This window comes from Aliidiomarina sanyensis (genome assembly GCF_003987175.1).
In the GTDB taxonomy this organism is placed as follows: domain Bacteria; phylum Pseudomonadota; class Gammaproteobacteria; order Enterobacterales; family Alteromonadaceae; genus Aliidiomarina; species Aliidiomarina sanyensis.
In genome coordinates, this window is sequence record NZ_PIPM01000002.1 from 173015 (window position 1) to 230685 (window position 57671).

Here is a 57671-nt window from a genome sequence, read left to right on the forward strand (position 1 = left end):
TTGAAGCCATTATCAATAATCCAGAAGCGCCCACGTTTGAAAATACTATCGTTGCAATGGAGCGGAGCGGACAGCTTCTCACTCGTGTATCGCGTGTATTTTCTAACCTAACGGGAACCGACAGTAACGAAACGCGTCGGCAAATCCAACGGGAACTCTCGCCTCTCATGGCTGCGCATTCGGACAGCATTAATTTAAATCCTGCGCTTTTTGCTCGGATCCAAGCCATTTATGACCAGCGCGAGCAACTGGATCTGGACCCCGAATCCGACCGGTTACTCGAAGTCTACTACAATCGCTTTGTTCGCTCGGGCGCAACCCTAACGGAGTCTCAACGCGATCAGATCCGCGCACTGAATGCCGAACATGCACAATTAACCACCCAGTTTTCACAAAACCAACTCGCGATTACGCGGGCCATTGCGGTTGTCGTGGACGATGTTGCCGACCTCGATGGGCTGAGTGATGCCCGCATTCGCAGCGCGGCGCAAGCCGCTGAAGCCGCAGGTCATGAGGGACAGTATTTACTCTCGATCACCAACACCACGCGCCAGCCGATCCTGACCTCGCTAAATAACCGAGAGCTTCGTCAGCGCGTATGGGAAGCATCTGCATTGCGTGGCACCCAAGGTGATTATGATAATCGCCCTTTGGTTGCCCGTTTGGCACAAATCCGAGCGGAGCGTGCACAACTTTTAGGATATGAGACCTGGGCTGATTATCAGTTGCAAAATACCATGGCTCAGACCCCACAAAATGTATTGGATATGCTCGATAGCATGGTGCCAAAGGTTGTAGAGAATACCTTGCAAGAGCAAGCGCAAATCCAAGAAATGATCGTCCGTGAAGGCGGCGATTTCGAAGTTCAACCTTGGGATTGGGAGTTCTACGCAGAAAAAGTTCGTCAAGAACTGTATGACTTGAACGAATCAGAAGTCCAGGAGTACTTCGAATTCAATCGTGTTCTCCATGATGGCGTGTTCTACACCATGAATCGTCTGTATGGCATCACGTTTGAGCGTCGTGATGACTTACCTGCATATCACCCCGATGTCGAGGTATATGAAGTATTTGACCACGACGGTTCGAGCCTGGCTATTTTCTACGCGGACTATTTTGCACGGGAAGGAAAGCGTGGCGGAGCTTGGATGAGTTCGTTTGTGGGTCAATCACACCTTCTCGATCAGAAGCCTGTAGTCGTTAATGTGATGAACATTCCAAAAGCACCTGACGGTGAGCCAACACTGATTACCTATGATCACGTCACCACAATTTTCCATGAAATTGGTCATGGTATTCACGGTATGTTCTCCAATGTTACCTACCCGACGTTGGCCGGAACCTCGGTTTCACGCGACTTCGTTGAGTTTCCATCAACCTTTGAAGAAGACTGGGCGGCGCACCCTGAAGTGCTCGCAAACTATGCGAAGCATTACGAAACTGGGGAGCCTATCCCGGCAGACCTGTTGGAGCGGGTGATGCAATCTCGGACCTTTAATCAGGGTTTCGATACGCTTGAATATATCGCAGCATCCTACTTGGATATGGAATGGCACATGCTCGCTGCAGATGCACCACTTCAAGACGTGGAAGCGTTCGAGGCACAAGCACTTGCTAAGCATGGTGTGGATTTAGCGGCGGTCCCACCACGTTATAAATCAACCTTCTTCAACCATTCAATTGGTGGCGGATACTCGGCCGGGTACTACGCGTACATGTGGAGTGAAATTTTGGCAGCCGATGCATTTGCATACGTGCAAAGCCAAGGTGGATTAACCCGCGAAAACGGCAACCATTACCGCCGCAATATTTTGGAAGTAGGTAACTCTCGGCCACCCATGGAATCTTATATTGAGTTCCGAGGCCAAGAGCCGACGACGGAAGCATTACTCATTCGTCGTGGGATTATCCCACGCGTGAACTAAGCGTTCCGTATTCAAAAAATTACGCCAACTAGGAGCCCGGATTTTTCCGGGCTTTTTTTCGTCTGAAAGACGCTGTGCAGATCCTTCAAATTGCGCTAACGTGAGAGAAATGGTTTCGCTTAGGACAGCTAATGCATGATTTGACGATTGTTCGCATCCAACGTGCACTGCGAGATGGCGATACGTCTTGTAGGGAGCTTGTTGATACGCTGCAAGCGCGGATTGATGCGCTAAACCCAAGGTTGAATGCGTATATCTACCAAGATATTGAAGCAAACCGGCGGCTTGCCGACCGCCGAGACCAGATGTCACCGGACACTTGGGGACCATTGCACGGGATACCCATTTCGATCAAAGAGTGCTTCTTGTGGGAGCAGACCCCAACCACGCTCAACTTTCCTCTTTTCAAAAACTACACGGCGAAGGAAACCTCGCGTTTAGTCAAAGGACTGCTCGATGCCGGGGCTATTCCATTGGGTAAAACAAACGTGCCTATTTTACTGGCCGATTCACAAACGTTTGGTCCTCTGTACCTCACTGCAAACAATCCATACGACCTGGATCGCACGCCGGGCGGGAGTACCGGAGGTGGTGCCGCGGCCGTTGCTGCCGGACTTTCAATATTTGAATTAGGCAGTGATATTGGGGGTTCGATTCGCAATCCCGCACACTACTGCGGTCTTTTCGGCTTGAAGCCAACCGAAAATGGTTATGCATCTGACGGTCATGTGCCGCCCATCATCACGAATCGACTCTGTTCCGACTCGGTGAGCTACTCGAACAAGAGGGCTTTCAATTCAGCCCTCCGTCCTTATAGGTCTTCGAGCGCAGTCTTATTGATGCGCCTCAACCTGCTCGCGAACATGTCGCTCGAGGGTCGTCAGGCCGTAGGTCTTGCCGAGTTCGATCGCGGCCTCTAAATCCATGTCTTGATGCCAAACAGCACGTAACGCAATCATGGCACCAACACGATTCCCACTGCCACAATGAAGGAGCGTTTTTTCACCCTCAATACGGGTGAGAACTTCGTTAAAAACGCCAACATAGGTCGGATTCAGGTCTGCTCCGCTAGCAATCGGAATGTGGAAATAGGCCATGGTTTCTTCCGTCGCCCATGCGGCAGGATTAAAGTCCTCCGTTTCAGAAGGCGGACGCAGGTTTACAACATTTACCACCCCAAGCTCTCCAAATGCAGTGAGCTGTTCTCGCGTCGGTTGCCCTGCCGAGAAGTGATTCTCATGAGGATGATGAATGTTAAAGACATCCGCGACAGACTCTGGAACCTTGGGGCTCTCATCTGCCGCGGCAGATAATCCGACCCAAGAGGCGAGCAAAAGCGCCAGCAATGTCGAATTGAGCATAACTTTCATGATGTGGTCTCCACGAAGTATTGGAACAAATTGTTCGTTAAGAATAGCCTATCACGACGGTAAACGTTGCCGTACATGAAAAGATCAACATGACACAGAGCATTTCTGCATAGATGACGCGACTGAGTCGCTGTGACGCGTTCGTTTCTTTTCGCTCAAGCGCCGGTACAAGCATAAACTTATTAACGGCTGCGCACAGGAGCAGCAGCCCGACCAGCAGCAATTTGAAGCTCAGCGCCAACCCGTAGGGTGTCATCCACAAATCACTAAGATGGTCCAGAATCCGCACAACCATGACGATTCCCGCGAGGGCCAGCGCGCCCACGATCCAAACTGCAATGTGTCCGAATCGTCCATACAGCGATTCCCACCCGTGGACCTGATTCGATACGCTGATCCGCCACAAGGGCAATAAGGCGCCAGCCCACATCGCAAATGCGCATACATGGATCAGTAACAGGGCTTTGACCCACCATACTTCTTGAGCAAGGTGTCCACGGACGGTGAAGCTCCACAGAAGCATCAGAAGGCCGATACCATATAAAAGTACGCTAGCTGGGAGTGGGAGCCGCCGAAACATCGCTGCGAGAATGAGCAAAAACCCAAGGGTTTGGAACAGCGCGGCGAGACCCGGCGGATCAAAAAGCAGAAAGAACGCAAGATCAACATCGAGCATTCCCCGCACACCTGCTTGATTGATGCTGCCGATAAATAAAAGAAAGGTAATCGGCGCGAGCAACAGCCCCATGAATGCGGACCAGCGCCCATAATCACGAAGCCATTCCTCAGAGACTGGATGGCATAAGGTTTCAGAACCACACATCGCAGTATGCTGACGCCACAGAACGAGGCAAAAAAAAGCCCCGACCGCGCCAGCTACTGCAACGTAAATGGCAGCCTGACTCACTGCTACCCAGAGGTCCCAAGTCATCGGACTAAGTCAACCTATTCTGTAGCAACCGTAAAACTCACAGTACCGGAAACACGATGACCGTCTTGCCCAATTAGAGTCCACGTCACGGTGTAGCGATCATCGGCCAGATCGGGGAGTGCGACTTCCACATGATCATTTTGCTGGCGTGAGCGGCTGAAATTAATATCAACCGCGCCTTCCACATCACCCTCAAGTTCGATCGATAACATTCGCACCGGTTCATTGTATTGCAGATGCAGCATGGATGGCGCACTCGCCAAGTGCGCTCCATCTTCCGGTGAGCTGCTGACCAAACGGCTGTGAGCATGCGCAACACTGGTTACTGCGAGCACAGCCCACACCACGATCAATACCAACATTTTCTTCATTCCGTTCGCTCCTATTCAATTAAATTCCAAAGTCATCGTAACGAATTCGGCTCCGATCAACGCCTAAATGTTCCAACATCTGAAGCGTTGCACTGAGCATTTTCGGCGGACCACAGACATAGAAGTCATAAGCAGAAATATCCTGCTCAGCGAGGAATGCGAGTGCAGCTTCGTGCACATACCCTTCCGCGCCCTGCCAGTCGCACGATTCGCGTTTATCCGACAGAACCGCCTCAAAGTGTATCATAGCGCGCTCTTTTAAGTGCTCGAACTCATCCACATATGCCAATTCCTGGCGATTTCGCGCACCGTAGAAGAAATCGATGGACCGCGGTGATGGCTCAGCAAGCTCTTCTTGGATCAGTGCCCGAAGTGGTGCCATCCCAGCGCCCCCGCCGATGAAAAACATTTTACGATCCGCTCCATGCAGCCGTTTAAAGTCACCATAAGGTCCTTCCGCCACAATTTTCTCACCCACTCGCATATTACATAGATACGTCGATCCGACCCCTGGACGATCGTGACCATTAGTCGCAGGCTGATAACGCACGGTAAACACGAGTTCACGAGCCGGTCCGGCAGTCGCCATCGAGTAACTCCGGCGGACATCTTCGTGCTCAAAAGTTGCCGCTTGAATATTTAGCCACTCCGGTGAAAATGCTTCGGGCACGTCATGGGGACGAGTAGATGTCGAGGCCGATGGGATCAAGAACTGCATATACTGACCCGCCGCGAAGTGCACATCCCCCTCTTCCACGATGAATCGAAGCTCTTTGAGCATGGGTGTCAAGAACTCACTGGACGCGAGCGTTAGCGTGTACTTACTTACATCTAGTTTTTTCACTCGCGCGGACGTTACTTTTCCAATTTGGTGTTGGCACGCAAGTCGATAACCTTGCGCAAGTTGCTCTGCAGATAACAGATCACGTTCGGCCGGTGTTATCGGTGTATCTGAATTCACCTCAACCACGCACAAACCACAGGTACCTCCACCACCACAGCCGCTTTCCACTGGGATATCCCGTTGTTGAAGCACCTGAAGTAATGTCTTATGTGCTTTATCTTTGAACGTCTTACGCTCCTGACCCACTTCAGCCTCAAAGGCAACTTGGCGGAAGCTAAAGCGCATCTCTCCTGTACCCAGCAGTTTGAACAAGAGAATCAGCCCGGATAAAGCAAACCACAAGGTCACAACACTCAATACAATGATGACTAAGTTATTAAAGTTCCGACCACCGGTGTAATCTATAAAGTGCAACCTGAACATCCAGTCAGCAACCACCCAGGGAGTATTTCTGTGGTCGATCACTTGGCCCGATACGCTATCCACGTATATCCGGGTGTTCAAATCGTCGTTATAGTCAATTCGGTATCCTTGACCTTCCCATCCATGCAACTCACGAGTTCGCGTAATTGAAGCAACCCGAATTGCCTCACCGGGGCCGGAATAAGTCGAGTTTGCGATATCGATCGCTCGATTTTGATGTGTTCTCCAGGGTTCGCCTGTGCGTCCATCAAAGTATGCCACGCCGTCTCGATGGTGAATCTCGACTTGTGGCACACCGACAACCAGACGCGTGCGGACCTGAGTGATTTCTTGCAGGTCTCCCCACCACGAAGAGTCCAGTTGTTCAAGCTGCTCAGCACTCAACGAGAAATGCGGTGGATGTTGATGATATTGATGACCTTTCATTCCATGGTGGTCAACAAGCGCAAAATACAACCCGCTGATTGTCCATAATAAAAGTTGAATTAAAATTAGCAGGCCGGTCCAACGGTGGAGCCATTGTAAAAATTTCATACGGGCTTCCTCCGTGAGGAACGTAAGGTTTGCACCAATAAGATCGTTCCGGTAAATGCGAAGCCAAAGGTTGCGAGAATAAAGGCACGCAACCACCAAGTGGTAATATCCACGCGGTCTTTGTAATCCATGATGTGAAGCATCCACATAATGTCAAAGCCACGCCAAAAATCGTGACGGCGCACCGTCATCTCACCGGTTTCCCGATGCAAATAGAGACTGGTATTTCCAAAATCGTCGAAATCAACACGCCAGATTGGCAAATGGTTCGGGTTAAGTTCCGTAGGGGCTTGATCTCGCAGCAGTTCGACTCGGGTGATATTGGGTTCGCCCTTTGCGTAAATCCGCTCGGCAAGTGCCCGAATATCCGTATCTTCAAGTCGGACTTCGGTAAAATGCTCTAACTCGACTAAGAACTTACGATCATGCTCATGAACCTGAGCGAGATATTGATATTCGCCTTGCACAAAACGATTGACTAACTTCACATCGTAGGCCTCTGGATAGCGCGCAATCACCTGCGGTAACTCCGACACTTTGGCCATATCTTGCAATGGTTGGTCAGCATTCTGTGTAAGATGAACGCCATGAATAAATGGTAATTTAACAATCACCATATACGCACCGGAAATGGCCCAGATGACCATCTGAATGCCCACGATGAGCGAAAGCCAGCGGTGCCACGTGCGATATCCGGAAGACTGCGTCTGCATAATTTTTCCTCAAAAATAATGCGGTGAGGGTTGCCCCTCACCGCGCTGCATCTTAGAACTGATAACGCAGTTTCAGGTACATTTGACGTCCCATTAGGTCGTACGTCATGGTATCTGTGTTCGCATCCGTCCAGCTTCGGATATAGGGTGCTTTCTTATCAAACAAGTTGTTTACCCCTGCACTCAGTGTCCAGTTGTCATCAAAGAACCAAGCACCTTGCACATTGTGGTAGAACACATTGGAAACGCTTGAACCGATATCCCCAGGCGATGCATTAATATCGTCTGCAGAACCAATCATGCGAACGCCATAGTGGAACTGCCAACGATCCGCACTGAAGGTCGCAGATGCATCCGACCGCAGGCGTGTGAAGCTTCCACTTCCACCGGTGATTTTTCCGGCATAACGGATCGGATTCGCACCCTCAAATGGTTCTAACGTGTACTCATCCAAATAGGTCATATTCAGATTAAACCGCGCATCCAAGCCAAATAGCTGAGTCCGGTAATACACCGAAGCATCGACACCCGAAATGGTCTCCGTGGCCACGTTGTCGGGCTGTGCAGACAAGAAGTTGACTGCACCCGTCAGTGGATCGCGGGTGAAGGTGTCAGAACTACAGAAAGGATGCGAAAGGTTTTCCGAGTTGTAGCAGGCGGCCAACTTCGTTGAGCCCGCCACGCCTCGGATGGCATTTTCAATCTTGATATCAAAGTAATCCAAGGTGAACTGCAAACCTTCTACGAATGGGACATCCCATACCAAACCCGCGGTGAATGTATTCGCGTCCTCAGGTTGCAAATTGGGATTTCCCCCGGTGCGGGTCAGTACCGTTGAACCCGCTTGGGTATATCCGGCTGGCACGCCATCGGCTTGGCAGTTCGCCGCAACGGTTGGATTCGCACCAGGCTGATCCCACCCCGAGCATGGATCTGTCGTGGTTAGGTTTCCTTCACCAATACCGCCGAATAACTCGGGGATATTTGGCACTCGGAAGGCTGTCGACTGAGTCGCACGGAGCTTCAGATGATCATTGACGGTCCAGTGCAAACCGAGCTTGTAGTTTCCATCACTCCCAAAGGTATCGTAGTCAGAATACCGGTAGGCTAGGTCAAGAGCGACATAATCCGCGAAATCACGGTCAACAATCAACGGCAGTGAAGTCTCGACATATGCTTCGGATACCGTATATTCGCCCCGCAGTGGCTCCTGACGGTTCGTATTCATAATACCGGCTACGACTGAAGAGTCAGGTTCACGCCAACCGGTCTCTTTGCGATGCTCAATACCAAATGCGATTGGAATCGAGCCGTTGCGCGTTTCAAACAGATCACCCGCGATGTTTGCGGTCAGTGAGCGCTGCTGATTACCACCGTAATCATTGATCCGGAACAGAATGTAATCCAAGGCTTCTTGGGACATATTACCCAAGCCGATCAAATCAGCACATGGAACGCCATTACCACAGGTTTCTGGGTCAATTGCCCGCGCTAACCGTTCGAGATTGGCAATATTATCTGCGGCGTCGTTTCCAGTGGTGCGACCGAAATTATACGCAACCTCCCACGCCCAGTTGTTGTCATATAGTCCGTTCAGTCCCGTCACAAAACGGAATGTGTTGACGTCCTGCTCAAAGTGACGCGGGCCTGCTTCTTCAAGACGGCGCTGTACAATGCGAATGTCTTCGCCCACTGGGTTATCCGGATGATCCGCTGAGTAATCAATGTTCCGCACGGTTCCTGGCGTGGCAATCTGATTGGACTGACGGTTGTTGAAAAGAACCTCGGCAAATGCATAGGTCTCTTGGCCGATACGGTAGTCACCAAAACTGGCGAAACTGAGTGTCGTGACCGGGTTTACCGCATTCAGCATGTTGAAAAAATCAACGTTATGCACGGCGGCACTGTAGGTCTCAAAACCCTTTGGATCGCCGCCCGGCGTTTGATTAAAGTTGATTTGACGGCCCGTTTCGGGACCACTGGTGATGACCGCTCGGCCGCCCGGAGTCGCTGCGCTACCAAAACAGTTCAGTTGTCCGGGAGATGTTTCAGCCAACGCACAGGCTGCGCGATCCGCCATGTTGACTTCGCTGGTTGATCGATAACTTAAGGTGGTGGTCAGCCGGCCGCGATCCGAGCTGGTACCGAACATCATATTAAGCGATGTTTCTTCTCCATCACTCTTATCGGTGCTTGCAAAACGCCCCTCGGCCATAAAGCCTTCAAAGTTTTTGCGCGTGATGATGTTCACCACACCCGCCACCGCATCTGCACCATAAATTGCTGAGGCACCGTCTTTCAATACTTCGACCCGCTCAATCATTGCAACGGGAATGGTATTTAAGTCCACTGCGGCATTTGCCCCGGTACCGCCATTCACGACGCGTCGACCATTCAGAAGAACGAGGGTCCGGTTGACGCCGAGTCCCCGCAAGTTGACCTGGGTTGTACCCCAACCGCCGCCAACCCAATATGCGCTGGTTTGGTTGCCGCCAAACCCTGCGGAAGCAGACATCTGCTGAAGCAATAACTCCATCGATGTGACGCCTGATAGTTCAATATCTTCTGCCGTAAATACTTGAATCGGTGCAGCACTTTCCGCTTCGGTCCGCAATACACGTGAACCCGTGACGGAAATCCGTTCGATGCGTTGTTCAGATGCTTCCGTTGCGTCTTCGAGTTGCTGCTGAGCTGTTGCAACACCGGAAAGCGTAGCAACACTCACCGCAAGTGCAATTGTTGATAGTTTATGCATGTTCATAATTTCCCCCGGCGTGAGCCTTGTTGTTATTTAATGCACTTTATTGATAGCAGTGATCTCGTTGTATATGCAACTTGTTTTTGTTCGAATTTTGTACTTATACAACTGTTTTTATTCTTATTTTTTAAATAAACAATCCCGCAAGATGCCGCCATTTGCGTTCTTGTATATATAACTTTTGCGCGATTCGCATGTATTTCAATGAGTTTTCTTAATTGTTTGAACTCTCCTTTTGCTGAGTTGTATATGAATACATATATTCAATATCTGAATAAAAATATTATTCTTGCGCCCAAATAGTTTAAAAAATCTACGACTACTGGGCGCAAGTCTCCTTTCTTTCTTTAGCCTGCGTGTTTTTCCATTCGTTTGACGCGCCATTCTTCGCGCCAGCTATACAGAACTGGGACCACAAACATGCTCAACACCACGAACGTCAAGCCACCCACGGTTGGGATCGCCATCGGTATCATCAAGTCGGCTCCACGGCCCGTTGCTGTAAGAACTGGGAACAGTGCGAGGATGGTCGTTGCGCTCGTCATCAAACAAGGACGGACCCGTTGCAATCCAGCTTCCACGACACGCTCGCGCACCGCTTCAATCGTATGGCTGGACCCCTCACTAAAGCGCTGTTTGAGATAGGTAGCCATGACCACGCCGTCATCCACGGCAATCCCGAACAACGCCAGGAAGCCAACCCACACGGCGACACTTAGATTGGTGACATCGAATTGGAAGATCTCACGCAGGGTTACACCTTGCGTAATAAAGGGCAGCGTAAAATTGGCAAACCAGCTTTGTCCGTAAAGATACAGCATGATAAATCCGCCACCCCAAGCAACCGCTATTCCGCTGAAGACCATCATGGCGGTGCTGACCTGCTTAAATTGGAGGTACAGCAAAATGAAGATCAAAATCAGCGAGACCGGAATGACCACCTGCAGCGTTTCCATCGCACTTTGTTGCTGCTGATAGCTTCCAGCGAAGGTGTAACTGACCCCTGCGGGTAATCGCAGTTCGCCTCGATCGCGAGCCTGTTGCAAATGGTTCCGAGCGGCCTCGACTGCATCGACCTCGGCATAGCCGCTTGCGGCACCGAAGGTCACGTACGCCGTCAGGAACGTATTCTCCGAACGAATCATTTGTGGACCGCGTTCAAATCGTATGTCCGCCACCTCTGAGAGGGGGATTTGCGCCCCATTCCCCGTGGTCACTAAGATGTCGTACATGGCATCGATGTCGTGCCGCAATTCACGCTGATAACGCACGCGAATCGGGTAGCGTTCGCGCCCTTCAACGCTCAGCGATACCTCAACCCCGCCAATCGCCGCATTGATGGTATTTTGAACGGCGTAAACGCTCAGGCCATAGCGCGCAATGGCATCCCGGTCGAGATGGATTTCCAAGTACGGACTTCCCACAACCCGCTCGGCATTCACCGATCCCGAATTGACGCCTGGCGACTCACGCAGCACGCCCTCAATCGCTATGGCGGCGCGTTCTAATGTCGCGAGATCAGGCCCTTGGACCTTTACCCCCATTGACGCACGCATCCCGGTTTGCAACATCAGCTGTCGCGTTTCAATAGGCTGCAGACGCGGCGCTGAGGTTACCCCTGGGACTTCAGCCGCACGGACAATTTCATCCCAAATGTCGCGCGGGCTTTGAATGTGATCACGCCATTGGCGGTATGGGCGTCCTCGTCGGTCAGGAATCAAATTACCGTCCTGATCACGCACAAACTCACCTTGGCGATCCACTTTGAAGCTCAGTCGCCGGCCGTTCTCATCAACCTTAAATTCACTCTTGTAGTTGATCACAGTCTCAATCATGGAAACCGGTGCAGGATCCAGGGCGGTTTCCGCTCGACCAATTTTCCCAACCACAGTGTCTACTTCAGGAATCGCAGCGATCGCCTTATCTTGCTGGCTCAGCACATCCATAGCCTCGCCAATCGACGCATGCGGCATCGTCGTTGGCATGAGCAAGAATGAGCCTTCATCAAGCGGCGGCATAAACTCACGCCCCAGGCCGGGCATGATGATCAGACCCGCAGCAATGACCAACGCAGGAAGCGCTAAAAAGATAGCCTTAAAGCGCAGACACCAACGCAGCATGGGTTCGTAGAACCGAATAATCAGTGAGAATCCACCCACCACACCCACAAACATAAGTGCGACGAAAAGCACATTCCGTATGGTTCCAGCGGCAGGGCCTAGCGGCTCCCATAGATTCGCAAGCACCACCAGCACCACGATGGTTAATGCGCCATATAGCCCACGATAGAGCTGTTTTCGTTCAGCGAGCCAACGATCCACCGCTTGCATTCGCTCGCTTAAGACCATCCGCAGCATGACGGGGACGACCACGAGGGCAAGGACGATCGCGGCCAAGAGCACGAGCGTTTTCGTATAGGCAAGTGGCGTAAATAGCTTCCCTTCAGCACCGGTCATGGTGAACACCGGCAGGAAGCTAATCACCGTGGTAGCAATTGCAGTCAAAACTGCGGGGCCCACTTCGCGCGCGCCATTGACCACGGTTTCCGTAATATCTTGCTGAGGATTGTTGCGCCGCAATCGCAGAATATTGTCGGTGACAATAATCCCCATATCGACAATGGTTCCAATGGCTATCGCAATCCCAGCCAGCGCCACGATATTCGCTTCAACACCAAGGAGCCGCATACCGATGAACGTCATCAAGACCGCGAGTGGGAGCATGGTTGCAATAGTCAGCGCTGCCCGTAAATGCAGCAACATGATGAGGACCACTGCTGCCGTGATAAGCAACTGCTGCATCAAGGCATCATTTAGCGTCCCCAAGGTTTCCATGATGAGGGTTGAGCGATCGTAAAACGGGACGATCGTGACTTGACTAAGATTTAGCCAATCTGGCCACCGGTCTTGCGGATGTGCTTGCAGCCACTCGGTCCATTCACGCTGGTTCGCATCATCAAAGTTAAAGGTTGCCGCTTGATACCCTGGCAGACCTTGCTGACGCGCAAACTGGCTGACCTCCGCAGGACTTACTTGCTCCCAGTCCACAACAGCCCGAGCAGGAAGCGAATGAGCAATTTCATCGATACGCTGCTTAGTGTTTTCAATGGCTGCTAAAGGATTGAAGCCCTCGCGAACCGTCACAATACCGCCGACGGCCTCTGCACCAGCCACATCCAATGCACCGCGACGTTCCGCAGGTCCAAAACCCACTGTTGCGACATCCGAAACCCGAATGGGTGTGTTATCACTCGCCAGACGCACCACGGCATCTTCAATATCTGCAATGGATTTAATGAAACCAACCCCGCGGACCACGTATTCCACTTGATTGATTTCGGTGGTGCGCGCGCCGATATCCAGATTTGATTCGGCCACCGCAGACATCACCTGTTCGAGGGTCACGTTATAGAAACGCAATGCATCGGGATCGACATCAATCTGGTACTCCCGAACATACCCGCCGATGGAAGCAACCTCACTGATGCCCTCCGCAGCGAGAAGCCCATAACGAACATACCAGTCTTGCACCGACCGCAGTTCATCGAGATCCCAGCCACCGATCGGGTTACCTTGCGGATCACGCCCCTCGAGGGTGTACAGGTACACCTGCCCCAATCCAGTTGCATCGGGCCCAAGAGCTGGCTGAACGCCCTCAGGTAGAGTTCCGGCCGGGAGGCTCGCCAATTTTTCTAAAATTCGAGCTCGTGACCAGTAAAACTCAATGTCATCATGGAAGATGACTGAGATCGTTGAGAAACCAAACATCGAGAGCGTGCGAACATCCTTGACCCCCGGCACGCCCATCAATTGAACAGACAATGGATAACTGACTTGATCATCCACATCTTGCGGTGAACGACCCGGCCAATCGGTGTACACGATCTGTTGGTTTTCACCAATATTTGGAATCGCATCAACCGCAACGGGTGAGCGTGGGAATGAGGTTTCCCAATTGAACGGCGCAACAGCAACCCCAGCAAATATCACCAGGGCCGTTAACAACGCGACGATCAGCTTATTTTCCAGTAACCAACGAATCATTCGCGTTACCCTCCTTGACCAGGCAAGGCAGCAACCTGATCACCGCAACGCAACATTTGCGCGCCGAAATAAGGGTTCAGCAGTTGGTCGTCCCGCTGCAGCCAATCGGCTCCCTGACCGCGACGCGCCATTGGACAATGCATCCGATACAGGGTATCCGTATGAAAGCCTGCTTCTGCGAGTGCAATCATTCCTTGTGAGTGAACGAAGAACAAATCGCGCGCCGCGCGAATACCACTGACATGATGACTGTGGCCTTTGCCTTCAGATACTTGTTCTTGAACTGGAGACAATGCTGAAGTCCACTGAACTGCTTCCACCTCACTATAAAATAGCTCAGCTGCTGCTTGCCATGCGCTGAAGTCGTCGCTGTGTAGGGCGTCCCACATCGCGTGATACGCATCGAACAAATTTGCCATGCTCAGGTTTTCGTCAAAGCGAATGTCTGCAACCGCGTGATCATCATGCCCAGCCTGTGCGGATGCACCATGCGCTTGGTGATCATCGCCATTCGGACCATGCCCGTGGTGTTCATGCCCCGTCGGGCCGCCACCTTGTGGCGCCATCATGCTCGGACGACCGCGCAGTTGAAGTTCACTATCAATCCGGAATGCACCGCGACTAACGATCAGCTCGCCGGCTTCAAGCCCACTTAACACTTCGTAGCGATCACCCAAGCGCCGCCCGAGCTCAACAGTTCGTGCTTCAAATTCGCCACCCTCAGGCTCCATTTGGATGTAAACCACCGCCCGCTGCCCCGTGATCAATGCTGCCGAGGTTGGGATGGTCAGTACATCATCGACATGCAGTTGAACAGTGGCGCGCGTAAACGAGCCTGGCGTAATTCCTTGACCCGGATTTTCTAGCGCAACACGAACGGTACGAGTCCGACGATCCGCATCAATACGCGGTGCAATCGAGATAACTTCGCCCGCGTAGGTCGTACGTCCTGTACCCAGCGTAAACTCGATTTCCTGCCCCACCTGAATGGTGGCTAAATCGCGCTCGAATACTTCGAATAACGCCCAAAGCTTATTCTCATCCGCGAGTTCAAGGAGCGCATCACCGGTGTTTACATAATCGCCTTGACTAATATTGCGGGTGACGACCAAGCCTGCGCTCGGCGCGCGAATGGTAATGCGATCACGGGCTTCGCCACGCTCAATCACGTTGTTTATTTGCTCTTGCGTTAACCCCAACAGACGCAAGCGCTCGCGCGCTGCACGCAATGTCATTGCTTGCGAATCACGCAAAAATTCAGGCCCGCCCTGTGCTTGTCGATGCGCCTGAATTAGTTCTTGTTGAGCCACAAAAAGCTCCGGACTATAAAGTTCAACCAAAGGTTCATTGGCTTGCACATAGGCACCTGTGTAATTGACATAGAGGCGCTCGATTCGTCCCCCGGTCCAAGCACTTATGGTTGTGAGCGCACGCTCGTCAAACTCGATTTGCCCAGTCAGCCGGACTTCGTGATACGCGTGTCCCTGACGAACCGGCTCTGATTGAAGCCCGAGCAGCGCCAAACTACGTCCCGAGAATTCGATCCGAACGAATTCATCATCCGAACCGCCGGCCGCAACCGGAATAAGCTCCATACCGCAAATAGGACACCGGTCATTCGGGTCTGTACTGCGGAAGCTTGGGTGCATCGAGCATGTATATTCCTGAACACCACTTGCAAATGCCTCTTGCAGGTCATGGTCACTATGATCCGCATGGTCATGATCGTGCGCAGCATGGTCATGACTGTGATTGTGAGATGGTGTCTGGAATGCGATTCCGAGTGCCAAGGTGCCGACAACCATGACAATAAAGAGTGCCGCGATGGCATTCACAACATTAAACTTTTTCATAGAGCCACCTCATGGGAGTCTGATGGAACGACAAGGGCTTGAATCGTTGCCACGGCGGCAAGTTGATTCGCAAGTGCACGACGATACGCTAATGCGAACGCGAGCCACTCTTGTTGACTGGAAAGAACTTCAGCAAAGCTTGCAGTCCCATTACTGTATTGACTTAACACCGCAGCGACTGCCTGCTCGGCACGCTTCACTAGGACCTCTCCGTACAGCTGACGATTGCGCTCTGACTCGCGCCACTGATACAGCGCCATACTCAACTCTGCCTGCACTTGTAGTTTTGCGGCTTGGTATTGTGCTTGCCCCCGGCGGAAATCGGCCTCTGCGGAGTCACGGAGCGCACGATAATTCGAGCGCCAGATTGGAAGGGAAAATGAAACCATCCCAGCGAATGTGCCGTCACCCATGTCGGTGTCCATATACTCAACACCCAGCATAAGCCGTGGCAGACCTGCCGTGCCCGCAACGTCACGACCCACGTGCAACGCCTGTAATTCATATTTTGCCGAGCGCAAGGCTGGATTTTCAGAATGGATCATGGCGTACAGTTGTGCCGGTTCGACCGGTAACTGCGCGTAGGCTTGATGTGTTGATACTAGGTCAAAGTGATTGGGAAGTTCAGCATGCACATCGCGACCAAGTGCGCTGTTGAGCCGGGCCTGTTGCGAAAACAACATGGCCTCCAAATTGTCTGCTTCAGTGACCGCTTCATCGTGCGCATTTTGCACACGGAGTAGATCGCTCAAATTGACCGATCCTGCAGCGTACTGTTGCTGCACGATTTGCACCGATTGAGCCAGTAAGGCAATCACGTCCTGCTGAAGGCGCCGGTTCTCTTGCACATACAAGTATTCGCTAAATGCAGTGACGACGTCTGCTGCAAGGTCCGCTTGGACTTGAGCGAGACGCGCCTGTGCTGCACGCAATTCAGCGCGGGCTTGTTCAATCGCCATTCCACGACGATTAAAAATTGGAATATCCTGCCCCACCGCGAGCGTCCGGTAACCCGTATCATTGAGGCCTTGAGACAGGGTCACTTCCGGGTCCATCCAGGCGCCTGCAGCGGTGATCCCAGCTTGTGCTCGCTCAACCTCCGCTTGGGCAGCCAGCACGAGTGGATGGTGTGCTTGCGCGTGATGAATCAAATCCGCAATTTCCGCATTGACCGGCAGTGCAAAGGTCTTGGTTGGATTGGATTGCGTCGTGACGCGGTCAATGTCCGAATAATTCGGTTGATAGCTCGCGCAACCGACCAATGTAAGGACGGTGAGCAGCACACCTAAGTGCGTCAATCTTTTTGCTAAAAACATGGAGAAACTCCTGAATAATCAATCACAAACGAATCAAAACTCGGTTCGATTCGCGGTATTTCGATGTATTCAGGAAATAATAGGAGGAGGACTTACCTTGGCGAGCAATAAAGAATATCGTGAGGTCTTAGAGAATGCGCGATCATGTGCAACAAGCGGACGTTGTCCGATAACTGCTGAGGTAGCCGCACTACAACCATGACCCGACATCACACAATGACCACAGTCGGAAGAACACTCAAGAAAACAATCTGCAGGATCTTCACAACAGTCATTCATAACCGGCGATGAGGTCGCTTGTCGTTGTTGACGAATTTCAGCAAGCTTTGCAGCCATCATTTCACAATGGGCATCTTGCGTCTCGGCCGCGGCGTCTTGCATTGTGTGATGCGCTGGCGCAGTCATCTGGGCGCTAGGCATACTGGTGCTGTTGCCAGAAAACGGCAACAACAGCAATGACGCTAACGTGATGATCACAACCCAATGACGCATAAAATCTCCAATCCAAGTCCTTTCACTATACTCAGCGCCCCTGAATTTGCAAATCTTTAGTTGTGCATACAACCATAATTTCTCTTTTGTACTTCTCAACTATCTGACAAATCGACGTTTTGCGTCTAAGTTTAAAAGGAACCTTTTTGTGGAGATAAATGAAGATGACTGCAACCATGGCCATGGGCCTTGCCTCAATCCTGTTCTTATTTGCCATCATCATTGGCGTCATGCTCGCTTTTGCACGCTTTGGAAAAGATCGGAATCCCCCTCCTGTGCTGGTTTGGTGGCACGGCGCCTTTGCGATTCTTGGCTTCCTTATTCTTCTATTTGGAGCTGCATTTGTTGGATTGCCGGCGACCGCAAATACGGGTGTCGTTCTTCTCGCGCTCGCTGCACTGGGTGGACTGATCATGCACTTCAAATATGATCGCAAGCGTGCCTTGATTCCCGTGCCCATGGTTTGGGTCCATGGTGTAATTGCCCTCATTGGCTTCTTGATGATTCTGTACGCCATGCTTAATATCGCTGACACCACACAGATCTAACCCTTGGGTACATATGACAGCAAAGAACTATTGGCTCATGAAGTCCGAGCCTGACGAGTGCGGTATTGATGATTTTGCGCACACGCCAACTCAACCCATCCACTGGGATGGCGTGCGCAATTACCAAGCCAGAAACTTTATGCGGGATATGCGGATTGGTGATCGCGTGTTCCTCTATCACTCAAGCTGCAAATTCATTGGTATTGCGGGGATAGTGGAGGTGGTCAAGGAGGCCTACCCAGATCCGAAGCAGTTCAATCCCGAATCGGCTTACTTTGATCCTAAATCCACTTTGGAGAAACCACGGTGGGATGCAGTTGACCTGATCTTTGTCGAGAAATTTCCCAAGGTCATATCCTTGGACCGACTTAAATCGATTAAGGCGTTAAACGAAAACCCACTCGTAAAAAAGGGGAATCGACTCTCTGTGATTCCCTTTACGTCCGTTGAATGGGAGGCAGTCCATGCCACCCGAAACCTATCCTAACCGCCTCTATTCCTGAGCGGCACGCGGCGCTCAGTTCGCCGCTCAAACTTGATCGCAATCGGCTTAAAGAACAGGTTCGCAAGAAACGAGGAGAAAATTTGATATGGATCATCACTTCCAGAGAACGACTCCTTCGTTATACTCTGTCTTACAATAAGCCATGAATATGAGCTGTCGCCATAAGGAAAAAGCCTGTGAAAATATATGAAACCGCTACCGCCCCAAATCCGCGCCGAGTTCGCATGTTTCTTGCTGAAAAGGGCCTTCTAGACGAAGTGGAGTTTGTGCAGATTGATTTGCAAAAAGGAGAAAATCTCTCCCCGGAATTCACTGCGAAAAACCCCATGCGCAAGGTGCCTGTGCTTGAACTTGAGGATGGGATCTGTATTAGTGAAACCATGGCGATTTGTCGGTATTTTGAAGAAGCATATCCAGAGAGCACCGCACTCCTTGGCCGCTCGGCATTGGAAAAAGCGCTCGTGGAACAATGGTTACGTTGGGTCGAGTTCTATTTTGCCGTTCCTACGGGGATGGCGTTTCAACACACCAGCGGATACTTTAAAGACCGAATGAAGTGTTTTCCGGAATGGGGCGAAGACTGCAAAACGGCAGTCACAAAGTTCATGGGCTTTCTGGACTCCCAACTTAGCACTCGCTCATACCTTTGTGGTGATGCCCTGACCATCGCAGATATTAATGCCTTCACAACTGTGCAATTCGCACGGGTGATCAAAGTTCGGATTCCGGACGACCACCCACATTTACAGGCTTGGCATGACCGGATGCTTGCTAGGCCTTCCGCGAAAGTTTAAAACGCAACCCACCAGAGCGTTCCACTGGCGACCAAAAGCCAAAGCAAAGTCGCCAGTGCAATCGGCTTGAATCCTGCTTGTTTGAGCTGCGCGAGTGATAGACTTGCGCCAATGAAGAACAAACAAAGCGCTAGCAAGTGGCGGGCTCCCTGAAAAGCAAACGCATACACGGGCTGGCCTTGTGGAATCAAGGCAGCAATCATGATGGCCAGAATATACAGGACAATGAATAAGGGAACTCCTGGAACAATTCCAACTGCAGACGAGCTCGGGTGAGTCCGGCGGTACCACCAAGCAAAAATCAAGACAAGTGGCACGATAGCTAACGCGCGCGTCAATTTTAGCGTGGTAGCAACCATCAGTGATTCATCCCCGTACAACTCGGCCGCAGCGACCACGGAGGAGGTGTCGTGGATCGCAAGGGCTGCCCAAATCCCAAACTGCTCTTGGGTCAGCCCAAATGCGTGTCCAACCGCTGGAAAAGTCCACAGCGCGAGGGCATTGAGTACAAACACACAAGCCAGCGCGACGGCAATCGATTCCGCTCTGGCGCGAATGGCTGGAGCAACGGCGGCAATGGCGCTCCCTCCACAAATTGCGGTTCCTGCACTAATCAGCTTTCCGCTCGTGGGTTCGACACGGAACAACTGGGTCAGCGCCAGCCCTAAAATAATGGTTCCTGTGATCACCACGACGAGTAGACCGAGCTGACTCACACTCGCACTCAAAGCAACCGAGAGATTCACCCCAAATCCCAGTCCAACGATCGCCACCGCCAATAATTTCTTCACCCACACGGCCGGCTTAACTTGCGGAGGGACCCAGCCAAAGAGCGCCATCAAAATTCCTAAAACCAATGCATAGGACGATGAGATGAGCGGCGTCAGACTCAGCAAGGCGAGAAAAACAAAGACAATATGTTTGAGAGCAATCACTTGCATAAAGCGTTTGGATTTAGTCAGACCAATAGATGCTCTCATTAAAGCATACTTTTCAAGATATTCGCGTCTTGTGTGATTGTCATTTTCGACGGATACTTCCCAACGAGGGTCCAAGACCGGCAACTATGGACCACGCATGAATGAGGATTCATCGAATGAAAATCCAGTATATTGTGGCAGGTGGCTGCGTCGTTTTGATTGCATTGCACTTGGTTTCGAATGCGCAACCTCAAGCGAATAGCCGCTGCGCTGTCAGCAAGACAGAAACCTTTCAACTCAATGATAGCGATGCAAAGAAGTTGATCGTGAATATCGGACCGGATCGTGCCAATTTGAGGGCCGGCCGCGAGCGACAGGGTTCGATCACCGTTCGTTTTTGTGCATCCGATGACAACCGGATGCGGCCAATGGCAGCAGACCTCGTCATTGAGGACGAGATTGCGCAACTTCAATTGAATCACGGTGGGCAGTCGAACCGGAGTTCAACCAGCTGGTTTGGACGAACTCGCTCGTCCTACAGTTACTTCGAAATTGACGGGCAAGTGAATGCATTTACTGATTTGGATATCAGTGTTGGTTCAGGGAAAGCCGACCTTTTTGGCTTCTCAAATGTCAACGCAGTGCTCGGTAGTGGCGAAATTGATATTGCGGGTGTACCTAATGAAGTCAGAATCCAGGTCGGCAGCGGCAAAGCCGAGCTCGATAACATTGGCTCGCTGCGAGTTGGTTCAGTCGGCTCCGGTAAGATCGAAGTGGAACGCATCCGTGGTGACGCGGAAATTGGCAGCATTGGTTCCGGTAAAATTGAGTTGGAACGGGTCGATGGCGGCGTTACGGTTGGGACGATTGGCTCAGGGAGCTTCCAAGCCTCGCGAGTGCGCGGTAATTTATCAATCGGTAGCGTAGGTTCAGGTAGCATTCGCATTGATGACGTCGAGGGTGATTTCCATCTGCGCAGCAAAGGGAGTGGCTCGGTTCGTCACACCAACGTTCGTGGGAAAGTCACGGTTCCGAATCGTTAATGTTTCTCATGGTCGATATTGCGCCACGGTTGGCGCAATATCGCGGAGAGCGCGTTGTCCTTTTCGTCACGAAAATCCTCAAGTCCGAGCGTCATATCCTGATGACCCGCTTCCGGTTGATCGCGATAGGTTCGGAACAGCCGGTCCCACCATGGTAGGTTAAACCCGTAGTTACTGTTCGTTTCATGCGGATGCCACGAGTGATGCACCCGATGCATATCGGGCGTCACCACCCACCAGCGCAGAAGACGGTCAGCTCGTACCGGCAAACGAATATTACTGTGATTGAAGAGCGATGTGGCATTCAAAACGACTTCAAACAACAAGACCGCCACGGCCGGAGCCCCGATCAAAAGAACAGCGCCTATTTTGATGACCATTGATAAAATCATTTCCAGCGGATGAAAACGTAAGCCCGTGGTCACATCCACATCAACATCGGTGTGGTGCATTCGGTGTAACCGCCACAACAGCGGGACTCTATGGAACAGCAAATGCTGAAGCCATATCGCGAAATCAAGGAACAAAAAGGCGAGTGGGATCGCAAGCCAGAGTGGCGCTGCGAGCCAATTTAGCAGCCCGATGTTTTGCGCTTGTGCCCATAATGCAGCGCCAATAGCCGCGACCGGGAAAAGTAATCGCAGCGCGAGCGTATCAATTGCAATGATAGCCCCATTGGTGCGCCAGCGGCCTTTCCGGCCTCGCAGCAAGGCACGCTTTGGGGCAAGTCGTTCCCAACTCATGAACAGCACGACGAGGCCGAGAAAGACACTCAGACGTATGTAAGTTTCATAAGCGAGGAACGCGTCCAAAATATAATCTCTCTCGTAACTCGATTCAGCAGCATTTCACGTCACAAAATGACATAGCCATTACAGACGCAGTGAACTATCTTTAGAATCAATTACGTAATGGCGTATCGATTCGATTTCTCGGAGCATAACAATGAAAAAAATCCTCTGCTATACCGCAGGCATTTCCGGCTTTCTTGCAATCTTTATCCTCGCGATCGCAGGGCCCCTCTACCAAGTAGATATCGTTCATTTTCGCACATCCTTTCAAATGATGCGTTGGGCGGCATACCTTGGTATTGCGTCTGTTGTCCTTGTGGTACTTGCACTTTTTATTTTAAAGCCAAAACATGGCAAGCATCGCTTAATCCTTCTGACCTCTCTTTTGCTCGGCTTATTGGCATTCTATTTGCCTTTCCAGCAATATCAAACGGCTCAGAGTGTTCCACGTATCCATGACATTACCACCGATACTGTGAACCCACCGGCTTTCATTGCAATTGCACCGCTGCGCGCGGATGCTCCAAATCCGGTTGAATACCCAGGTGAGGAGACCGCACAGCTTCAGCAGGCTGCCTACCCTGACATTCAAACCATGCGATTCACAATACCTGCACCCGATGTTTACGCAGCTGCACTGCGTGTGGTCGAGCGTGCGGGCTGGGAGCTCGTCGAGGCAAATGCCAATGAAGGGCGTATTGAAGCCACTGCGTCGACTCGTTGGTTTGGTTTCAAAGATGATGTGGTCATTCGAATTGTTGCTGATGGTGGCGACACATTATTAGATATGCGCAGCAAATCTCGCATCGGTTTAAGCGATGTCGGCGCAAACGCGAATCGCATTCGCGCGTTTCGCGATCGGCTTGAGCGCGAACTCGATTAGTTAGCGATCTACATAACGACGTGGTGGATCCGGTGGGCGGGCAACCGGCGTATTGGGTTGTTCGAAGTGATAGCGCAAGTAAATCAAGCCTTGGTTCGGTGAGAACGTATCCGACCGAATCAAGTTTGCTTGCGCACCCACATACCAATTGTCTGTCAGCTTGTATTCCAACACACCCGTTAAACTATAGCTGCGTCCTCCGCCTGTCCCGCCAGCAAAAATCGGATCGATGCCCGTTTCCGGCTGAATGGTGACGGCTTGATTTTGCAAATCAAAATGCCGAGGGAAGAACACTTGCTCATGCAATCGGGTGTCGGAAAATCCAACAGAACCTCTGACGAGGTAAGAGAATCGATTGAGGCGACCGAACACCGTCACCGGAAAGCCAATCGATTGATATAACTCGGGACTATAGTAGTTACCTTGACCATACGTGGCTTGACTTAGGTCTTCTTGAAATCCCCAAAACAATGTGTTGATTCCAAGCGTGACTGCCAGCGGCTCGGTATCGTATGCACGCATGTAACCACCCGTAAATGCATACCAACGGCTGTTACTTTCAACCTCGTGTCCCGTGTAATATTCCAGACCGGTGGAGCCCCACCAACCGAATCGACCGCCCTGATCCCAACTTCCACTCAGATGCAGACCGTTGCGGGTGACCGCCCCCCAACGCCGTTCAGAGAATGGGTCGTCGATACCAGCAAAACTGATCATGGTCGAAGTCAAAATGCGTCGTTCGGCATTCAAACGGACCCCAAACTCACCCACCCGCCGCGTGTGACCAATACCGCCAATCCACGTCGAACGGTTAAAGCCAACCGGACTTCGGCCAATATCGAAATACCAGTCATCGAACTCGGCTCCCACACCAAGCGCTACGCCTTGGTCACGGGCTGTTTCTTGAACGCCTGTTGGGCAATCTTCCTCACACAGGAGTCCCGTGCCAAACCGATTGCGCCAAAATGGGTTATCGAGATCCGCGGCGCCTGCATCGAGCCATGTTGGATCAATGCGCACAAACCAGAAACCATCGCGTGATGCAAAAGGCACCCGTAAATCCAACATGATTGTTTGCGCGGTGAGCTCCGTGATTCCCGGCGTTCCGCTTTTTTCAGCATAATCAAATCCGAGGTAGAGCACCGCATGGTCCCGTGTGCGTTCCCGAGCCGGAAGTGCCGCTTCAGTTTGTTGCTCTGTCTGCAAAGCGAGTAATCGATCCCGCTCGTTCAGTCGTTCGATCAGTGCGATCATGCCGGAACCCCGCTGCGGAGCGGGTACGTTCAACATAGCGGCACGCGCTTGGCCATGACGATTGGTTCGTTCTAGGTGAAGGGCATAAGCAAACCACGCGTCATCACTCGGTTGCGTCAACAGAAGCTCAAGAAAGACCCGATCCGCTCCCTGCGCATCTCCTTGAGCTTGCAACGCGGCGGCTGCCTCGGCCACCGCCCAAGGATTGACAGGCGGCACTGCAACCTCTTCTGCAGCTGGGGAATCCTGCGCACCTTGTCTCTCAACTTCGGAGGCACGGGCTTGTCGCTCAGCTTCAGCCTCTCGGGCTGCGAGTGCAGCTTCTTCTGCACGGCGGGCGGCCTCCGCTGCACGTAACTCGCGTTGGCGCTCCTCTTCTTCGGCTGCTAATTCGGCCGCTCGATGGCGCGCTTGCTCCTCAACTTCGGCGCGATAGGCTTGGACTCGGAGAATTGTCAACTGGATCTGTTGTGAGCTTGGGTGTTCTGCCTGAAGTTCGCGTAACATCGCCAGCGCGTCCGAATCACCAAGTCGCGCATGGGCTTCCCAGTACTGCAAGCGCAGATCAAGACTAACGGGCGGTTCTGGGAACGCTGCTCGCCAGCGATCAACGGCTTCCTCGTAACGCCCACCCAATGCAAGAATTTGTGCCTCAGCCACACGCTGTTGTTGGGATTCGGGTAAGTCAATCAATTCACGAATCCGTTGCGTTGCGATATGGTCCGGATGGGTCGCTTGCAACCGACTATACCAAAGCTGTGCGCTATGGAGGTTTCTCTGTTGGATTGCAAGAGTCGCATGGACCTCGAACAGCGTTGGGTGCTCTGGATGAACCCGTCCAAGTTGTTCAAGGACACGTTCAACTCGATCTGGACGACCACGGTCTAGCCAATACTGAATCCGCGCCTCCAACAGCTGAGCGGAAATCTGATCAAGATCCTCAACGTCACCCCATGCAGGACTCGCCATACACAGAGCCACAAACAGCGGAATACCGGCGAACTTATAAGGCACAGTCACGCATTCCCTCCGCAGTTAAGTCCAAACGAGCATCTGATAAAAACTCGACACAACCCAGAGCACTCAGCCCAAAAAGCAGCAGCATTTGATCATAATAGAGGTCTTGATAACGTTCAGGATTGCGAGCTTGAATCCGATTTCTCTGCTCCTCAGCACTTCGTGTTCCAAACGCAGCATCATAAGAAGACAATACCGGTAGTAGCAAACCTGAAAATCCAATGGGACCAATTCCTGATGCAACTTCATCATGGAACGATAAACGCTCGGGCGGGAATCCGCGCTCATCCGTTAGGTGATATATGCGGGATAGCCCGTGGAACAGTCGCTCATCCGACTGCCGCTGTGCATCCCACCAAAGCCATAAATAGGTGCGAATGGCATCATATGACCCATAAGCCACCACATCCTGATCGCGCGCTTCCAGTTGCTCAAATGGCACAATCTCTACAGGCGACGAAACACCAAGCCAATCAGGAACTACCCCGTTCCCTGTATTCAATAAAGCCAAGAAAAGTCGACGGCTCGAGCGTTCAAGCTCAAGCCAGCGAGCATCCTCACTATACGCAGCTAACCCCTCGAACACCGTCAAGGTCAAATAGCTTGGATTCATTAAGACATAATTGTCGCGGGTAAAGCCAAAGGGGGCAGGCAATAAAATCCGTTGACCATTTTGCTGACGTGTACTGGTTTCGAGGATTCGTCGACTGAGACGGTGTGCTAAAGCCGCATAGCGAGGTTCTTGCCAACGTTCAGCCCCAGCAAACAGGGCGTAAGTCATCCAAATATCTGCATCGACTGCGGGGTTCTCATCAAGAATCCGCCAGTCGCCGTCGTCACTTCGTCCCCATAGCCAAGCGGGTAGTTGGTCTCCGAGTCGGCCCCTCGCGAGGTTTGCATCAGCCCACTGCAATAATTTCTCGAAGGTTCCTCGATCGTCAGAGAGCAACGCAAACCACATGCCATACGCCTGCCCTTCTGAGGTACTGATCCGACGTTCTGTGGAACGATCGATAACGCGGCCATCAGATGCCACCAAGCGCTCAAGGAAGCGTTGGTAGTGCCAACGGAAGCTGAGCACATCGGTGACATCCTGTTCATCAACCGCTGGCTCATCTGGGTGCTGCGTATCCATCGCAGGTCGGCAACTCGTTAAAGCAGCAACGATAAAAAGTACTCCAAGACCCAGCCAAGGACGCATCATAGGTTTCATACCTTACGAGCGACGGCGTTCTGAGCGACGACGCGCAATGCCCGCCAAGAACCAATACAACACCAGTACGAGGGTAATCAGTGCTAGCAATGTGATCACCGACACGACCACAGGATACCGTGCCAGATGGAAATGTAATCGCGTCCAGAGGCGCAGCTCACCGACATAATAGGTTTCATAGGTCCGCAAGTGACGCTCAGAGCCTGGCGTTAAAACCGACATAAAGCCACGCACTGCGGTATTACGCTCTGGCGAGCGCAGGAGCGCATCCACTTGTGATAAAAACTCGTCTTGGTTGGCAGTCAGTGCAACCACTGTTGCCTGCCGCGCTAATGGCGATTCGAAGCTCACGAGGGCCGCACTCGGTCCGCTGATTTGAATATCTTCCTGAGGGCTGAATAAGAGACTCTGAGAACCAGCCAATCCATGATGGCGCAACTGCCGATCAAGGGAGTCGCGACCAAAACGTTCAAGAAATTCACGCAACGCTCCCCCGCCAACAATCAGGAGATCTTTCTCCGTTCGTTGCGGTAATTCAGCCACCGTGCTCACACTCAATAAACTTCCATGATGACCTGTCGATGCCCCAATAAGTCCGAGCGCGGTCATTGTTGCATTGAATTCTGTGTCACTGGGCGACGACTCGATCACTAAGATTGTATTTGCCAAGTCATCTTGACGAGAAAACGGATAACCGGTCTTCACAAACAAGTGGAGATTTGGCATTTCTGTGTAGTGCTGATACCCACGCAAGTCGATCTGCGAGTCCCCATCGATTGCCGCCACAGTATTACCGAGAGGACGCGTGCGACACTCTTCTGAAACAGCGCTGAAACTGAAGCGGAAATCCAATCGATTTACCGCACCAAGCTTGAACGCTGGAATCTGGATCGTTGACTCGACAAAGGGGTTACTCGCCAATAAAGGCACCCGCAAGCGCTGGTGGTCGCCGCCAAAACCACGTTCTGTAAGCGTATACCCTTTGATGAATTCGTCATTCACAAACACACTCATACGGCTTTCATCAGCGGCCACTGGCGGCGTATAACGGAACCGTAAATCCATCGGAATGCCTTGGCGTTGCCACGTAAACAAGTCCGGTGGTAGGCGTAAGTTCATGCCAATAGGTTCTCCCGCGTAGCCGCTCCGTTGCAGCTCGCTTTGAAACTCAACAAGTTCCGCGAGACGTACCGGCCGCTGCGTACTGATCCAACGAGGCGCCGAATAAGGCGCTCGACGCTCGACGCGGACTTGATTGACTCGCAGCTCGGGACCGCTCATGCCCACCGGGTTTTCCACGAGCCCTTGCACAGCCTTAATCAAACCTGCCGCATCGGGAGCCTGCACAAGCAACATTTTGTATGCCTGATTCACAGGGTTGGTCACCATCCGAATGGTCGGTGTCGTAATTGCTGGAAGATCTCGGAACAACCATGGGCGCTGTTCATTGGTCATCAAGACAATGGCGTGATGCTCAGGCCATGCGCGAACTTCATGAATATCCTCTTGATGTTCTGGGTAACGATACACATGGGTTTGCAGGCCACGCCAGTTGGCGATATTGCCAAAGTAGGACGACAAGATACCCGCAGCAGCGACGTGATGGGTGCTGAGCTGATCGGGCACCAAATAGTGCAGATTGACACGCGAAAAATCCCGTTGATCGACAAAGGGCTCTGGAAACCAAGACAGATCATTCGCAACCACAAGGTGCTGCCGGGTCAGTTCAAGACGCGAGTCACCCAAAAACTCGAGCCAAGCCTGTGGAGCGACCACTGAACACTGCATGCCGCGGGCTTCTGCGAGTAACTCGAATTCCAACTCATTGTACAGATCGAAGTATTCGGCAGGGAGCTCCATGCGAATCTGTTGTCGCTCACTCGCCCCATCCGATGTCAGCTGAACCGCGCGAATCAGCTCACCATTCAAGCGCACACGAAACTGCGATATGTCCTCCAGTAGCGTTGGTGAATAGGTATAATTTAAGTACAGCGTACCCCCTTGAACCAACTGATCCATCCGGCTACCGAAGCCCAAAGTGAGACGGTTCGACATCCCATCGATCAGGAGGGGTTGATCCCCTCCGAGCTCTCGAAACGTGTAACGATGTGTGCTCTGTGGGAGATCAAAGATTTGATTCTCCAATACCGGAGGCATCTCATCACCTTGACCTGCGACGGCATGCGCCGACAGACTGACCAAGAGAACGGCACTCACCCAGCAGAGAATGTGTCGCATCACATTAACCATCATTTTCTTCCTTATACTCTGGCAACTGTGGCATCAAGGACCGGAGGAAATTGCCCAGGCGCTCTAATAATGTAAAGAGGGGCAACATATACGGTGCAAACTGCTTTGCCATTCGCTTGTACCCTCGTAATCCAATCGCAATCACTTCGCGAAAACTTTTCATCGGACGCTCTTGTTCTTCCATGCTCCGCCAACCGACCCAAGCATCGGCGCGTGAGAAGGTGGACCGCAAAAATGCTTGTTCATTCTCGATGCCCTCAAACTGAAACAGCACACCGATCGATTGGTCCCGTCGATTTACAATTTGCGCTTTGAATGCGTGCTGTTCGAGCCCATCGGCCAACAAGATTCGCACCACATCACCGGTTTCCAAGGGGCAACTCTCGGGAACTCGTAAGCCTGCTCCTGTATCGGAGTAATCAATGAGATCGGCCTGAAATACGTGCTCTGATGAGGTCATAATCGAGATCCGGCGCTCAACGCGGATCCGATGTGAGGAGCGCACCTGTTTGGCTTCCTCCGCAACCGCCACGGCCCCACCTAAAATAATTAGGTTATAAGTGACCCAAACGAGGTTCAATACCACGGTTAAATACTCATCGCTCGGACCCGTCAGCAGTCGCCACACGCCAAATCCAAACCCGAGTAAACTGAGCAGCACCAAAATCACATAGGGCCGCGACACATCCCAATCAAAATAAGTACGTTCTGTAATTCCGCCCTTTGCTGTCACATTAAATTTGCCATGTTTTGGGAAAAAGAGAGCAACGGTGGTGGGTTTCAAAATATACCAAGATAAAACAGTTTCATACATTTCAGCCCAGAATGAATGACGGAATCGGCCTTGAGTCCGTGAGTTTGTCAAATAGGCATGAATAATGTGGGGTAACGCATACATAGCAATCATAATGGCCGGAGCAAACACGATATACGCATGCAGTAACAGGAATGCCAAGGGGGCAAGCATAAAAATCAAGCGCGGTAAGCCATTCAAAAAATACAGCATCGCGTTCGCGTAACAAATCCGTTGCCCAAGATTAAGACCTTTTCCACGCAACGGATTATCCAAGCGAAAAATTTGCGCCATACCCCGCGCCCAACGCATTCGTTGACCGATATGGGCAGATAAGCTCTCGGTCGCAAGCCCGGCTGCTTGCGGAATATTGAGGTACGCGGAGGTATACCCGAGTCGATGCATTTTTAGCGCGGTATGTGCATCTTCCGTCACCGTCTCGACAGCTATTCCACCAACCTCTTCCAAGGGTCCTCGCTTCAGGACCGCACAAGAACCGCAGAAAAAAGACGCATTCCACATATCATTGCCGTCTTGAATTAGGCCATAGAACAACTCGCCCTCATTCGGTTTATTCCGAAACATCGAGAGATTCTTTTCAAACGGGTCTGGTGAGAAAAAGTGGTGCGGGGTTTGGACCAGCGCTAATTTGGGCTCTTCCATAAACCAGCCCATGGTGAGCTGTAAGAATGAGCGAGCCGGAATGTGGTCACAATCAAAAATGGCAATGTAATCGCCACTGGTCTTTTTTAGGGCATGATTCAAATTTCCGGCTTTTGCATGCGAGTTATCCGGTCGAACCATGTAATTCACCCCATTTTCTTGCGCAAACAGGGCAAACTCTGGACGCCGACCGTCATCGAGCAAATACACCCGAAGTTTGTCTTGAGGCCAATCCATTGCGAGCGCTGCCAAGACAGCGGGCTTTACGACATTTAATGGCTCGTTATAGGACGGAATATAAATATCGACAGTGGGCCATTCTCTTGGGTTATCTGGGAGGCGCGCAACTTTTCGCTCGAGAGGCCAAATCGTTTGGATATATCCAAGAATCAAAATTGACCATGCGTAAATTTCAGCACTAAGAAGAATCAGGCTCAACAAGGTATCTAAGGGGATATCCCAGTTAATCGTTTGAGTCACACGCCAATACAGGTAACGGGTACTTACCAAGACCGAAAGGACCACCATCAGCAGCATGGCGCCGCGTTTTTGGACATCACGAACCCAAAGCGCGACCCCCCAAAAGAACAGCAGCATGACAGCCTGGGATGCAGCATCCATCGGTAGGGTAATCGTGAGCGCCACAAGAAATGCCGCGAGCATCGTCAGTCCAACACGAATCAAGGGCGTGTTAAGCCAATTGTAATGACTGACTTCGCCAAAAGCGTGAATAACTGAGGTCGCTTTTTGTGTCAAAAAAGGGGCAACTTTGTGATTAACCAGAGAGGTTCCTGAACGATGTGCTCGTCTAAACACGTTGCTCGTTTCTTTGAAAATACGCCGATTCGTGGCGGGTTCTTCATCGGGCGATTTGACAAAAACTAACCACATCAATTGAATGAAAATTCTGAGCGGATCTAAGGGTTTCAACCGTGAAAAGTCGACCTGAGGAAACCAGTAGCGCAACGATTTTGATGTCTCCTGCGGCTCGGAACCGCTCGCACTGATGGCCTGCGCGTGAGCCCGATCGCGCGTGAAATCACTCCGAAACAGCAACACTTCCGAGTACAAGCCCATGAGGTGCAGCGTCGCTTGAACGCGCGTCATGGTTTGTCGGGCTTGTCGCCACTGGAAGTGCAGCATGTTCATTAGGATGCTCCGTGGGGCTGTGTTGCATCGGTATGGTCGTGCTGAGCTAAGTATCCAATCAGCCACAGGGCGAGCGCGTCATAATCACGCGCAGCTTGGGCCTCGTACTGATAACTGACCAAAGGTTGCTGTTTGGCAAAGGCTTCTGCCACGTGTTGATCACGATGAATCACCACCGGCACGAGGCGGTCTCTGTGGATCTCCGATTGCAGAAACACCAACATATCGTTCGCAAGCTGTAAGTGCGGCGCGACACCATTGATGAGAATGCGTGCCCGGCGGCCAGATGCCTCTTGCTGAGGCATGCGATCGCGTTCAAATGCGAGAAGTGCAGGTACCGCCCTCGGTTCCGGCTGGATAACGTGAATCATCAGATCGGCATGGATATCGAGCCATTCTCGCAAGGGACCGGGTGCTGCAGGCGCATCGACCACTAGAATGCGCTCTTTGGTGGCCAAGATGGGTTCCATGCGTTGTGCGAAGGACGCTTCAAATCGCGCTCTTTCCTGCACACTGCGCGCAACACCCATTGGCATAAACGGATATCCCTCATGGGTCTCGAGCACCGAATTCACCAATGGCCCCGGTTGATTGACTAGGCCCTCAAGCTGCTCGAGGGGCATGCCAAATAACAAGCCAAGGTGATTCTGCGCATTGAGGTCCAGCGCGATGGTTCGCACGGCCATCTCATTGAGCGCGACCGCCAATCCTGCCGCAACGCTTGTAGCTCCGACTCCCCCGCAGAGACCTTCGATGCCGACTACTCGCATTCTGGCTCCTCCGTCCGCAAAAACCCACGGTGTTGCTCTGCAACCACTGAGAGGGATTCATTGAGTAATGGCCATTTGCTTTGAATTCGAGCGAGGTGTTCGTGCAACCGCACCTCAACGTATGGCGTATCAAACTTGTTCACGTGCACCCGCAAACGCTCCACATCCGGCGCGCTTACGCGCTCCGCGACGCCGTTCGCATTCTGCAAATTCGTTGCCCAAAGTGATGTCATAGTGTTATGAATAAGTTATTGTTTGTTCTATGCTTACAGCAAGCTTAGGCGAACACACAGCGTTAGGCTAGCGATTTTTAAACGCGAAATTCCGCCAAGATAATGTTTATAATTTAACCGAGGTGGAACCATCCCATCGCCGATGTGGATGACAGATTTCAGAAAGTGGAGCGCACGTTGATTTCATTGCAGTCGATCTTGCCGAATTCCAAACCCAAACTTGCGCCGCTTGTAAGCTCTGAGGCGCATTGCTTTGTTGCGCAAAGTATTGAGTGGATTTGGCGACTCCTCGATCAGGTCGCTGATCAAAAGCCCACGTGTCTTCTTGCCCAACCGGACATTATCGATCGTTGGCAACGGCGCACGGAACATGAACAAGCACCTCAGAAGGTCATCTTAGGTGAATGGAAACATGCCAGAAAATTTCATTGCGGACAGGTGCTACTTGCCATTGAAAAGGCATCGGTCGCGTGTGATGTGATCGTACTTCATCTAAATTTTCAAGCGCCCGGCCTGATTGAGAAGAACCTTCTGACCGATGACTTCTTCATCCAGCTTCAACGCTGGGCAGCACGACAGAACAAACTTCTCCTCGTCATGGCGCAAGGCGAAATTGATCAAGATGCGTTGCATGTGTTTATGCAGAACATCGTGCGGCGCTTCACAAGCCTACATTTTATTTACCAGAGCCAACCGGATTGGCGCTGGAGTGTACAATTTTGGTTTCAAGGCTACACCCTCAGCCGTTGGAATTGGGACATCCGAGAATACACCGATGCGCACGGTGCGGTGCAGCTGCAAATTGTCACGCAAGACTCCGAGGTCACCCCAACTCAACGGTTAGGGGATAAAGCCAAACGCTTGTTTTGTTCCAACGCACTCGAACCCGGTGAGTTTTTGCCAAGTGACTGGAAACGAATTGGTGCAGAGACTGACTTTCGACAGCATGTCGAGCCAGGGACCGACGCGACCCTCATTATTGGAATGTTAAATCGAGACGAATTAATCGCCATCGCAACACGTATCTTTGACTTGCGTAAGCATGCGGGCATGTACTTGCGGATCTTGATTCGTGCCCGCGATGAGTCGCTCCGCTTGCAAGATGAGCGCTTTTTGATTTCCGCCGGCGCAACCCTTGTATTGCCCTCTGAATTATCGACACGTCGCGTCATCAGTTTGGCCGAGACAACCCTTGGATTCACATACACACATACGCTTCCTGAGACCTTCGACGAGCTCAAAACCAACCGATTAATTGACGATGTCAAAGGGTACCTTGTGCCACTCGATTTCGTGGAGCGTGTTAAGCGAGCGCAATTGAAGGCGGAACGTCAAGGATTAGACACCTTGTTTATCGAAGCAGATGTCGCAACTGGCCTCACGCCACTTTCGTTGATTCGGCGCTTTCGCAGTCGTCGGCCGGGTGACATGATTACAGTCAGCCATGGAAAACTGATCTTGTTTTTCTATGGTTGCCGAGAAACCGATGCAGAAAACGTCTTGTATATGAGTTTTGGGATTCCGGCTGCCAATCTCTTTCGACGCGAAGCGCGGTTTACCCGTCACGGCCAAATTCTGGACGCGTGCGCGCAGCTTGAAGCCGAAGAAAAGCATCATCCGTCGGACGATTTATCCCAAGCCGTCAGCCGGCGCCACGATCTAGCCCCTCGAACACCTGATCTTCATACGCCGGCACACGGGCCGGTCCGGAAAGCAAAGTACATATAGCAGGGAAGGACAGACCATAATGCCAGAACAAATAATCGCGCTGCTCCTGTTTATTTCATTCGCCCTTGGTGTGAGCGTGGGCTACATTCTTGCGCGGTTACGCCAGCGGTCCCCGCGGTCCCTTTTGGATCTGTTAATGACAAATCGTTACCTCCGCATTTATCGGCCTAACCAGAAGCGTACAAAGACCAAAAAAATGGAACGTGACTCGGTATGACAGACGCATTATATCAACGCCAACGCAACCAACTGGCACACCATCCACTCTTTAGCTGGCCCGGCTTGGGTGTTTGGAGCTTCTATTTTATCGTCAAAGCGGGGCTCACCGTTGCCGGCGTCATTGAATTTTTTGTCTTGTGGAATTTGACCTTGTTTGTATTTCTCGTCATTCCAGTCCACCCCTATTGGCTTAAAATACTTCGCCAAATCCTTGCGATCACCGCAGCCACCATTTTGTTTTATCAAGAAACAGGTCTCCCGCCATTTGGCCGACTAATCGCCCAATGGGACTTAGTCTCAAGCTTCAGTCTTGCTTATACAATCGAACTTCTGGGTCGCTTTATTGCAGTGGAGTGGATCGCTGGGCTGATTGTCGCTTGGATTCTTTACATGTATCTAGCGAAAGCCATTCGCATGACTGTGGTGGCCTTTATCGTCATTATTACAGCGCCACTTTGGTCCCCGAGTGAGGTACAGCCTTTTGACACGGGCCCTGTCGAACGAATGGCTGGCGCACCGGTGGCTGCGACCCGTCTTATCGGCACCGATCTTGATTCCGTATTGTCCGAATTTTATGCTCGAGAGAACCTTTTTCAGCTGATTGCTCCTCGGCAAGTCGAGCCTGATTTTGACATCTTAATCGTCAACGTCTGCTCACTCTCATGGCAAGATCTGACGCAATTTAACCTACTGGACCATCCATTCTTGACCCGTTCAGATATCACATTGACGAACTTCTACACCGGCAGTTCCTACTCGGGTCCAGCCACCTTACGTCTGTTGCAATCCAGTTGTGGCCATCGGCCGCACAGCCGTATCTTTGAACCGGAGGCGGTTTGTTTGCTGGGCGATCAGCTCGCTGACCTGGGTTTCAGTCGCGAGATCCGTCTGAATCATACAGGTACGTTTGATAACTTTTTGGGTCAGGTACAGCAGCTTGGTGGGTTCGGTGATGCGACCTTCGTTGACCCGTCGAACTTCCCCACCACCATGCAAGGGTTTGATCAATCGCCAATTTATTCGGATGCGGCCGTGCTGTCAGATTGGTTAAATACAGTTGATGACAATGCACGACTCACCTTCTACAACACCACGAGTTTACATGATGGAAATCGCCTAACCGGATTCCGGGGAAATAGCATCGCGAGTTATCGCACCCGGCTGAATAATTTATTGTCGGACTTGAATCAACTCTATGATGATATTATTGCCTCGGAGCGCCAAGTTCTGGTCGTTATTGTTCCTGAACATGGTGCTGGCTTACAGGGAGACCAATTCCAACTGCCCGGTATGCGAGAAATTCCAACACCGGCACTCACCCACGTACCCGTCATGATGCGTTTGTTCGGGCCAGACGTGAACGCGCAAGAACGAAGCCCTATTCAGGTCGCCCGCAGCACGGGTCCCACGGCTGTAACGAGCGCGATCTATCAAATTCTTGAGCAACGTCCATTTTCGGGCGGGGTTTACGATCCCGTTCGAATCGTACAGAACCTTCCTGAAACACGTCCCGTATTGGAGAATGACCGCGTCATTATGATGCAACACGAAGGTCAGTTTTATCTACAAATTAACTACGGGGAGTGGCGTCCATATGTCCAGTAATCAAACTATTCAGAACACGAAAAAGCGTATCTTTATCACCGGGGGCGCCAGCGGTTTTGGACTTGCACTTGCACGACACTTCACACAAGCTGGGTGGCGCGTCGCAATAGGTGATATCCAAGACCAAGCCGGCGAGCAAGCGGTGGTTGAACTCAGTCAATTGAACGATGAGGCCGAAGTTCGATACCTCCATTGCAACGTCACACAAGAAAGTGACCTCGCAAAAGCCATGGCCGTGATGCAACGCGATTGGGGGGGCTTAGACGTCTTAGTCAATAACGCGGGCGTAGCACAAGTGGGCGCGATCGACACCGTCGATATGCAGGATTGGCAATGGATTACCGACATTAACTTGTTCGGCGTCGTTCGGGGTTGTAAACACGCTATCCCATTATTCAAGACACAAGGCTCCGGTTATATCGTGAATGTCGCTTCAATGGCGGGCTTACTCGATGTCCCCAATATGACTGCGTACAATGCAACCAAGGCTGCTGTGGTCTCGGTTTCGGAAACGCTGCAACATGAGCTTGCACCCCACAATATTGGCGTATCGGTCGTCTGTCCCTCTTTTTTCCGCACTAATTTAGGTGGCAGTATGCGCAGTACTGTCCCTGGGATGGACAAGACGCTCGATAAACTCATGAGCAAAAGTCGCCTCACGGCCGATGACATTGCGCAGCAGGTCGCTCGGGGAATCGAAACCGGTCAGTTCTATATTCTCCCCCATGCGAATGCCAAGCGAATTTGGCGCCTTAAAAGCTGGTTGCCAAGACGCTGGTATGCGCGCATGATGCAGAAACAGACTGTCACGGGAAAGGGCCGCTGAAATGACCCCCTTATATGAGCATTTTGTCCGCTTGCGCGCAGCGTTTCAGGCCGATCCAAACCCGACCGCGAACGTCCGAACTCAGCATCTCGAAGCCCTCTCTCACGCACTTCTGCAACGACAGAATACCTTTATCCAAGCAATCGCCGAGGATTTTGGTAAACGCAGTCCACACGAGACGCGTTTAGCTGAGATCCTTCCATCGCTTGAGGGGATAAAATACGCGAGAAAACGAATTAAAAAGTGGATGCGCCCATCGCGTCGAAGCGTTGGTCTTGCGTTCCAGCCAGCGCGAGCGCGCGTGGAGTATCAGCCTGTCGGAGTTGTTGGCATTATCGTTCCGTGGAATTATCCCCTGTATCTTGCGATGGGACCCTTAGTCGCCGCACTCGCTGCTGGGAACCGCGTACTCATCAAAATGAGTGAATACACGCCAGCTACGGCGAAAGCATTCCAACAGATGATTGCTGAAACCTTTGAGGAAGACCATGTGGCAGTCGTTCTCGGCGATGCAGAGGTTGCAGAAGCGTTTTCCGAGCTACCGTTTGATCACTTACTTTTTACCGGGGGCACATCGATTGGACGTCATGTAATGGCAGCCGCTGCAAAAAATCTGACCCCGGTGACACTCGAGCTCGGTGGCAAATCACCCGCAATTATTGGTACGCACCAAGGCAAAAGCGTTTTGCGTGAGCATGCGGAACGGATTGCTTTTGGTAAAGCCCTGAATGCGGGGCAAACCTGCGTTGCTCCCGACTACGTGCTCTGCCCACACGATCAACTCGAGCTATGTGCTGCTTATATTCTTGAAACATGGCAGCAGATGTATCCGACATTGCGCGACAATCCTGATTACACGCAAATCATTAATCAAAAGCAATTCCAACGCCTCGAGCATGCGCTGGACCAAGCAGAAAACGCGGGAGCTCGGATTATCCAGCACAATCCAGCCAATGAATCATTGCAAGGGACGCGGGTATTTCCGCCGACCATGGTGATTGGCGCCCCGGGCGATGCCTCCTTGCTGCAGAACGAAATTTTCGGTCCCATTTTGCCGCTGGTGCCTTATCGCACCATCGAAGAGGCGGTCGCCCATGTGAATCAGGGTCCTCGCCCGCTCGCACTCTATTACTTTGGCTATGATGCGCAGGAAAAGCGATATGTGCTCGATCACACACGATCCGGCGGCGTCTGCGTGAATGACACCGTGTTCCAAGTTGCTCAAGACGATCTACCCTTTGGTGGTATTGGACAATCAGGAATGGGGCACTATCACGGCCATGAGGGATTTTTGACGTTTAGTAAAGCCCGAAGCGTCTTAAGCAAAGGCCATTTAAACAGTGCGAAGATCATCTATCCCCCGTATGGTGGGAAGCTCCTTCGCCTGATTTATAAACTCTTTATTCGGTAGCAGGAAATGGACCGCCGCACTTTCCTCAAGCTATCCATTGGAGCGGCGCTCGTTCTCGGGGTGAGTGGCACGAGTATTCGCTGGATACACCGTGCTCGCCGAGCGCCTGAAGATGGCTTTCAGATATTACGGCCTCAAGATCGGGTCTTCTTTGCTGCACTGTTGCCAATCATTTTAGCTGGTCACGAAAATTTCAAACCGCACCTTCATGCAACTCTACAAAGTCTCGACTCTATGTTGCTGCACAGTAGCCCAGCAATTCAGAAACAGGTTTATGATCTTACCGATCTCGCAACATTTTCCGTGACCCGTGGCATGACGACCGGTGTCTGGCGCGATTGGTCTGAGGTCACTAGCCGCCATGCAGCGCATTTTCTTGACCGCTGGCGTCACAGCCGCATTGGACTCTTTCGACAAGGTTATCAAGGCATCTGTCAACTGTGTCAAATGGCTTGGTACGGTCTGCCACACGCATGGGACGCCGTGGGATATCCGGGACCACCTGATTTTTTAGAGGTGCTGCATCGATGACGCAAAGTCTCTATCCTGCGGGAATCGCACGAGGGTGGCGGGTGTTGGATGGCCGCTCAAGCATGCCCAGCGAAGTCTTTGACGTTATTGTTGTCGGTTCTGGTGCAGGTGGCGCAACCGCTGCGGAAGTCTTGGCAACCCGAGGTTTGCGTGTCCTGATTATTGAGGAGGGTGGATTACGGGATGCCGGCGATTTTCGCAATGACGAACTCAAAGCGTATGCGCAACTGTATCAAGAGGGCGCCTTACGGACGACCGAAGATGGCGGTATCAGTATCTTGCAAGGCCGCACCGTCGGTGGCAGCACCACCGTAAACTGGACGACAAGTTTTCGCACCCCTGATTCGACCCTTGCCCATTGGCATGACCAACATGCACTCTCTGAAGCGACACCAGCACACCTTGCTCCATTCTTTGAGCGTATAGAGAAAAAACTTGGAATAGCGCCTTGGGTTGCTGCACCAAATGAAAACAATGCCGTGATTCAACGAGGCTGTGAAGCACTTGGCTGGCATTGGGAGGCCATGCAACGGAACGTTCGGGGTTGTTGGAACTTGGGATATTGCGGGACCGGCTGCCCCACCAATGCCAAGCAATCGATGCTGGTGACCAGTATTCCTAATGCACTTGAGCACGGCGCTACCTTACTCCATCACACCCGCGCCCTTCGCTTGGAGTGGTCCGGAACTCAGGTTTCTGGCGTCGTCTGTCAGCCCATGAAAACAAGCTTGGATGCATCTGAAGGCTCGTCAAAAACAATTCGAGCCCGTCATATTGTGCTCTCAGGTGGTGCCATTCAAAGTCCCGCAGTGCTGTTGCGCTCTCGCGTACCTGACCCATTTCAGACCCTTGGAAAAAGAACCTATTTACACCCGGTATGCATGAATATGGCGTTCTTCGACCAACCGATTGATGGCTTCTATGGCGCGCCTCAGTCCATTTACTCCGACGAATTTAATGCAATACCATCCACCGGTTATGGCTTCAAAATTGAAGTAGCCCCCATGCAGCCGAGCATCGTCTCGGCACTTATGGGGAGTTATGGGTCGGAACACACGGAACGAATGCGCCAATTACCGCAAGCTAACCTGATGTTAGCCTTGCTGCGGGATGGCTTCGCTTCAGATGACCCCGGTGGGACCGTAAAATTGCGGAAAAATGGCGATCCGGTGCTCAATTACCCGCTTCGCGCTGCACTTTGGAATACCGTCCGGACCGCCTGCGAGCGCATGGCCGATATTCAATTCGCTGCAGGCGCACGGACCGTCATGCCAGTTCATGCGTTGGGTCAACCCTGTGAATCACCCGCAGCGTTCCGGGAGCACCTGGCAACCCTCCCCATGCGAATCTTTGATATGCGACTGAGCAGCGCGCATGTGATGGGCGGATGTCGCATGCACCCTCGACCAGAGCACGGCGTGGTGACACCCAAAGGGCGTCACCATCAGTTGGAGAATCTTTCGGTCTTTGATGGGTCAATCTTTCCGAGTAGTATCGGTGCGAACCCGCAACTTTCCATTTATGCGTGGGCCCTGAAACTGAGCGAGGAGCTCGCTGAAACGCTCGCTCCCTCCGTTAGCCCGGTCTAGAATGGCTTCGCCATTGCCAAGTGAAAGATGACCAGCAGTTGAACCAGCGCAAGCACCGCGGCAATGACCCGGGTACGTTTTGGAAACTTCGGCTTCAACGCGAATAATCCTGCCACGATATAACCAACGAGCAGCACAATTTTCAAGAGCAACCAATGTTGCGCAAAGATATTCCAACCGCCGAGAACCACGAGCACAATCGCCATGGTTAATAACAAGGTATCGTTGGCATGCGGAATCCAACGTAACGGGGTCGTTCGCCAACCCGGCTTTCCGGCCGCATCCAGTCCTAAGCGAACAATAAATAACACCGCGGTCAAATACGCGGCCAGCATGTGAACCATTTTAAATGTGATGTAATGTTCCATAAATATACTCTTATCGGTTCCAAGTTTGTGGCAGATCAAGGTTTAAATCGGCCCGTTTCGTTACTGTTGCACCCTCTCAATCAGTTTTCTGGATGGCGCACATGTCGGGTTCTTCTTTTAAGTCAATAAGCTCAATGGCAATGCTTGAAGCCATGCAGCCCGCTTGGGATGACGCCCTCATTCAGCGTTACAATATCCATGGGCCACGCTACACATCCTATCCGACTGCATTGGCGCTGTCCCCTGATTTCTCCACCGAGCAGGCAAAACGTGCGTTGCTTAACTCACGGGAGCCCCTTAGCCTCTATATTCACATTCCGTTCTGTCATTCGCTCTGTTACTACTGCGGGTGTAATAAGGTGATTACCCGTCACCAAGAAAAAGCAGACGCCTACCTCGATGCATTGATTGCTGAGATGGCCATGTATGCACCTTACGTTCGCCATCGCACGGTGCAAGCCCTGCATTTAGGAGGTGGAACGCCAACGTTTCTATCCTCAGCACAGTTCACACGCTTAATGAACGCGCTCGCGACTCACTTCAATTTTCGCGCTCAAGACTGCCAAGAAGTCAGTATTGAAATTGATCCGCGGGCTTGCACGTTAAGCAAGCTTGCACACCTACGCGCGTTGGGATTCAACCGAGTGAGCTTTGGGGTGCAAGATTTTGATCACGATGTGCAGATCGCGATAAATCGAGTTCAGACCGAGGAGCTTGTGCGTAATCTCGTTGAAGCGGCGCAAATTTACGGATTTGAATCAATCAATCTGGACTTGGTATACGGGCTCCCTCATCAAAACCTTGATAGCTTTCACAAGACCTTGACCAAAGTCATTGCATTGAATCCGGATCGTGTTTCTTTGTTTAGTTACGCCCACCTTCCGAGCCGATTCCCAGCCCAGCGAAAAATCAAAGATGAAACCTTACCGGACGGGGCAGAAAAGTTAGCGCTTCTGCGAGCGGGGATTGAATCCTTTACCGGCGCGGGATATCAATTTATCGGGATGGACCACTTTGCGCGCCCCGATGATGAACTCGCTGTCGCGCAACGGGATGGCCGGTTACAGCGCAATTTCCAAGGGTATACAACTCACGGATCTGACTGCCTGCTAGGACTCGGAGTATCATCCATCAGCCAGGTAAATGGCGTTATTTGGCAACATGAAAAATCCGTTACCCCCTACCAAGCGTCCGTGCAATCGGGTACTTTGCCGGTGGTGAAAGGAATTTCGCTAACCCGCGATGATAGTTTACGTGCCGCGCTGATCGCGCAGCTTATTTGCCACTTCCATCTCCACATTCGCGCTTTTGAACATGCCTGGCATGTCAACTTTCAAGACTACTTCGCAGAAGCACTGACCCGCCTGCAACCGTTTATCGACGATGGGCTCGTTCGGCTTTCGAAGACCAGCATCGAAGTCACACCTGCAGGACGCCTCTGGGTCCGCAGCATTTGTGCGTGCTTCGATGCTTATTTAAATGATGGTCAGAGCCGTTATTCAAAAGTTGTTTAATCCGCTTCATTCATGGTTGGCAAGCCGCGTCATTGAAGGCATGCCGCTGTTCACCGACAATCAGTACATGGGTACACGGAAGTTCAAGCTGTATATCACCGGATTGCAACGCAGTGAGTTCCGCTTCTTGATGAGTAAGCACATAGCCGATGTACTTCCAGCCCACTCCCTGCTCGCGCTCACCAAACACAGTGCAGCTCGCAAACCCGCGGCTTTGATTATTAACTTCGCAAACTAAGTACCCGGTATCCTCCTGCCCACGCCCTTCTGCATCCATAAACAATGCAAAGTAGAGCGCAAAACAGGGCTGTTCTTCACAACGAGCGTTGGGTAACCGCTCCTTCATTACTTGTGCCAGCTCTTCGCTCGGAGCAGCCCCAGTAATTCGCGAGACCCAATCACCACTGCGGTCTGAATCAACCGTGCGGTCGAGACGATGCATCCAGTAAGGGTTATCGGCATCGAGTGCGTGCTGCAACGTTGGGGCAAACTCCGCGTAATCCGGATCACGAAGCCACTTTCTAAGATATTCCGGTCCGTAACGTCCCGTGTTAAAGCGCAACCAACTGACTTGGTGTTCAAATTCAAGCTGATTCGGAACGCTCCAATCTATTCGTTCCGCCTGACTGGCTGCAGACATTCGATACACATCTAAGACAGGGGTGTAACTCAATAAAATGAGGGGCATCGCGACAAGTGCAACCGAGATATTCACTCGAGATAACAGCCACTCTGGAGAGCGTCCACGCCACCAGGTCAGCACCGCATATCCGAGGGTATGCAGGAGAAAAAGCAGTCCAAAAACACCTAGCCAGTACACGGAGGGTGTTATTCCTTGATCTGAAATTCGCACGATCACAGAAATCAATACAAGAGACGCGAGCAACGGTGCAACCGTGAGGCCAAAACGGACGATGAGCTGCAGCCACTTTGGATAAGGCAAAGGCTGCTCACCGGTTTGCAGCACTGCATTCAAGAAGACCACCAATAAAACAATCATCATTAAGAGAACATTCGTCACCTCCCAATCTACTGGATGCTGGCGTTCCCAGATGAGCGTGACGCCAGTGAACGGAAGTGCAAGTGTGAAAACGATTAAGATTCCAGCCAGTACCGGCAGCAGCCATGTCGCCACCATAAATACTAGTCTCCGCGAGGCGTCGATGGCGCGCGGCTGACTACGTCCTATCACCACACCTAATCCAAACAGCAGCCCCGTCATCGCTGCGATAAAGAAATCGTGCCCAAACAGGCGTCCGAAGAAGTCAATCTGAATCAGTTCAAAAAGAGCCGCCCAGAGGACCAAAACGAGCCAGCTCAACAGGGTAAAAAAGACAGCGGTCCACAATACCAGTGCATTTTTCCATGCGAAATGAAACAGCGTCGGATAGTGCCAACGAAAGCTTCGGCGCACCAAACGGGACTGAAAGAATGCGGTGGCTATAAAACCAACTAAGAAGATATGCCACGAAAACAATGCAATCGAAGTTGACCGAGCGAAACCTAATCCCGGCCCCATGACCCAGCTAAAAAAGCCAGCGATCGGCACGATAATCGCGGCCGCTAATGCAAGGTTTTGCCAAAGCAACCGATCACGGAGATTCTGCGCAGACAACAAAAAAATAGTGGGCACACTGACCACAAAGATGATCAGCGCCATACGAAACTCAAAACTCGGAATCGCTTCTACTGCATACATTGAGAGGACATAAATAACGATGCCCTGCAGTAATGCAACGCTAATCAATACAGTTTGAGAAACGCGGGTGAGCGCCTCGTGGAGGGTATCCTTTTCGTTCATTTCAAAATCTTCCGTGAGAGATATTCAGCTCTTACCCTACCCCATTTTTCGCAACGGAGAAAGCGGGTTTTATGCTCTCACACATGTTGGGACAGGCGCTTCCGGGCGGAGGGAGAAATGCATAAAAAAAGCCCGGAAAACCGGGCTTCAAGAAGTTGCGGAAATCACCGCTGGGGGAGTACGTTTTCTCTCGGGTGGAGGCCCGCGGCGATTTCAACCCATAAGCGATCATCAATGCTGTGGGTATCACCAAGTCGGACAATACGCCGCTCGGGGCCTGCTGGGGTATTCACCTGAATAAAGTCGAGTTGACCTCGGTGGGTCACCCAATCGCTTGGAACGAGGAGTGCTTGGCGCTCACCAACTGTGACGGTGACCTTCCCAAACATCCCCGGGTAAAGTTGAGCGTCGGTATCGAGGACTAACCGAACAATAAAGCTGCGAGAGGCGGTATCTGCTGCAGGTTCAATTTCCACCACCTGTCCCGTAATGACCGTCTCTAACACATCCAAATTGACTTTCAATGTGTCGCCAATCGAAAGGACACCGAGCGCGGACTCGCTCACGGCTGCTTCGAGGCGCAGGGTTTGCGGATCATAGAGGCTAATCAGTTGCATGCCAGGAGTTGCCGTATCACCCGTAAATACCGAGCGACGGCTCACTACACCAGAAAATGGCGCAACAATCATACTGAACCCTTCACTCGTGCGCGCTTCGGATAAGGCTTCGCGTGCTCGATTAAACTCAGCCTCTGCTGAGTCCCGTTGTGCACGGACTTCGTCAAGGCGTGCCTCCGGAAGTAAACCTTGGGACACCAGTTGCTCACTGCGTTGGAAGTTCAAACGTGCTTCATTTACCCGCGCCTGCGCTGACGCAAGTGCCTGTTCTTGCTGACGAACACGCGCACTTAAATCGTCGCTTTCGAGACGCAGTAATACATCCCCTGCTTCGACACGATCGCCGGCATCCACAAGCACCTCAGCAACACGTGCGGTAATCCGCGCTGACAAATTAGCTTGTTGCCGAGCCTGGAGACTACCGCTAAACATGCGCCGCTCTGGAACCACAGTCCAATCAATGGTTTGGCCACCTGCTTGTGGCGTTCCTGCAGTGTGCTTAGCTTCGGTCGATACTTTGCCAACAAAACCCCCAGCCAGCCAAACAAAAACCAGTACCAAGCCGAGCGCAGCACCGAGGATTCCAAGTAGCTTTTTACGATTCATGTGCATTTACTCCTGTTCCGGACGCGGCAAGCCGTGCCCTTCTGTATTCTGATACATCATGTGGTACACCACGGGCACGACCAGCAAGGTGAAGAGTGTTGATGCGGTGATGCCGAAAATAATCGCCCAAGCCAGTCCATTGAAGATTGGGTCGAGGGTGATCACGATATTTGCCAACATGGTGGTTCCCGCAGTCAACAAAATTGGCCGTGTCCGCGCTGCGCCAGCGTCGAACAACGCCTCTTTTAAGGTGCACGGAGTTTGCAAGCGCTGCTGAATAAACTCGATTAGAATGAGCGCGTTGCGGACCACAATGCCGGCCAGTGCAATCATCCCGATCATCGCGGTTGCGGTAAATAGCGTCGGATTTGGATACCCTGCGATATCCGCAGCAAACAAATTTAGGAACCAGAAACCGGGCATGATGCCGATAATCGTAAGAGGAATAGAGAGCATCATAATCCCAGAAACGGCCTTGAGTCCGGTTTGCAAGACCATCACAACATACACACCGAGCAATGCGACACCATAGGCAATTCCAAGGTCGCGGAATACATCAAGCGTGATCTTCCATTCACCCTCACCGCTCCAGACCACTTGAATGTTGTCTTCGACTGACCAACCAAGCCCAGCACCATTGTTGAAGTAATGTCGGCGCCATTGCGGCACATATTGATTTGCGTCCGAATTTTGGTCGACCATCACATCTGCAACCACATCCGCTGGCACGCGGCCAACTGACTCCGCATAAACATACGCCACAGGACGCAGGTTTTTGTGAAAAATGGGTCGGTCCACCGTTTGCTCGGTGAAACGCCCCAGTTCTGCCAACGGAACCAATGGGGCCGGCGCATCCACTAAACCCGCGCCTTGCTGTTGCCGCGCAACGCCGGGTTGGCCTCGCACGTAAAGGGACAGCAGATGATCTGGATTATCGCGAGCACCCCGTGGCAAGCGAACCTCAATTGGCAGTGGGTTGATTTCCGTGGCTAACTGCAAATGATCAACCACCCGTCCTGAGAGTGCGGCATGAATGGTTGTTTGAATGTCCTGTGTCGAAATGCCGGATAGTGCCGCTTTCTCGCGATCCACTTCAAAACGCCATACCCGGTAATCGGCTGGAACCGAAGTATCCACTTCACGCACAGAATCCTCCCGCGCGAGGCGTTCGGCAACGACGTGCGCAGCCGTCTCGAGTTCATTGTACGCAGTGCCCGGCGTGCCATAGATTTCAGCAACCACGGTGGCCAGCACCGGTGGGCCCGGCGGGACCTGTACGATCTTCACTTGTGCACCGAGTGCCTCGGCGATCTCCGTGATGGCATCCCGTTCCCGGGTGGCAATTTCGTTCGATTGCATGGTCCGCCGATGTTTATCGGCGAGCACAACACGAACTTCTCCATGCCAAGGCTCGCCACGACGGAAATAATGACGCACCATGCCATTGAAATCCATTGGGGAAGCCAATCCCGCAAACGTTGCGACGGCTTCTACTTCCGGAACCCCTTGCATATATTGCGCGAGGCGTTGGACAACTTGTTGGGTCTCCTCCAAAGCGCGGCCTTCCGGTAGGTCTACAACCAACTGGAATTCATTTTTGTTGTCATGGGGGAGTAGTTTCAATGGAACTAACCGCAACGCAGGCAATGCAGCCGCGATTACAAATAGCCCCACGATACCCCAAATAAAAAGTTTGCTGCGCTTATCGGTTGCTAAAATTGGCTCGAGTAACGCTCGGTAACCACGATACAGCAATGTTTGAGACGGATCATAAAGCCCCTGCTCGCGCGCTGTCCCCATGATTTTCCAAGCAAGCCAAGGCGTGATTAGAAAGGCTGTGAGCGTGGAAAAGAGAACGCTCACCGGGACGTTGAATGCCATCGGCCCCATGTAAGGCCCCATCATTCCGGTGATGAAAAACATCGGGGTAAAGACAATAACGATTGCCAGCGTCGACATTAATAGCGCGCTGCGGATTTCGCTCATCGCACCGACAATTCGGTCTTTTACCGATCCCTCTCCGTTTTGCATGTGGCGGTCGATATTATCAATCGCTGCAATCGGGTCATCGACAATTAAGCCTAAGGCTAAAATCAAGGCGAAAAGCGTGACGCGGTTAATGGTGTAGCCAAACATCAGATCGAGCCCAAGTGTCATTCCATAGGCAATGGGAATTGCGATGGCGACCACCAATGCGGCCCGCCAGCTCAAGAACAGGCCAACAAAAACCACAACCACGAGGACCGCCACAGCCAAGCTACTGACCAATTCTTTTACTTTGTCGTCTGCGGTCTCACCATAATTACGAATGACGGCAAGATCCACACCGCTCGGCAATCCATCGCCACGGAGCGATTCGAGGACGGCTAGCGTGTCATCTGCCACCCGAACGGCGTTGGCACCCCGTTGCTTGCCGACGGCAATAAAAACGGCCGGCAACCCATCTGTTGCATCTTTTGGATAGTAGAAGGTGTGTGTATCCGCTTGGGCTGACGAATCAGAGATAGTTGCAACGTCGCGCAAATAGACAGGTTTTCCATTCACAACGTTAACCACAGCATCACCGAGTTCGCGCGCTGATTGAAAGAAAGCCCCTGCCTCAATTTCAATCACTTCCCCTGCTTGATGTAAACGCCCGACACGCTGTTGTCGATTTCCTGCGCCAATGGCTCGTTCGATATCGGCCACAGTGGTTTGATGCGCAGCCAGATTCACGCTATCCAGTGAAATCTCAATGACCCGTGGCTGACCACCGTAGACATCAACACGATTCGTCCGCGGGACTGACTTCAACTGTTGGGTTGCTTGCTCAGCAATACGGCGTAACTCATAGGCCCCGATTTGATCAGGATGGGTGCTGTAGAGCGCTGCCACCACAATCGGAACATCATCAATTTCAACCGGTTTAACCCACCAGTTGGTGACCGCTTGTGGAATCTCATCTTCATGGGAAAACAGCTTGTTGTAGAGCTTTACCAGCGACTCCTCGCGATCTTCACCCACGTAAAAGCGCACCGTCACCAAGGCATGATCACGATTCGATTGGGAGTATACATATTCCACGCCATCAATCTGACTGACGACGCGCTCTAAAGGCTCGGTGACTTGCGTTGCAATTTGACGTGCGGAAAGTCCTGGCGCTTCGACCACAATATCCGCCATCGGCACGACAATCTGAGGATCTTCTTCCCGTGGTGTGAGCCACAATGCGACCGCACCAAATAAAATAGCAAAGCCAATGAAAATTGGCGGGAAGGTGCTATTCAAAAACCAGCGAATGACGCCACCCTTCATCCTCAACTCCTTGCAAAACGTCCTCAGGCCAGCGAGTTTATCCACCGATAGCCTGCGTTGCGTGAATATGTTTAGCTAGTTTGGATCTTATTTAAAAGCGTGACCCGGCTTTAAACCGACGGCTTTGAGGATCTTTGCCAACGGACAAAATCCGGTAAAAGCGGCTTGAAACATGTTCAAACCGACGAACGCAGTCAACAGCAACCAGTATGGGCTGACCGTCCATGCAAGTAGCGCAGACAGGAGGACCACAAAACCGGCAAAAGCGAACACAAAGCGATCAATGTTCATGAGTATAGACTCCTCAATAAATTAAATATTACGAATTTATGGTTTATTGTTGCTAAAAAGAGGCGCTCCAGCGCCCCTCTCAACTTCATCTGCACATCACTTGCAGTAAATTGCGTACAAGGTCTCCAACATCTGCAATGCGTTACGGTTTTCAACGCGGTACCAGACGGTGGTACCTGCTTTTCGAAACGTGACAATACCTTGCTCGCGCAATTTCGCCAGGTGTTGCGAAAGCGAAGACTGAGACAATCCCACGCGCGCTTCAAGCTCACCGACCGAAAGCTCGCCATCAACTAAGTGACAGAGAATCATCAAGCGATGGCTGTTGGCCAAGGACTTGAGGAGCGCCTCTGCGGAACTCGCATTCTTTTGCATGTCTTCGATCGATATCTGAATCATAAGGTTATTATATTAGAATAATCTAATTTATCAAGAGTTAATTTAATGTATTATAGAATAACATCCAGCAGACTACAATGAGCCGTTGTAGAACGCAATGAAAGCAAGCGATTTTTACAGTTCAGCTTTCCATCCCCATTGAGATGACGAACGGATCATGTGCTTGTCTTTCAATAAAGTCTGCCTTCGAGCGTATCCCCTGCCAGCCAATTTGTATCAGCGCTTGGGCGACCGCTCCCCCCATGGTATTCCCTGGGCCGGTCAATACAATCTGATCCGGTGCGAATTCTTTGACTGCCGTAATGACCGCACGCGTGAAGTCATAGGTTTCACACACTTGATGCACCAAGGTGTAATCTCGCAACCTCCCGACGTCCGTTCCGAGAGGTTGCCAAACCTTTCCTCGGCCATCAATGAGTGGAATCGCGGGTGTCGTAAAGAACGCCGGACTAAAACGCTGAAGTGCGCGTTCACTAGCAGGCTGCATCAAGGACGTGTGAAATGCACTGTGACCGGGCAAAACAAAGGGGTAACGTTCATCTGCCGGAGGAAGTGACTGTATCCCATGTTGAATGGCTGTATCTGGGCCCGCAAGCACCTGATAACCACCAAAGCAAATCGAACGCTGCAGCCGAAGCTTTGGATCAGGATGGGTAAGCAACGCTTGAATATGTGACTGCCGCGTCGAGTCTTGACGCCAGTTTACGTCCACTTCGGGATAAATCAGTTGCCCACCAAGCTTCGCTCCACTCGTGAGCGCGGCCATTTCACTGACTAACGTGAATCCTCGTTCAGCATCCAATGCACCTGCGCAGGCAAGCGCAATATACCAGCCCATGGAATTGCCCGACACGGCGACAATATCCATCTCATCGGTGTCCAGTGAAAGGAAGTCCGCATAGGCGCACGCATAGATTAGTGGCGCTGCATTGGTTGCCGCAAGATGTACTTTACTCTGAAATGCTTGCATCTGATCGAGCTGTGAAATGCTTGGCTGATCGGCGGCTCGCAATGTGTCAAAGCGAGAAATTAATGGTTGTTGGTTCGGATGTCTGCGCTGTAAATAACCTAACTCGGGGCGATTATAGGTCCCCCGTCCCGGGTTAAAGACAACCACTCGTTTACGCGTTGCAGTATCCATTATCCGATCGCTCCCTTAACCATCGCTCGAGCGGCAGAAACAATAGCTTCTTTGGCGGGTAAAACGTGATAAGCGGCCTTCGCAAGTGGAATAAACGAGTCGTCCGCACACAAACGACCAAGCTTCCCAGCAAAATCCTGCTCTTGCAGTCGGGTCCATAACTCTTCGGACACGGAACCCGTTTCACGACATTCATCCACGATGAGCACCCGACGCGAGTCACCAATGCTTGTGATTAATGCATCCATTGGTAATGGATGCAGCCAGTGCAAATCCACGACCTTGACATGAATTCCATCGCCACGCAGGACCTCTTCGGCTTGGCGACTTAAATAGTAGCCATTACCGTAGGTGACGATCGTGATATCTGCAATGCGCGCTTCATCCATCGTGAAGGAAGACACTTCACCAAACGCAATGCGCTCTTCAGGCGCAGGGTAAGCAAAACTCCACTTCCCGTCTCCGGGTTCGCACAGGTCCTTTTGATTGTACAAAGCGATGGGTTCCAAAAAAATGACCACGCGCTTTTGCTCATCTGCAAGTCGCACTGCCTCCCGAAGCAATTTCGCGGCACTTTCACCATTGGAGGGACAAACTAAAATAACGCCTGGCAAGTCACGAAATACTGCAAAGCTGTTGTCGTTATGGAAGTGACCGCCAAAGCCCCGCTGATAGGCTAAGCCCGCAATACGAATGACCATGGGGTTGGTAAACTGACCACTACTAAAAAACGATAGGGTTGCGGCCTCGCCACGAATTTGGTCTTCCGCATTATGCACATAAGCCAAAAACTGAATCTCAGGAATAGGCAGTAAACCATTATGCGCACAGCCGATCGCCATCCCCAAAATGCTCTGTTCATCCAATAATGTATTGATCACTCGATTCGGCCCAAACTGCTGAATCAGTCGACTTGTGACGCCATAGACACCACCCTTTTTGCCAATATCCTCTCCCATCATGACTGTGTTCGGATATTGAGCCATCAGGTCGAGCAACGCCCAATTCAATAGCTTGTTCAGCGTTTGCGGCTTCCCGAGGTTGTGCTTCTCATGGGAAAATAAGGCAGCACGTTGTGCTGGATTCAAGCTCGGCGGCAAGGGCTTTGCAGGCCGCTCAGGCGTGATAGAGGCCATGACCGCTGCCGCGTCAGCAAGTTTAGGCCGCTTAATCGCCTCACGACCCACGGCTCGGACTCGGGCAAATAACGCGTCTAAATAACCTCGCATGGTCTCGCGATCAGCAATTTCATATGCCTCAAGCAACGCCAGACTCGTTCGGAGTGGATCATGCAGTTCATTGTGCGCGATTTGTTCTTTACTCAGATAGGTCATTTCCGCATCGGACCCTGCGTGCCCGTACAGACGCACGCATTTCATGTGCAAAAACACAGGCTGCCGGCGTTTCCTTGCAATGCGTTCTGCCTCTTGAGCAGCACGATAGATATCAAGAACATTGCGTCCGTCACAGGCGATATAATGCAAGCCTGGACGTTGCCGAAAACCCGCCTCAATCCAGCCGTGTGGTGTCTTGGTGCTGATGCCAATCCCATTGTCCTCACAGACAAAAATAATCGGCATGGGGACATTCTGATAGGCCGCCCAACAGGTTGCGTTAATCGCTCCCTGCGCCGTGCTGTGATTCGCAGACGCATCACCCAAACTGCAAACGACCACGCTGTCGGAAGGGACTTCACCCGTCACCGATAATCGTTTGGTCAGTCCAATACTGTGGGCCATTCCCGCTGCCTTTGGCAAATGCGATGCAATGGTGCTAGTTTGCGGCGGCACAAACAGGTTTTTCGAACCGAGGACTTTATGCCGGCCATGACTGATTGGGTCATCAGCGCTCGCAGCAAAGCTTAACAGCATGTCATAGATAGGCGTGCTGCCAGGCAGCTGTTTTTGTCGTTGAATGAAAAATGCACCCGAACGATAATGAAGGAAGGCCATGTCGGTCGGTTTTAGCGCAGCGGCGATCGCCGCATTCCCCTCATGACCTGCAGAACCAATGGTGTAGAAACTCTCCCCCATTGCTTGCAGCTCACGACTATGCACATCGAGCACACGGCTCGTGAGCTGTGTATCGATCCAGTCAAACAAATCAGCAGCCGAAAGCCCTAAGCCATGGAGATCGGGCACGCTCTCGAGCGGAGGAAGCGGCGCATCAAACAGCGCTGCCATGAGGCGCTCTTGGAGCGCAGAAGTCGCAGCAGCCATAATCCGTTAGGCGCCGAATGCAGCCAGACCGGTTTGCGCGCGACCTAAAATCAAGGCGTGGACGTCATGGGTGCCCTCGTAGGTATTCACCGCTTCAAGATTCATCACATGACGAATGACGTGATATTCGTCTGCAATGCCGTTTCCACCATGCATATCACGCGCAACGCGCGCAATATCGAGGGCTTTGCCGCAGCTATTTCGTTTGATCAGGCTAATCGTCTCAGGCGCGAGCAGCCCCTCATCCGCAAGACGTCCTGCTTGAAGCGCACCAAGCAAACCAAGACTGATATCGGTTTGCATATCGGCAAGCTTCTTTTGTACTAGCTGTGTGGCCGCCAGTGGTCGACCAAACTGAATTCGATCCAGAGTATATTGGCGCGCGGCATACCAACAAAATTCAGCGGCACCCAGCGTTCCCCAAGCGATGCCATAACGTGCTTTGTTCAAACAACTGAATGGACCTTTCAGACCTTTTACCTCAGGAAATATATTTTCTTCAGGTACGAACACTTGATCCATCACAATCTCACCGGTAATGGACGCACGTAAACTAAATTTTCCGTCTATTTTCGGCGCACTGAGGCCTTGCATCCCTTTCTCAAGGACAAAGCCACGGATCTCACCATCAAGCTTTGCCCAGACCACAAAAACATCGGCAATAGGACTATTGGTAATCCACATTTTAGAGCCGGTCAGCTGATACCCCCCATCCACTCGTACCGCTCGCGACTTCATGCTCGCTGGATCAGAACCCGCATCCGGTTCGGTTAAACCAAAACAGCCGACCCATTCGCCGGTGGCTAACTTCGGCAGGTATTTCTGACGCTGCGCTTCAGTTCCAAAGGTATAAATAGGATACATGACGAGGGAACTCTGGACACTCATGGCACTTCGATAACCCGAGTCGACCCGCTCCACTTCTCGTGCAATCAGCCCATAACAGACATGATTGACCCCTGCACCCCCGTAGTTTTCCGGAATGGTTGCACCAAGCAGACCCATCTCACCCATTTCACTCATAATTGCGCGATCGAAATGCTCTTCGCGATTCGCCATCAGCACACGAGGCATCAGTTTCTCCTGACAGTACGCATGAGCACTGTCACGAATCATTCGCTCTTCGTCCGTTAACATACCATCCATCAAAAAGGGGTCTTGCCAATCAAATGCGGCACGGCTACTCATGGGTCTCTCCGAAGCGAAAATGCAGTTTTGTTTTTGCTAAGTTGTGTAGTCAACGTACTATATGCACCGGCCAAAAAAAATACCCCGGAGGTGAAATCCGGGGTATTTATGACTGATAAGACCAATATAAAAACGTTAGGGGCGCTGCAGAGAACGATCAACGAATATTTGGAAATCATCTTCCTCAGCGCGCTCCAGAATCATGGTCGAGGTTAGGTCTTGCAGACCCTCTACATTGCGCAATTCTGTTGTGAATAAGCGCGCATCAAAGGGCCGTTGGTCGAGCGATGTGACGCGCAGTCGACACATATATGTACGACACTCAATTTCCTCAACCTGATAATGCCGCAAACCTTCCACATTGACGAACATATCACGCAATTGTTGTTCCGCAGGGAATGCCCACTCGGGATCGACCGGTTCATTCTCTAAACGCAGTTCAAAATCGTCTAAGTTCAGCATACGGGCTTGGGCATTTTCCAGCGCCTCCCGCACCTGCGGATCATTCAGGTTGCTTACGGGACCACGATCAGCCGCTGCGTCGTCCTCCGGCAAAGACTCCCAATCTTCCTCTTCCGCATAGAACTCGGCTTCCTCAAGCGCATCTTCCAGCGCATCAGCTTCCCGTTGCGTCAAGATGCGTGTCAAAGCACGGTTCTCCGCTTGTAACTCATTCACGAGTGCTTCGAGATTGAGCACACGCCGTTGATCGAAATCCAACGGTTCAGGTTCTGGTATCGCGCGCAGCGCTGTGATTTCTTGCTCTGCCGCCTGCAAATTTGTTTCAACGTCAGCGATGTGCGAGCGTGCCTGCCACAAAATAATCGCCAAAATACAGATGATTGCAATGTACATCCAATGCAAAAATTTGGACACACCGTCCTCCTGAAAACCAAAGTTTATTGACTATGGTAGTATATGCCATCGAATACACTTCGCGACATATTTACTGCAATCACCCATGGTAAAGACCTATATTTGAATAGATTAGGAGGCCTTGAATGCCCCATGACACGCAAGCCATCAATAAAAACCGTCAAAATCTTGAAGGATTGGAGAGCGTTTGGGTTTTTGGGTATGGCTCGCTAATATTTAAGGCAGATTTCCCATACATCGAGCGGCGAGCGGCACGTATTGATAACTGGCAACGGCGGTTCTGGCAGGGCTCCCATGATCATCGCGGTACACCGGAAGCGCCCGGCCGGGTGCTCACACTGGTTGAAGTGCCGGGAACCACGTGCCGAGGGATGGCATATAAAGTTACGCCCGATGTTTTCGCCCATCTCGATCATCGAGAGAAAAATGGCTACCTCCGATTCGAGACGGCATTTCATTTTGATGACGGGACAGAAGCACAGGGGCTTGTGTATATCGCAACGGAAGAGAACGAGGCGTGGCTTGGTCCAGCGTCAGAGCATGACATCGCAGCTCATATTGCGAAGAGTGAAGGACCTAGTGGACCGAATGATGAGTATGTCTTGCGGCTTGCAGAAGCCTTACGCGCGATGGATGAAGACGACCCGCATGTATTTATGATTGCTGATTACCTCAGTCAACCGTGAGATGAACCGCAGGCATGACGTCTTCATGACGTGCCCAAGGCATACCACAGAAATACGAGTGCGAAGCCGAATAAATACAACAAACCAATCCATGCCCACCCATGTAGCAGCCGTCGACGGCGCGTCTGTGTGCCGGATTGTCGCACCAAGCTGAAGTTTAACCACGCGAAAATCGGTGTTGTCAGGAAGGCGGCTGTCATCGCAAAGGTCAGCATCGGGCTTAAGGCACCTCGGAAAAATAGAATCACCCCCATTCCAAGTCCCGCCTGCAACAACAAGAGGATACGATATCCACCCTTATCGACGTTGGTGTGGGGCGCGTCGACCGCAAGCCGTCCCGTTAATAAAAGCCCGGTAATGTGCAAGCCCCGCGCGTATCCATCCAATACCGTGAGCGTGGTTCCGAACATACAGAAAAAAGCCACCGTGGCCACAAGCCATCGAGTCCACTCCCCAAGGCTGTCCGCATACATGTTCACGAGCTGTTGCGCGAATGCCGCACCCGCCATTGCAATTGTTTGCTCACTTCCATGTTGGACCAAGGCTCCGAGCGCAAGGAAACAAAGCGCAAGGCCAGCCGTGACCCAGTAACCTAAGTTAAAATCAAACAACCCGCCCTTCCGCGAAACAGGAAGAATACGTCGCTTTTCTTGGACCCAAATCGAATTGATGACGGATATTTCAATCGGGGGCGGCAGGAAAAATGAAGTAGAGCAAGCTGGCTGTCAACAATAAAACCCCCGCCGTATTCACAATCGCCGCGAGGATATTGAGGATTAAAAACCCCCACAAATAAATCCGGCCTTTTCGAAAGTAGCCATGAAGCAAGCTTTCATTGTGCGTTAGCGTGTAATCAACACCGAACCGGAAAAATGGATATTTAAGTACATTGATGAGCAGAATGAGGCCCGCCAACTGCCAACCAAACAAAGCCCCCGCTTGAGTGGACGCAACGAGGTGTGAACCTCCAATGGCGGCGGTGGCCATCAGAATCCCGGGGCCGATGGCACTCCAAATAGACGTTGTTTCGCGTGCTGACATAATTATTATTCTTGTGTGGTCATAAAAAAGGCGCTCCGAAGAGCGCCTTTCAATCTATCACAGCTTACATGGCTTCACGCAAGCAATGTTTCGTGCGAATTAACGCGTTTGCGGTACACGAATCTCGACTGTTAAGCGAGCTTCAGTCCGACGGTTACGTGCGTTCGCTGGCAAGCTGATTTCGTTCACAACAGGCTGTGACATACCGTGACCTACGGTACGGATACGGCTACGGTCGATGCCGTGCTCGTTCACGAGGATGTCAGCGACTGCGCGTGCACGACGCTCAGAAAGACCTTGGTTGTACTCACGGGTACCGATCAAGTCAGTGTGGCCGTGCAGTGTCACTTGGGTATCTGAGTGCTCACGCATGAAGTCTGCCAAACGGCGAATATCACCACGATAGTCACTGGTTACACGTGCTGAATCGAATGCGAAGCCAACACGCAGGTCTTGTGAAACTTGCTCTGTGGTGTATACGGTACAGCCGCGCTCATCAACAACGTGGCCACGTGGCGTATTTGGACACTCATCACGGTAATCTGGTACACCATCACCATCTGAATCGGTGGTGCGGTCGATTGGATCATCTTCCACTACAGGTGCAACATCACGTGAACGCCAATTCGTCAGTAATGGACCACCACTCCCAATCCGATAGTTTACTGAACCGATGAACTGCTGATCATCGAAATCAGAAGACGTTTGCAGCGCATACTCTGCACGCCAGAACCAACGGTCGTTAATGTCACGCGCGTAACCAACGGTACCGCGGTACATGCGATCACGGTGGAACTGAACTTTCGTCTGGTTCACACCCAAGCCAAGGAAAAAGTTCCGGTTCAGGTGGAACAATACGTCTGTACCGAATAAACGGCCATACGACGTGCTATCAACCCCATCGACGCTCGCTTCAACGTAGTCGATGTACGAACGAATGCTGAAACGGTCAGTCAACGGTACAGAAAACTCAAGACCCGGCTGAGGGGTATTGAAGCTGCTGTCTAGGTTGAATGGTGCTCCGTTATTGACGTGGAGGCGATCCGAGTCAAACTTAATTGTGCTGACACGAACACCCACAGCGATATCGTGTGTGCCTGAGTAATTCTCTGCTGCCGCCTGCGGTGCGACTAACAGAAGACCTGCTAATGCAGGGATGGTGATTCCAACTAATTTTTTCATAAGGGGGTCCCTTCTCTACCTTTTTGTTACTCCACAACGTTTCGATGGTTTGGGGGTGAACCGGACGAAACCTCGGCAACATACATGCATGCGTTTACTTGCAGTCTATTGACCAGATCGAATGACGCAGTTTCGAGTAT

44 protein-coding genes and 1 pseudogene (1 of these 45 cut by a window edge) are annotated in these 57671 nt (G+C 51.7%); 15 read left to right on the top strand and 30 right to left on the bottom strand.

Annotated features, from left to right (window positions below; genetic code table 11):
- Positions 1-1925 carry the 3' portion of a M3 family metallopeptidase gene (locus CWE11_RS03070; RefSeq protein ID WP_126776132.1) on the top strand. Its footprint begins 247 nt before the window's first position, so 1925 of the gene's 2172 nt are visible here — the last part of the coding sequence; its start codon lies off the left edge, out of view; it ends in the stop codon at positions 1923-1925.
- A 131-nt stretch (positions 1926-2056) separates the two neighbouring features.
- Entirely contained in the window at positions 2057-2845 is a 789-nt protein-coding gene (locus CWE11_RS03075; RefSeq protein WP_126776133.1) for an amidase family protein, read from the top strand.
- Here CWE11_RS03075 and CWE11_RS03080 read toward each other — a convergent pair.
- The 10 genes from CWE11_RS03080 to CWE11_RS03125 form a co-directional block, all read right to left on the bottom strand.
- A complete protein-coding gene (locus tag CWE11_RS03080) occupies positions 2759-3295 on the bottom strand; it encodes a protein tyrosine phosphatase family protein (protein ID WP_126776134.1) in 537 nt (178 codons plus the stop codon). The two genes, CWE11_RS03075 and CWE11_RS03080, sit on opposite strands and share 87 nt — an antisense overlap.
- 37 nt (positions 3296-3332) lie before the next feature.
- Positions 3333-4226, bottom strand: coding sequence for a copper resistance D family protein (locus tag CWE11_RS03085; RefSeq protein ID WP_126776135.1), 894 nt, complete (start codon positions 4224-4226; stop codon positions 3333-3335).
- Between the two features lie 14 nt (positions 4227-4240).
- Positions 4241-4597 (bottom strand): copper resistance CopC family protein, encoded by a 357-nt coding sequence (locus tag CWE11_RS03090; protein WP_126776136.1) that lies wholly within the window; start codon positions 4595-4597, stop codon positions 4241-4243.
- Positions 4598-4616: 19 nt separating this feature from the next.
- Positions 4617-6494: a 2Fe-2S iron-sulfur cluster-binding protein gene (locus CWE11_RS03095; protein WP_241971717.1), complete on the bottom strand. Its 1878-nt coding sequence runs from the start codon at positions 6492-6494 to the stop codon at positions 4617-4619.
- Positions 6395-7111: a hypothetical protein gene (locus tag CWE11_RS03100; protein WP_126776138.1), complete on the bottom strand. Its 717-nt coding sequence runs from the start codon at positions 7109-7111 to the stop codon at positions 6395-6397. The genes CWE11_RS03095 and CWE11_RS03100 overlap by 100 nt, the downstream gene beginning before the upstream one ends.
- 52 nt (positions 7112-7163) lie before the next feature.
- A complete protein-coding gene (locus CWE11_RS03105) occupies positions 7164-9866 on the bottom strand; it encodes a TonB-dependent receptor (RefSeq protein ID WP_126776139.1) in 2703 nt (900 codons plus the stop codon).
- 350 nt (positions 9867-10216) lie between these two features.
- Positions 10217-13912 carry an efflux RND transporter permease subunit gene (locus CWE11_RS03110; protein ID WP_126776140.1) on the bottom strand — a complete coding sequence of 1232 codons (3696 nt, stop codon included), beginning with the start codon at positions 13910-13912 and terminating at the stop codon, positions 10217-10219.
- 5 nt (positions 13913-13917) lie between these two features.
- Entirely contained in the window at positions 13918-15765 is a 1848-nt protein-coding gene (locus tag CWE11_RS03115) for an efflux RND transporter periplasmic adaptor subunit (RefSeq protein ID WP_126776141.1), read from the bottom strand.
- A complete protein-coding gene (locus CWE11_RS03120) occupies positions 15762-17081 on the bottom strand; it encodes a TolC family protein (protein WP_126776142.1) in 1320 nt (439 codons plus the stop codon). The genes CWE11_RS03115 and CWE11_RS03120 overlap by 4 nt, the downstream gene beginning before the upstream one ends.
- A gap of 69 nt (positions 17082-17150) precedes the next feature.
- A complete protein-coding gene (locus tag CWE11_RS03125; protein ID WP_126776143.1) occupies positions 17151-17573 on the bottom strand; it encodes a hypothetical protein in 423 nt (140 codons plus the stop codon).
- A gap of 158 nt (positions 17574-17731) precedes the next feature.
- Here CWE11_RS03125 and CWE11_RS03130 point away from each other — a divergent pair, with 158 nt between their 5' ends.
- The 3 genes from CWE11_RS03130 to CWE11_RS03140 all read left to right on the top strand — a co-directional run bounded on the left by CWE11_RS03130 (position 17732) and on the right by CWE11_RS03140 (position 19420).
- Positions 17732-18121, top strand: a complete 390-nt coding sequence (locus CWE11_RS03130; RefSeq protein WP_126776144.1) for a hypothetical protein — start codon at positions 17732-17734, stop codon at positions 18119-18121.
- A gap of 13 nt (positions 18122-18134) precedes the next feature.
- Positions 18135-18608 carry an EVE domain-containing protein gene (locus CWE11_RS03135; RefSeq protein ID WP_126776145.1) on the top strand — a complete coding sequence of 158 codons (474 nt, stop codon included), beginning with the start codon at positions 18135-18137 and terminating at the stop codon, positions 18606-18608.
- Between the two features lie 194 nt (positions 18609-18802).
- Positions 18803-19420, top strand: a complete 618-nt coding sequence (locus CWE11_RS03140) for a glutathione S-transferase family protein (RefSeq protein WP_126776146.1) — start codon at positions 18803-18805, stop codon at positions 19418-19420.
- Here CWE11_RS03140 and CWE11_RS03145 read toward each other — a convergent pair.
- Positions 19417-20400 carry a YeiH family protein gene (locus tag CWE11_RS03145; RefSeq protein ID WP_241971707.1) on the bottom strand — a complete coding sequence of 328 codons (984 nt, stop codon included), beginning with the start codon at positions 20398-20400 and terminating at the stop codon, positions 19417-19419. The two genes, CWE11_RS03140 and CWE11_RS03145, sit on opposite strands and share 4 nt — an antisense overlap.
- 116 nt (positions 20401-20516) lie before the next feature.
- Between CWE11_RS03145 and CWE11_RS03150 the strand changes: the two genes are divergently transcribed.
- Positions 20517-21383, top strand: coding sequence for a DUF4097 family beta strand repeat-containing protein (locus CWE11_RS03150; protein ID WP_126776147.1), 867 nt, complete (start codon positions 20517-20519; stop codon positions 21381-21383).
- Here the strand turns inward: CWE11_RS03150 and CWE11_RS03155 are convergent.
- Positions 21380-22126: a sterol desaturase family protein gene (locus CWE11_RS03155; protein WP_198675570.1), complete on the bottom strand. Its 747-nt coding sequence runs from the start codon at positions 22124-22126 to the stop codon at positions 21380-21382. The genes CWE11_RS03150 and CWE11_RS03155 overlap by 4 nt on opposite strands.
- 202 nt (positions 22127-22328) lie before the next feature.
- Here CWE11_RS03155 and CWE11_RS03160 point away from each other — a divergent pair, with 202 nt between their 5' ends.
- Positions 22329-23057, top strand: a complete 729-nt coding sequence (locus CWE11_RS03160; protein WP_126776149.1) for a DUF1499 domain-containing protein — start codon at positions 22329-22331, stop codon at positions 23055-23057.
- Here CWE11_RS03160 and CWE11_RS03165 read toward each other — a convergent pair whose 3' ends face one another.
- From CWE11_RS03165 to CWE11_RS03190, 6 genes are read right to left on the bottom strand one after another with little or no spacing between them, the layout of a single operon-like run.
- Positions 23058-25331 carry a cellulose synthase subunit BcsC-related outer membrane protein gene (locus CWE11_RS03165; protein WP_126776150.1) on the bottom strand — a complete coding sequence of 758 codons (2274 nt, stop codon included), beginning with the start codon at positions 25329-25331 and terminating at the stop codon, positions 23058-23060.
- A complete protein-coding gene (gene bcsZ, locus CWE11_RS03170) occupies positions 25315-26532 on the bottom strand; it encodes a cellulose synthase complex periplasmic endoglucanase BcsZ (protein WP_157981279.1) in 1218 nt (405 codons plus the stop codon). The genes CWE11_RS03165 and bcsZ overlap by 17 nt, the downstream gene beginning before the upstream one ends.
- Before the next feature lie 12 nt (positions 26533-26544).
- Positions 26545-28794 (bottom strand): cellulose biosynthesis cyclic di-GMP-binding regulatory protein BcsB, encoded by a 2250-nt coding sequence (locus tag CWE11_RS03175; protein WP_126776152.1) that lies wholly within the window; start codon positions 28792-28794, stop codon positions 26545-26547.
- The gene (gene bcsA, locus CWE11_RS03180) at positions 28784-31396 is read right to left on the bottom strand and encodes a UDP-forming cellulose synthase catalytic subunit (protein WP_126776153.1); all 2613 of its coding nucleotides are present in this window, start codon (positions 31394-31396) and stop codon (positions 28784-28786) included. The genes CWE11_RS03175 and bcsA overlap by 11 nt, the downstream gene beginning before the upstream one ends.
- Complete coding sequence (locus tag CWE11_RS03185; RefSeq protein WP_126776154.1) at positions 31396-32166, bottom strand: cellulose synthase operon protein YhjQ/BcsQ; 771 nt, start codon at positions 32164-32166, stop codon at positions 31396-31398. Before CWE11_RS03185 ends, bcsA begins: the two co-directional genes overlap by 1 nt.
- Positions 32157-32399, bottom strand: coding sequence for a hypothetical protein (locus CWE11_RS03190; RefSeq protein ID WP_126776155.1), 243 nt, complete (start codon positions 32397-32399; stop codon positions 32157-32159). The genes CWE11_RS03185 and CWE11_RS03190 overlap by 10 nt, the downstream gene beginning before the upstream one ends.
- A 177-nt stretch (positions 32400-32576) precedes the next feature.
- On the opposite strand from CWE11_RS03190, the gene CWE11_RS03195 reads away from it, so the two are divergent.
- The 6 genes from CWE11_RS03195 (at position 32577) to CWE11_RS03220 (ending at position 40308) form a co-directional block, all read left to right on the top strand.
- On the top strand, positions 32577-34127 hold the full coding sequence (locus tag CWE11_RS03195) for a BcsE family c-di-GMP-binding protein (RefSeq protein ID WP_126776156.1): 1551 nt from the start codon (positions 32577-32579) through the stop codon (positions 34125-34127).
- Positions 34128-34340: 213 nt separating this feature from the next.
- Positions 34341-35951 carry a cellulose biosynthesis protein BcsG gene (gene bcsG / locus CWE11_RS03200; protein ID WP_126776157.1) on the top strand — a complete coding sequence of 537 codons (1611 nt, stop codon included), beginning with the start codon at positions 34341-34343 and terminating at the stop codon, positions 35949-35951.
- Entirely contained in the window at positions 35941-36777 is an 837-nt protein-coding gene (locus tag CWE11_RS03205) for an SDR family oxidoreductase (protein WP_126776158.1), read from the top strand. Before bcsG ends, CWE11_RS03205 begins: the two co-directional genes overlap by 11 nt.
- Before the next feature lies 1 nt (position 36778).
- The gene (locus CWE11_RS03210) at positions 36779-38188 is read left to right on the top strand and encodes a coniferyl aldehyde dehydrogenase (RefSeq protein ID WP_126776159.1); all 1410 of its coding nucleotides are present in this window, start codon (positions 36779-36781) and stop codon (positions 38186-38188) included.
- A 6-nt stretch (positions 38189-38194) separates the two neighbouring features.
- On the top strand, positions 38195-38719 hold the full coding sequence (locus CWE11_RS03215) for a twin-arginine translocation pathway signal protein (RefSeq protein ID WP_126776160.1): 525 nt from the start codon (positions 38195-38197) through the stop codon (positions 38717-38719).
- Positions 38716-40308 carry a GMC family oxidoreductase gene (locus CWE11_RS03220; RefSeq protein ID WP_126776161.1) on the top strand — a complete coding sequence of 531 codons (1593 nt, stop codon included), beginning with the start codon at positions 38716-38718 and terminating at the stop codon, positions 40306-40308. Before CWE11_RS03215 ends, CWE11_RS03220 begins: the two co-directional genes overlap by 4 nt.
- Here CWE11_RS03220 and CWE11_RS03225 read toward each other — a convergent pair.
- Positions 40305-40676 (bottom strand): SirB2 family protein, encoded by a 372-nt coding sequence (locus CWE11_RS03225; protein WP_126776162.1) that lies wholly within the window; start codon positions 40674-40676, stop codon positions 40305-40307. The genes CWE11_RS03220 and CWE11_RS03225 overlap by 4 nt on opposite strands.
- A 152-nt stretch (positions 40677-40828) precedes the next feature.
- Here CWE11_RS03225 and hemN point away from each other — a divergent pair, with 152 nt between their 5' ends.
- The gene (gene hemN / locus CWE11_RS03230) at positions 40829-42190 is read left to right on the top strand and encodes an oxygen-independent coproporphyrinogen III oxidase (protein ID WP_126776278.1); all 1362 of its coding nucleotides are present in this window, start codon (positions 40829-40831) and stop codon (positions 42188-42190) included.
- Between the two features lie 10 nt (positions 42191-42200).
- Here the strand turns inward: hemN and CWE11_RS03235 are convergent, their stop codons facing one another.
- The 9 genes from CWE11_RS03235 to CWE11_RS03275 all read right to left on the bottom strand — a co-directional run bounded on the left by CWE11_RS03235 (position 42201) and on the right by CWE11_RS03275 (position 54622).
- The gene (locus tag CWE11_RS03235; protein ID WP_126776163.1) at positions 42201-43991 is read right to left on the bottom strand and encodes a DUF4153 domain-containing protein; all 1791 of its coding nucleotides are present in this window, start codon (positions 43989-43991) and stop codon (positions 42201-42203) included.
- A 164-nt stretch (positions 43992-44155) separates the two neighbouring features.
- Positions 44156-45214: an efflux RND transporter periplasmic adaptor subunit gene (locus CWE11_RS03240; protein ID WP_126776164.1), complete on the bottom strand. Its 1059-nt coding sequence runs from the start codon at positions 45212-45214 to the stop codon at positions 44156-44158.
- Between the two features lie 6 nt (positions 45215-45220).
- Positions 45221-48508 carry an efflux RND transporter permease subunit gene (locus CWE11_RS03245; protein ID WP_126776165.1) on the bottom strand — a complete coding sequence of 1096 codons (3288 nt, stop codon included), beginning with the start codon at positions 48506-48508 and terminating at the stop codon, positions 45221-45223.
- Between the two features lie 87 nt (positions 48509-48595).
- On the bottom strand, positions 48596-48799 hold the full coding sequence (locus CWE11_RS03250; protein WP_126776166.1) for a YgaP family membrane protein: 204 nt from the start codon (positions 48797-48799) through the stop codon (positions 48596-48598).
- Between the two features lie 96 nt (positions 48800-48895).
- Positions 48896-49174, bottom strand: coding sequence for an ArsR/SmtB family transcription factor (locus CWE11_RS03255; RefSeq protein WP_241971708.1), 279 nt, complete (start codon positions 49172-49174; stop codon positions 48896-48898).
- A 145-nt stretch (positions 49175-49319) separates the two neighbouring features.
- Positions 49320-50339: an ACP S-malonyltransferase gene (locus tag CWE11_RS03260; protein ID WP_126776167.1), complete on the bottom strand. Its 1020-nt coding sequence runs from the start codon at positions 50337-50339 to the stop codon at positions 49320-49322.
- Positions 50339-52558 carry a dehydrogenase E1 component subunit alpha/beta gene (locus CWE11_RS03265; protein WP_241971709.1) on the bottom strand — a complete coding sequence of 740 codons (2220 nt, stop codon included), beginning with the start codon at positions 52556-52558 and terminating at the stop codon, positions 50339-50341. Before CWE11_RS03265 ends, CWE11_RS03260 begins: the two co-directional genes overlap by 1 nt.
- A gap of 6 nt (positions 52559-52564) precedes the next feature.
- The gene (locus tag CWE11_RS03270) at positions 52565-53746 is read right to left on the bottom strand and encodes an acyl-CoA dehydrogenase (RefSeq protein WP_126776169.1); all 1182 of its coding nucleotides are present in this window, start codon (positions 53744-53746) and stop codon (positions 52565-52567) included.
- Between the two features lie 135 nt (positions 53747-53881).
- Entirely contained in the window at positions 53882-54622 is a 741-nt protein-coding gene (locus CWE11_RS03275) for a hypothetical protein (RefSeq protein ID WP_126776170.1), read from the bottom strand.
- Between the two features lie 125 nt (positions 54623-54747).
- Here CWE11_RS03275 and CWE11_RS03280 point away from each other — a divergent pair, with 125 nt between their 5' ends.
- Positions 54748-55308 carry a gamma-glutamylcyclotransferase gene (locus tag CWE11_RS03280; protein ID WP_126776171.1) on the top strand — a complete coding sequence of 187 codons (561 nt, stop codon included), beginning with the start codon at positions 54748-54750 and terminating at the stop codon, positions 55306-55308.
- A gap of 23 nt (positions 55309-55331) precedes the next feature.
- Here CWE11_RS03280 and CWE11_RS03285 read toward each other — a convergent pair.
- Together CWE11_RS03285 and CWE11_RS03290 are read right to left on the bottom strand one after the other, a co-directional pair.
- A pseudogene (locus CWE11_RS03285) lies at positions 55332-56295 on the bottom strand (divalent metal cation transporter).
- A gap of 153 nt (positions 56296-56448) precedes the next feature.
- Positions 56449-57531 (bottom strand): OmpA family protein, encoded by a 1083-nt coding sequence (locus tag CWE11_RS03290; RefSeq protein ID WP_126776172.1) that lies wholly within the window; start codon positions 57529-57531, stop codon positions 56449-56451.
- Between the last annotated feature and the right edge of the window lie 140 nt (positions 57532-57671).

Coding starts and splice junctions, on each gene's coding strand:
- CWE11_RS03075 (WP_126776133.1), top strand. CDS start 2,057: ATGCATGATTTGACGATTGTTCGCATCCAACGTGCACTGCGAGATGGC.
- CWE11_RS03080 (WP_126776134.1), bottom strand. CDS start 3,295: ATGAAAGTTATGCTCAATTCGACATTGCTGGCGCTTTTGCTCGCCTCT.
- CWE11_RS03085 (WP_126776135.1), bottom strand. CDS start 4,226: ATGACTTGGGACCTCTGGGTAGCAGTGAGTCAGGCTGCCATTTACGTT.
- CWE11_RS03090 (WP_126776136.1), bottom strand. CDS start 4,597: ATGAAGAAAATGTTGGTATTGATCGTGGTGTGGGCTGTGCTCGCAGTA.
- CWE11_RS03100 (WP_126776138.1), bottom strand. CDS start 7,111: ATGCAGACGCAGTCTTCCGGATATCGCACGTGGCACCGCTGGCTTTCG.
- CWE11_RS03105 (WP_126776139.1), bottom strand. CDS start 9,866: ATGCATAAACTATCAACAATTGCACTTGCGGTGAGTGTTGCTACGCTT.
- CWE11_RS03110 (WP_126776140.1), bottom strand. CDS start 13,912: ATGATTCGTTGGTTACTGGAAAATAAGCTGATCGTCGCGTTGTTAACG.
- CWE11_RS03115 (WP_126776141.1), bottom strand. CDS start 15,765: ATGAAAAAGTTTAATGTTGTGAATGCCATCGCGGCACTCTTTATTGTC.
- CWE11_RS03120 (WP_126776142.1), bottom strand. CDS start 17,081: ATGTTTTTAGCAAAAAGATTGACGCACTTAGGTGTGCTGCTCACCGTC.
- CWE11_RS03125 (WP_126776143.1), bottom strand. CDS start 17,573: ATGCGTCATTGGGTTGTGATCATCACGTTAGCGTCATTGCTGTTGTTG.
- CWE11_RS03130 (WP_126776144.1), top strand. CDS start 17,732: ATGAAGATGACTGCAACCATGGCCATGGGCCTTGCCTCAATCCTGTTC.
- CWE11_RS03135 (WP_126776145.1), top strand. CDS start 18,135: ATGACAGCAAAGAACTATTGGCTCATGAAGTCCGAGCCTGACGAGTGC.
- CWE11_RS03145 (WP_241971707.1), bottom strand. CDS start 20,400: ATGAGAGCATCTATTGGTCTGACTAAATCCAAACGCTTTATGCAAGTG.
- CWE11_RS03150 (WP_126776147.1), top strand. CDS start 20,517: ATGAAAATCCAGTATATTGTGGCAGGTGGCTGCGTCGTTTTGATTGCA.
- CWE11_RS03155 (WP_198675570.1), bottom strand. CDS start 22,126: ATGAGTTGGGAACGACTTGCCCCAAAGCGTGCCTTGCTGCGAGGCCGG.
- CWE11_RS03160 (WP_126776149.1), top strand. CDS start 22,329: ATGAAAAAAATCCTCTGCTATACCGCAGGCATTTCCGGCTTTCTTGCA.
- bcsZ (WP_157981279.1), bottom strand. CDS start 26,532: ATGATGCGTCCTTGGCTGGGTCTTGGAGTACTTTTTATCGTTGCTGCT.
- CWE11_RS03175 (WP_126776152.1), bottom strand. CDS start 28,794: ATGATGGTTAATGTGATGCGACACATTCTCTGCTGGGTGAGTGCCGTT.
- bcsA (WP_126776153.1), bottom strand. CDS start 31,396: ATGAACATGCTGCACTTCCAGTGGCGACAAGCCCGACAAACCATGACG.
- CWE11_RS03185 (WP_126776154.1), bottom strand. CDS start 32,166: ATGCGAGTAGTCGGCATCGAAGGTCTCTGCGGGGGAGTCGGAGCTACA.
- CWE11_RS03190 (WP_126776155.1), bottom strand. CDS start 32,399: ATGACATCACTTTGGGCAACGAATTTGCAGAATGCGAACGGCGTCGCG.
- bcsG (WP_126776157.1), top strand. CDS start 34,341: ATGACAGACGCATTATATCAACGCCAACGCAACCAACTGGCACACCAT.
- CWE11_RS03205 (WP_126776158.1), top strand. CDS start 35,941: ATGTCCAGTAATCAAACTATTCAGAACACGAAAAAGCGTATCTTTATC.
- CWE11_RS03210 (WP_126776159.1), top strand. CDS start 36,779: ATGACCCCCTTATATGAGCATTTTGTCCGCTTGCGCGCAGCGTTTCAG.
- CWE11_RS03215 (WP_126776160.1), top strand. CDS start 38,195: ATGGACCGCCGCACTTTCCTCAAGCTATCCATTGGAGCGGCGCTCGTT.
- CWE11_RS03220 (WP_126776161.1), top strand. CDS start 38,716: ATGACGCAAAGTCTCTATCCTGCGGGAATCGCACGAGGGTGGCGGGTG.
- CWE11_RS03225 (WP_126776162.1), bottom strand. CDS start 40,676: ATGGAACATTACATCACATTTAAAATGGTTCACATGCTGGCCGCGTAT.
- hemN (WP_126776278.1), top strand. CDS start 40,829: ATGCAGCCCGCTTGGGATGACGCCCTCATTCAGCGTTACAATATCCAT.
- CWE11_RS03235 (WP_126776163.1), bottom strand. CDS start 43,991: ATGAACGAAAAGGATACCCTCCACGAGGCGCTCACCCGCGTTTCTCAA.
- CWE11_RS03240 (WP_126776164.1), bottom strand. CDS start 45,214: ATGAATCGTAAAAAGCTACTTGGAATCCTCGGTGCTGCGCTCGGCTTG.
- CWE11_RS03245 (WP_126776165.1), bottom strand. CDS start 48,508: ATGAAGGGTGGCGTCATTCGCTGGTTTTTGAATAGCACCTTCCCGCCA.
- CWE11_RS03250 (WP_126776166.1), bottom strand. CDS start 48,799: ATGAACATTGATCGCTTTGTGTTCGCTTTTGCCGGTTTTGTGGTCCTC.
- CWE11_RS03255 (WP_241971708.1), bottom strand. CDS start 49,174: ATGCAAAAGAATGCGAGTTCCGCAGAGGCGCTCCTCAAGTCCTTGGCC.
- CWE11_RS03260 (WP_126776167.1), bottom strand. CDS start 50,339: ATGGATACTGCAACGCGTAAACGAGTGGTTGTCTTTAACCCGGGACGG.
- CWE11_RS03265 (WP_241971709.1), bottom strand. CDS start 52,558: ATGGCTGCTGCGACTTCTGCGCTCCAAGAGCGCCTCATGGCAGCGCTG.
- CWE11_RS03270 (WP_126776169.1), bottom strand. CDS start 53,746: ATGAGTAGCCGTGCCGCATTTGATTGGCAAGACCCCTTTTTGATGGAT.
- CWE11_RS03280 (WP_126776171.1), top strand. CDS start 54,748: ATGCCCCATGACACGCAAGCCATCAATAAAAACCGTCAAAATCTTGAA.
- CWE11_RS03290 (WP_126776172.1), bottom strand. CDS start 57,531: ATGAAAAAATTAGTTGGAATCACCATCCCTGCATTAGCAGGTCTTCTG.